Raw genomic sequence first — 55,926 nt, forward strand, 5'->3', positions numbered from 1 at the left:
GGCTCCGGATGCCACCCGCACGGTGCCGTCGTGCCGCTCCCCCGTCACGAGGTCGCGCCCCGACGCCGACGCCGAGCGCTCGGCATCCGTGTGGTTGATCAGGAAGAGGAACGACGAGCCGTCGCCCACCCGTCGGATCACGTCGAGCCCGGGCTCGGACGCGACCACCGGGCCCACCCCGGCGGCGTCGAGCAGATCGGACAGCACCGCGTCGAGACCTTCGGTGTCGGGGCGGGTCGCGAGGTACGACGCGCTCCCGCGTCCGAGCGAACGCCGCGTCCAGGTCGCCGTGCCGGAGCGTTCGCCGCTGGTCACGCGTGCGCGCACCTCGCTGTCGCGGGCATCGACGTTCTCGAGCCACACCGACGCCGTATGGCCGCTGTCGAGCGTCACGCTCTCGCCCGCCATGAGCGGGAAGAACTCGTCGACGCGGATGCCGAGCAGATCGCGGAAGGCGCCCGGATATCCGCCGGCGCGCACGCGGTTCTCGGGGTCGACGATGCCGGAGAGGTACGTCACGAGCACATGGGCGCCGTCGTTCGCGAGCCGCTCGAGGCGCGCGGGCAGCGCGTCATCGGTCAGGTAGAGGGTGGGAACGACGACCGCCGCGTATCCGTCGAGGTCGGCGGAGGACGGCAGCACGTCGACGGCGACGCCGCGCAGCGTGAGGGCGCGGTGGATCGCGATCGGCATGTCCATCGGGTCGACCAGGTCGCTGGGCATGCGGCCGCTGCGCAGGGCCGCGACCGTGTCGTGGTCGAAGAGCAGGGCGACCCGCGCCTTCTCGACCCGCGTCCCCCGCACGGGGGCGAGGGCCTTCAGCGTCGCGCCGAGCCGTTCGACGTCGCGGAAGATCGCGGAGTCCGCCCCGGCATGCGGCAGCATCGCCGAGTGGTACTGCTCGGCTCCCGCCGTCGACGCCCGCCACTGGAAGAACAGGATGCCGTCGGAGCCCCGAGCCACGTGCGCGAGGGAGTCGCGCGCCATCTCGCCGACGGACTTCGCGCGGTTCACGCCCTGCCAGTTCACCGCGGCCGTCGAGTGCTCCATGAGCATCCAGGGGCGCCCGCCGACCAGGCCGCGCACGCGGTCGGCGCTGAAGGCCAGCTCGCTGTGCCGGAACGGGTCGGCCCCGATCGTGTAATGGTCGTTCGCGACGATGTCGACCTCGCGGGCCCACACCTCGTGATCGGTGGCGCCCGGGGTGTTCATCACCATGAAGTTCGTCGTGATCGGGATTCCGGGGGTGATCCGTCGCAGTTCGTCGCGCTCGGCGCGGTAGTGGCCGATCAACGCGTCGGAGGTGAAGCGCTCGAAATCGAGCAGCAGACCGGGGTTGTGCCCCGTGCGTGCGCCGCGCGGCGGCTCGATCTGGTCGAACGAGGTGTAGTGGTGCCCCCAGAACGCGGTGCCCCACGCAGCGTTCAGACGCGAGACCTCGCCGAAGCGCTCGGCGAGCCAGAGGCGGAAGGCCGCGGCCGTCTCCTCGCTGTAGCAGCGCCCGTTCTCATTGCCGATCTCATTGCTGACGTGCCACATGCGCAGCGCCGGATGCGAGCCGTACCGCTCGGCGATCGCGCGCACGACGCGCAGCGCGTAGCGGCGGAACACCGCAGAACTCGGCGACCAGGCGAGGCGCCCTCCCTGCGCGGTGCGGTGGCCGTCGGCATCCACCGTCGCCATCTCGGGGTGCGCCCGCAGGAGCCAGATCGGCGGCGCCGCGGTCGGGGTGGCCAGGTTCACCCCGATTCCGCCGGCGTGCAGCAGGTCCATGATGCGGTCCAGCCACCCCCAGTCCCAGACCCCGTCGGCGGTCTCGAGCAGGCCCCACGAGAAGATGCCGAGCGACACCGAGGTCACTCCCGCGCGCTGCATCAGCGCGATGTCCTCGGGCCACAGCTCCTCGGGCCATTGCTCGGGGTTGTAGTCGGCTCCGAAGGCGATGCCGTCGGCGATCCAATCGAAGCGGGTGGGGGCGGGCAGGTCGGCGGCGTGCGAGGAGAAGTCGTTCATGGTTCTTTCGTGGGGAGGAGGCGCGAGCGGAGGACGTCAGCCCTTGAGGCTGCCGCTGACGAGGTCGAGTCGCCAGAAGCGCTGCAGGAAGATCATCAGGAGCAGGAGCGGCACGATGGCGAGCAGCGCACCGACGATCGCGAGCGAGTAGAGCGCGGGCGTCCCCGTGCCGCGATTGAGCAGCAGGTAGAGACCCGTGGTGAGGGGATAGAGCTGCTCGTTGCTGAGCATGATGAACGGCAGCAGGAAGTTGTTCCAGATGCCGACGAACTGCAGCATGAACACGGTGATCAGGCCGGGGACCATCACGGGCATCGCGATCGACAGGAAGATGCGGAACTCGCTCGCCCCGTCGAGGCGAGCGGCCTCGACGGTCTCCTCCGGCACCGACGACTGCGCGTAGATGGTGGCGAGATAGATGCCGAACGGGTTGATGATGCTCGGCAGCAGCACGGCCCAGTACGTGTTCGCGAGGCCCAGCTCGGCCATGAGGAAGTACTGCGGGATCGCGAGGGTGATCTGCGGCAGCATGACGCCCGCGAGCAGCACGTTGAACACCACGGCGCGCCCCCGGAACCGGTAGCGGGCGAGCGCGTACCCGGCCGCCGCCGACACGAGGGTCGACAGGACGGCTCCGCCCCCGGCGTAGAGCAGGCTGTTGCCCGCCCACTTCCAGTACACGCCGCCGCCGTAGGTGGAGAGGTCGACGAGGTTCTGCCAGAACCCGGTCCCGGGCAGGAACGAGAAGGTGCTGAACAGCTCCCCGCGCGACTTCGTCGAGGCGGTGATCACCCAGACGATCGGGATGAGCGTGTAGATCGCGCCCATCAACAGCACGAGGGTGGGGATGACGCGGCCCCGGGTCACGGGGCGCGGGCGGCGCGCGGGCGGCCGCGGGGCGCGCGTCGTGGGGGCGTCGGCGGTGAGGGTTGCCATCAGTTCTCTCCGAAGGTGCGGCGCTGCAGGAGGCGGAGGAGCCCGAGCGAGATGACGAGGGTTCCCAGGGCCAGCACGACCGAGGCGGCTGCCGCTCCCGAGGTGTTGTCCAGGTTGAACGCGTCGCGGTAGATCTTCATCAGCGGGAAGAAGTTGAACGAGATCGAGTTCGACATCGACCGCAGCGTCGTGGGTTCGCCGTACGCCTGGAGCGTGGCGATGATCGAGAACAGGAACGTCAGCACGAGCGCGGGGGTGAGCAGGGGCACCTTGATCCGCCAGGCGATCTGCCATTCCGAGGCGCCGTCGATCTTGGCCGCCTCGTAGAGCTCGCTGGGGATGGACCGCAACGCGGTGTACATCACGATCATGTTGAAGCCGACACCCGCCCACACGGCGATGTTCGACAGCGACAGGTAGAGCCACGAGCCGTTCAGGAAGTCGACCGACGGCAGCCCCACCGCCTGCAGCACGTAGGTCGCAGGGCTCGTGCGCGGAAGATAGAGGAAGCCCCACAGCAGAGCGCCGATCACCCCGGGCACGGCATACGGCAGGAAGATCGCGAGGCGCGAGAAGCGGGCCAGGCGCACCCCGGGCAGATCCAGCAGCAGCGCGAACGTCAGCGCGAGACCGAGGGTCAGCGGCACCGAGATGAGGGCGAAGATCCCGAGCCGACCCAGGGATGCCACGAGTTCGGGATCGGTGAGCGAGGCGACGTAGTTGTCGAGACCGACGAAGGTCTGCCGACGGATGCCGAAGGCGCCGCCGCTGGAGCGCAGCTGCATGACGCTGAGGTAGATGGCGTACCCGATGGGCACGATGAGGAACATCGTGAACAGCGCGAGCGCGGGCGCGAGGAACGCCCACGGGGCCACGCGGGGCCGGAGGGAGGTGCGCCGGGATGCCGCGCGCGAGACGGTGGTGGTCACAGGTCGTTCTCCTGGGTCGGCGGTGGGAGGGCGCGGGCCCTCCCACCGCGGGGCGATCACTGGACCGTGAATCCGGACTTCTCGAGGTCGGCGACCACGGCATCCTGAGCCGACTTCAAGACGGCGGTGTACGAGCCGCCGCTCTGCGTCGCGGCCTTCACCCCGTCGGACCACGAGTCGAAGGCCACCTGCACGTTCGGACCCCAGGTGAAGGGGGCACTGTTCTCGGCGATGTCGACGGCGAGGTCCCAGAAGTCCGCCTGGTCGCTCACCAGGTCGGGCACGGGCTGACCCGCGAGCTGCGACTGGCCCGCCGAGGAGGCCGGGAACAGACCGATGTCGATGAGCCCCTTGGTGCCCTCGTCGCTCGCATTGAGCCACTGGAGGAACTCGACGGCCTCCTTCGGGTGCTCGGTGTTCTTGGTCACCATGACGGAGGAGCCGCCCATGAAGCCGGTGCCGGTCTCGCCGTCCCACGTGGGCATCTTCGCGGCGGCCCAGAGGCCCGCGGTGTCGGGCGCCACCGAGAACGCGGCGGCGGGTGCCCAGGCCCCCGCGGTCCAGCTGAGGATGCTGCCGTCGTTCATCTTCGTGCCCCACTCCGGGGTGAAGAAGTGCGTGGTGTCGACGAGACCCTGCTCGACCAGCGGCTGCCAGAAGTCCACGACGCGCTGCGTGGGGGCCTCGTCGATGCCGACCTTCCAGGCGTCGCCCTTGGTGGCCCACCACTCGGCGCCGAGGGGCTGCGCGTAGGCGGCCATCGTCGACGCGTCGTCGGGGTAGCCCCCGAGCAGGGTGCCGGGGAGGGTGGTCTTCACCGTCTGCGCCAGTGCCGCGTACTCGTCCCAGGTGGACGGCGCGCTCCATCCGTTCTGATCGAAGACGTCCTTGCGGTACATGAAGATCATGGGGCCGGTGTCCTGGGGCACGGCGTACACGCCGTCTCCGACGGTGACCAGGCTCAGCGCCCCCTCGGAGAAACCGTCGGTGAACGTGTCGGCGTACTCGCTGATGTCGAGAGCCACGTCGCTGACGACCATGTTGGGCAGCTTCTGGTACTCGGCCTGGGCGAGGTCGGGACCCTCGCCCGCGCGCTGTGCCGCGAGCAGCTTGGCGATCATGTCGTCGGCGCCCGCGGCCTCGACCACCTTCACCTGGATGTCGGGATTCTGCTCGTTCCAGACATCGATGACGTCGCCGATGCCGGGCGCCCACGCCCAGTACTCGAGGGTCACCGGACCCGAGGACTGCCCCGCATCGCCGGCGCAGCCGGCGGTGGTCAGGACGGCGGCACTCGCGACGGCGAGGGCCCCCACGCGGAAAAGACTGCTGCGCTTCACGAACTACTCCTTTGTAGGTGCGACCGGCTCCGGGCGAGGGTGCGGCCGATGCTCCCCGGGGCCGACCCCCGGGTGCTCGCGTCCTACCCTCGCCGCCCCGCTCGATTTTGTCAACCTATGAAACAAAAACGATCCGCGCGCACGCGAAGGAAGGCCCCGCGTCGGGGGCGGTGTGCGCCGGGTCAGACCGAGAGCAGCTCGCGGATCGCCGTCGCGGCGGCGCCGCGGGCGTACAGACCGAAGGCGAAAGGCGGTCGGTCGATGCGGACGCTCGTGCGCGGAACCTGCTCCAGGTGCGCGCTGAGGCCGTCGTCGAACGCGGCGGGGTCCAGGTCGAGCATGTCGAGGCCCTCGCCCATGAGAGAGATCAGCTCCGGGTCGAGGAGGTTCACCGTCTCGGCCACCGCCGCCCCCAGGGCGTAGGCCGCCGACGCGAACGCCGCGCGCTCGCGCCCGTCGGCGGCGCGCGCACGCTCGAGGGCGACGGCGTAGTCGCCGGGCACCACGCCGGCGTTCGCTTCGATGGCCGGCATGCTCACGAAGCTGTGCACGCAGTCGGGGTGCCCGTTCGTGCACGGACGCCCCGTCCGGGCGATCCGGGTGTGACCCACCCGGCCGCTGCGCCCGTGAGACCCCTGCACCAACTCGTCGTCGATGACGACGCCGCACCCGATGCCGGCGCCGACCCCGTAGACGACGACGGAGCGGTGGTCGACGCCGCTGCCGAACCAGTGGTGAGCGGCTGTCAACGCGTGCACGTCGTTCGCGATGGTGACGGGCATCCCGACCCGCTCGGCCAGCAGCCGCGCCAGCGGCACCGGGGCGCTCCACCCGAGCAGGGGCGAGCTCGCCACGAGGGGCTCCCCCTCCCGTCGCAGGACGTCGGCCGCGAGCCCGACGCCGAGCGCCGACATCGTCCCGTGCCGGGCTCCCAGCGCCCGGGTCGCGTCGACGATCGCGTCGACGACCTCACCCTCGGCCGGCGAGACGAGGGCGATCTCGAGTTCGTCGACGACGGTCGCAGCGAGGTCGGTGACCACCGCGTACACCCGCTCCGCGGTCACCTTCACCCCGACGAAGTGCGCCGCCTGCGGACGCAGGTGCAGCTCTTCGGCGGGGCGCCCGCGCGAGGCGCTGGCCAGCATGTCGCCCGGCAGGATCAGACCCGCATCGACCAACTCGCGCGCCACTCGCGTGAGGCTCGCACGCGAGAGCCCCAGGCGCTCCGCGATGCGGATGCGAGAGCGCGGCCCGTGCACCAGCAGGTCCAGCAGCACCCGCCGACCCGTCGCGCTCAGCGCCGACCACCGGAGGGGCGGGCCCGAGGCGATCTCGGCGGGGTGCGACGTCACGAGATGAGGCTACGCCCCACCGGCACTCGCAGACCCTCCTCCCGCGGTGCCGGCGGCGCGGCAACCGGCGAACGAGACCGTGGATGCCATCGCCCCGGCGCTCGTGCGGGCGCAGCCCCCACCGCACGGCGCCGTCGAGGTCGAGGCACAGGCACATAGCCTCCCGCCCCTGATCAGGAGGGGATGACGGCGCTCCACCGCTCCAGCGCCGTCGCGGTCGCGATCCGGACGGCGGTGGCGGGTTCCTGACGCGCCCGCCGCTCGCCCACGGTCTCGACGAGCGACATCGCGCGCAGGTCCGCCGCCCCCGCGTCGACGACCCCCGCGACCACGAGGGCGCGCACCCCGTGCGCCGCGGCGAGCGCGAGCACGTGCCCGGGGCCTTTCCCGGCCAGGGAGGTCTCATCGAAGGCCCCCTCGCCGGTGAGCACGAGGTCGGCGCCCGCGATCAGCGTGTCCAGCCCCAGCGCGTCGGAGACGTAGGCGGCCCCGTCGACCAGCTCCGCACCCGCCGCCGACAGCGCGCCCGAGAGCCCACCCGCGGCGCCCGTGCGGGGAACGCGACGCACGTCGCATCCGAAGCGAAGCGCCCACTCCGCGGCATCCGTCTCGAGCCGCTGCGTGAGGCGCCGCACCATGGCGGCATCCGCCCCCTTCTGCGGCGCGAAGACCCGCGCAGCGTCGTCGAACGCGACGGTCGTGTCGGTCAGCACGACGACCCGCCCGGAAGCGAAGGGGACGCGATCACCGAGAGCCTCGAGCGCTCCGCGTCCGCCGTCGGTCATCGCCGAGCCGCCCATGCCGACGACGATGCGCGACGCGCCGCCGTCGAGTGCGAGGGCGACGAGCTCGCCCACGCCCCGGCTCGTGGCGGCCCAGGGATCGTTGCCGCTCGCTCCCCCGGCGAGCACGAGCCCGGATGCAACGGCCGACTCGATGACGGCCCGATCGCCGTCGAGGCGCCACGGCGCACGCACCGGCGCCCCCCGGGGTCCGGTCACCACGTCCTCGCGGTTCGCGCCGCCGAGAGCGTCGAGCGTGCCGTCACCGCCGTCGGCGATGGGCACGCCCACCACCTCCGCGCTGCGTCGCCACGCGTGCACGGCCTCGGCCATGGCATCCGCCGCCGCCCGGGCACTCAGGGTGCCCTTGAACTTGTCGGGGGCGACGATCACGCGCATGCGGCCGCGTCAGACGTCGGCGCTGACGAGCACGCCCTGCCGCTGCAGGTCGGCTTGCACGCGGGAGACGACGTCCTGATACGCCGTGTGCAGCTTCCGCTGCTCCAGACCGTCGTCGCTGCCGCCGGCCGGCTGGAAGATCGGGCGGTGCAGGTCGACGCGGACGGTGCCGTCCAGGTCGGTGAAGCGCACGTCGAGCACCTCGCGCACGTCGGCGTCGTTCGCGCGCAGACCGAGGAACATGGTCGTGGCGACGCTGCCGTGGGTCGCCTTCCAGTGGTCGCGCCCCTCGGTCACGGTGAAGCCGGCCGCCTCGAGCGCGGTCCGCGTGGCCTGCTGGGCGGCGGCGAGGTCGCCCGAGACGACGAGGTGGAAGTTCAGGATGGCCATGGGCGTGCGCCTTTCGCTCGGGTGCGGCCCAGCCTGTCGGTTCCGCCCTCCTCTGCACAACCTCGGTTCGCGCGGCTCGGTGCGGACGGGGGGGGGTGTGCGAATCGTCGCGCGGCGAGGGCGGCGGAACGGATGCCGTCCTCGACCCCTCCTCCCCGCAGCCTCCCCACCCGGAGAGGGGAGATGACCGCCCGGGCATGTCGGCCCGCCCAACTAGACTGGCTCCCGTCCGGCCCCTGCGATTCTTGGAGCTCAGCCGCGTGACCACCCCGAACCCCGCCGCCCGTACCGCCCTCGCCGATACGGTCGAGAACGCGATCGCCACGCCCGAGAAGGACCAGCCCTACGGCGCTCTGGGCCTCAAGAGCGATGAGTACGCGAAGATCCGCGAAATCCTGGGCCGCCGCCCCACCAGCGGCGAGCTGGCGATGTACTCGGTCATGTGGAGCGAGCACTGCTCCTACAAGTCGAGCAAGATCTACCTCCGTCAGTTCGGCCAGAAGGTCAGCGACGAGATGAAGACCCGCCTCATGGTGGGCATGGGCCAGAACGCCGGCGTCGTCGATGTCGGCGAAGGCTGGGCGGTGACCTTCAAGGTCGAGTCGCACAACCACCCGAGCTACATCGAGCCCTTCCAGGGCGCCGCGACCGGCGTCGGCGGCATCGTCCGCGACATCATCTCGATGGGCGCCCGTCCCGTCGCGGTCATGGACCAGCTGCGCTTCGGCGCGATCGACCACCCCGACACCCCCCGCGTCGTGCACGGCGTCACCAGCGGCATCTCGTTCTACGGTAACTGCCTGGGCCTGCCCAACATCGGCGGCGAGACGGTGTTCGACGCCGTCTACCAGGGCAACCCGCTCGTCAACGCCCTCGCGGTCGGCGTCATGCGCCACGAAGACATCAAGCTCGCCAACGCCACGGGCGTGGGCAACAAGGTCGTGCTGTTCGGCGCGCGCACGGGCGGCGACGGCATCGGCGGCGCGAGCATCCTGGCATCCGACACCTTCGCCGACGGCGGACCCACGAAGCGCCCCGCGGTCCAGGTCGGCGACCCGTTCGCCGAGAAGGTGCTCATCGAGTGCTGCCTCGAGCTTTACAAAGACGATCTGGTCGAGGCCATTCAGGACCTCGGAGCCGCGGGCATCTCGTGCGCCACGAGCGAGCTGGCCGCCAACGGCGACAGCGGCATGAAGGTCGAGCTGTCGAAGGTGCTGCTGCGCGACCCGTCGCTCACGCCCGAAGAGATCCTCATGTCGGAGTCGCAGGAGCGCATGATGGCGATCGTCGCGCCCGAGAAGCTCGACGCGTTCCTCGCCGTCGTCGGCAAATGGGACGTCGAGACGAGCGTGCTCGGCGAGGTCACCGGCGACGGACGCCTCGTCATCGACTGGTACGGCGAGCGCATCGTCGACGTCGACCCCTCGACCGTCGCGGTGGACGGCCCCGTCTACGAGCGCCCCGTCGCCTACCCGACGTGGATCGACGCGCTGCAGGCCGACTCCGCCGCATCCCTCCCCCGGGCGACGGATGCCGACGCCCTCCGCGAGCAGTTCACCACGCTGGTGGCGAGCCCCAACCTCGCCGACACCTCGTGGATCACGAACCAGTACGACTACTACGTGCTGGGCAACACCGCGCTGAGCTTCCCCGACGACGCCGGCATGATCCGCGTCGACGAGGAGACCGGCCTCGGCTTCGCCATCGCGACCGACTGCAACGGCCGCTACAACCAGCTCGACCCCTACAACGGCGCGAAGCTCGCCCTCGCCGAGGCGTACCGCAACGTCGCCGTCACCGGTGCCGTGCCCACCGCGGTCACCGACTGCCTCAACTTCGGCAGCCCCGAGAACCCCGAGGTCATGTGGCAGTTCAGCCAGGCCGTCGAGGGTCTGAGCGACGGCTGCCTCGAGCTCGGCATCCCGGTCACGGGCGGCAACGTATCGTTCTACAACCAGACCGGCGACCAGCCGATCCACCCGACCCCGGTGGTCGGCGTGCTCGGCATCATCGACGACGTCGCAGCCCGCATCCCGAGCGGTTGGCAGGATGCCGGCGAGAACCTCTACCTGCTCGGTGTCACCGCCGACGAGCTCGACGGTTCGCAGTGGGCCGGCACCATCCACGACCACCTCGGCGGTCGCCCGCCGAAGGTCGACCTCGCGCAGGAGCGCAAGCTCGCCGAACTGCTGCAGGCCGCGGGTTCGCAGTCGCTCGTCTCGAGCGCTCACGACCTGTCGTCGGGCGGCCTCGCGCAGGCCCTCGCCGAGGGCGTCATGCGCTTCGGCGTCGGCGCGCGCGTCTGGCTCACCGAGCTCATGGAGCGCGACGGACTGGATGCCACCGCCGCCCTGTTCAGCGAGTCGACCGGTCGCGTGCTGGTGAGCGTGCCGCGCGAGGAGGACGTGAAGTTCCGTGGGCTGTGCGACGGTCGCGGCTATCCGGTGCTGCGCATCGGCGTCACCGACATCGAGCCGGGCACCGAGGCATTCCTCGAGATCCAGGACGTGTTCACCGTCCCTCTCGCGGAACTGCGTCGCCTGTCGACCGAGACCCTTCCCGCGGTCTTCGGACCCACCGTCGCGGAGCCGGTGGCGTGAGCCGATCGCCGCGCGGGATTCGCACCCGCGCGGCATCGGCCGCCCCGCTCGACGCCGCCGACACACGGCACGGACCCCAGCCGAGAGGAGATGCGCGATGACCGACGACGACGACATGACCGTCTTCAGTGACAAGCGTCAGAGGCGCGTGAAGATCACCGCCTGGATCGTGATCGGTGCGCTCATCCTCACCGGCGGGGGCGCGACGGTGATCTCGCTCATTCTGGGCTGACGACGCGAGGCGGTTCCGCATGTCCCTGATCGACCCGACTCCTGAGACCGTCGCCGCGCTCGACGCCCTCTCCGATGCGGCACGCGCCCAGCCCTCCAGCTTCGCGGCGATGGATGCCCTCTGGCGCGCCGTCTACGCGCTGCCGCACTGGTCGTTCATCGCGCGCGGACCCGACGACGCCCCGTCGCCGTTCATCGGTCAGCTCGCGAACGGGCCGATGGTCTTCGCCTTCACCACGCGACAGCGCGCGCACGACGGAGCCCTCGCGAACGGACTCGACGAAGAGGCCGCCTCACGCGTGCTGAGCGTTCCGTTCCCCGGGGCGGTCGAGTGGCTCGCCGGGTTCGCGCAGCAGGGCGTCGTAGGCGTCGTGTTCGACATGCCCGCGCAGGGCTACACAGCCCCGCTGCAGAACCTCCTGCCGATGCAAGCGCATATCGCGAGCGCTCCTCCGGCCTGACGCGGGTCACGCCAGGGAGGCGAATCGCTCCGTCTTCTCTACCGGACCGATCACGATCAGCAGATCGCCCTCTCCGACGATGGATGCCGCGCCCGCAGCGTGCCACTGCCCGTCGGCCTGCCGGATCTTGACGATCGTCACACCGTGGCGCCGGCGCACGGCCGCCTGCTCGAGGGTCTGACCGACGAGCTCGCGCGGGGCCACGGTCTTCGCGACGACGAGGTCGCGGTCGAATTCGACGTAATCGAGCATCGACCCCCGCACGAGGTGCGCGACGCGGCGGCCCATGTCGGCCTCGGGGTAGACGACGTGCTCGATTCCGAGCTGCTCGAGGATGAGCCCGTGCTGCTCGTTGATCGCCTTCGCCCAGATCGAGCGGGTGCCCATGCGCTTCAACAGCGACGTCGTCAGGATGCTCGCTTGGATGTCCGATCCGATCCCGACGACGACGCGGTCGAACTCGGCGATCCCGAGCTGCTCCAGGGCCGCCTGCTTCGTCGAGTCGGCCCGCACGACGTGCGTGAGCACGCCGTTGAGCGACTGGACGATGTCTTCGTCGGTGTCGACGCCGAGCACCTCGCTGCCGCTGCGCGCGAGTTCGGTGGCGAGCGCCCCGCCGAAGCGCCCGAGACCGATCACCGCGATCGACGTCGCCGCGCTCCCGCGCATCCGGCGCCGGCTGAAGAACGTGTTGCTATCCAATGATCGGACGCTCCTTCGGGAGTTCGTACATGCGCTTCTCCCGCGTCAGCGCCAGGGCGGCGCCGAGCAGGACGGGACCGAGTCGTCCGATGAACATCAGCACGATGAGGATCAGCTGGGCCAGCGTCGGCAGATCCGCCGTGATGCCGGTCGAGAGGCCGACGGTGGCGAACGCCGAGATGACCTCGAAGAAGACCCGGTCGAAGCCGAACGGGCTCAGCACCATGATCGCCAGGGTCGATCCGACCACGAGAGCGACCGAGAGCAGTGCGACCGTGAGCGCCTCGCGGTGAGTCGATCGGGGAAGACGTTTGCCGAACATGTTGACCGCGGTGTCGCCACGCAGTTCAGCCAGCACGATGAACAGCAGCACCGCGAATGTCGTGATCTTCACGCCTCCGGCCGTACCGGCGGGGCCGCCGCCGATGAACATGAGGATGTCGGTGACGAACCAGCTCTCGGGGAACATCTGCGACACGTCGATCGAGTTGAAGCCGGCGGTGCGCGGCATCACCGACATCGTGAACCCGGCGAGCAGACGGCCGGCAGGATCCATCGCCCCCAGGGTCGCCGGATTCGACCATTCCAACGCCGTGAGGACGACCGTCCCCGCGACCAGCAGCACGGCGCTTCCGACGAGCACGGTGACGGTGTTGAGCGTCCATCGCCGGGGGAAGCGGTACTGACGCCAGAGCTCCATGATGACCGGAAAACCAAGGCCGCCGAGGATGATGGCCGCGCAGATCGGCAGGCAGATCAGCGGGTCGGTCGCGAACGACATGAGACTGTCGCTGAAGAGCGCGAAGCCCGCGTTGTTGAACGACGACACCGCGTGGAACACGCCCAGCCAGAGGGAGTGCCCGAAGGACTCGCCGTAGCCGAGCCAGAAGCGTCCGGTGAGCACCAGCGCCACCACGGCCTCGGTGATCAGGGCGATCAGGGCTACCCCGAGGAGCACGCGGCGCACATCGCCGACCGCGACGGTGTGCGTCTCGCTCACGGCCGTGAGGCGGGTGCGCAGCCCGAGTCGTCGCGCGACGAGCAGACCGAGCAGCGTCGCGAGCGACATGACGCCGAATCCGCCGATCTGTATGAGCACCATGATCACGACCTGGCCGAACGGCGACCAGAAGGTCGGGGTGTCGACGATGATGTGCCCCGTCACGCACACGGCACTCGTCGCGGTGAAGAGTGCCTCCATGAAGGTGGCCGGCCGCCCCTGAGTCGCGATGGGCAGCGAGAGCAGCGCCGTGCCGATGGCGAGGACTCCCCCGAACGCGAGGGCGATGGCCCGGCCGGGTGTGAGGGAGACGCGCCTCCGGGCTGACCCTGCGAAGAGGGCCGCGCGCGTTCGCCGAGTCACCGGCCTACGATCTCACATCCCGCGGCTCACCCCGTGCGCATTCCGGCCCACCGCCCAGCCCGCTGTCGGGAGCCCGGCATAGCATGGGCATGTGGAACCGCTGTTGGTCTTTCTGGCCGAGTGGTGGTGGATCGGCCCCGCGGCGGCCGGTGCGGGCACCGTCGGCTGGATCGGCGTGCGTCGATCCCGACACCGCGCGCTGCTGGCCGGAGCGACGACCACCGGCGATCGCGCCGCTCGCGCGTGGGCGTCACGCCCCCTGGGCAAGGCGGCGGCGCGGCGCCTCGAACTCGACGCGGCTCTGCTCGATCTGCAGACCGCGCGGCACGCCGTCACCCGCGGACGCGCCGACGTCAAGGTCGCCGACGCCGAGGTGGTGCGCGCTCAGGCCGAGCGGGCGGCATCCCGTGTCTCGTCCGACGTCGTCTCCGCCGCACGCGGACGCCTCACCGACGCGCAACGCGACCTGCGCGCCGCGCTGGCCGAGGTGCGCGCCCGCCGCGCGGGGGTGAGGGCCGCGAAAGCGATGCTCCCCGCGATCCGCGCGGGCAGCGCCCCTCTGCCGGTGGCGCGCTTGCTCTCGGAGCACGACGCGATCCTGGCGCGCTGGATGGCCTACGAGACGGACCCCGGTCTCACGATCGACTACCCGCAGATGAGCGACTCGCGCTCCCCGCTCCTCGCGGACTTCCTGCGCGCGCACGAGAGGGCGCAGTGGCTGCGGCCCGCGTCGGTGCAGACGCGCCTGGAGCCCGCCGACTACCTCGCCTACCGCGATGCCGTGCGCCGCACCGCGCACGCGTTCGACCGCGCCGAGCGCGCAGCCCGCCAGGGTGCGGACCAGCCCGGCGTGGAGGGCTCCGATGCGTGGAGCCGCGTGGCATCCGATCTGGCCGAGACCGCCCAGCGCGCCCTCGCCCGGTCCATGGAGTCGATGGGCCGCGCCGCCGCCCGCAGCTGGGAGGAGCGCGGCGCCCGACGCGCTCAGAAGCGGACCCCGGATGCCGCGGGCCCCCGGCCGCAGAACGGTCCCGTCTGGCCGCCTCCCGCACGCGATCGGCCGCGACCTCCGGCATCCTGATGACGGCGAAGCCGGGCGGCGTAGCATGGCGCAGGTGCAGGACTTCTGGAACTTCGCCGGCCACTACTGGTGGCTCGTCTTCCCCCTCTTCGGAATGACGATGGGGGCGGTCAACGCGAGGGTGAAGCACCGCGAGGTCACCGCCCGCCGCCGCCACAAAGAGCAGCTGGAGCTGCTGCGGGCGAAGGGTCTGGCCGCGGGGGGCGAGCCTCCTGCCGCGCTCGCCCCGGCGACCGACGACGCCCGCGCCCGTCTCACGTCCGCGCACGACGCGGTCACCCATCGCTGGCTCGAATACGAGCTCGACGCCACCAAACTCATCTCCTACCCCGCGATGAGCGATGGCCGACAGCCGCTGACGGCGGCGTTCCTGCGCGCGAAGAAGGTCGCCGACAATCTGCGACCGGCCGCCGACGAGACGCTCTCGCCCGAGCGCCTGCGCGAATACCGCGAGGCCGTCACCGACTACGAGGTCGCGTTCGACGTCGCCGAGCGCGAGGCGCGCCGCGTCAAGGATGCGGCGTTCACCGCCGACGAACGCAAGCGCCTCGACACGGCCAAGCAGCTGCTCACCGTCGCGACCGATCAGGCGGCGACGTCGAACGAGCGTCAGCTCGCGTACAAGCGCGTGCGCGAGGAGCTCGACGGCCTCATCTGGCTGAGCGACGAGGCGGTCGACGAGCTCGAGAAGAAGGTCGCGCTCGAGCTCCCCCGCGGCTCCACGCAGCCGCGTCCCTCGACGACCCCGCCCGAGCCCGCGGTCTGAGGCGCGCTCCGCCGCAGCGCGCGGCCCGCGCCGAACCCCGCGGATTCCGCGGCGCCTTCTCGTCAGCCTGTGCGACGAATGCGCACGGGACCCCGCGCGGTGGTCACATCGACGACCTCGCCCTTCTGCGTGACCTCGACCTCGCCCAGGTCGACCAACTCTCGCGCGGCGTCGCGCGCCGGCTGCATGAGGTCGCGCCACTTCTCGCCGCCGACCGCGCGGGCGGCCTCAGACGGACAGATCGTCTTGCCGGCATCCCTCGCCGCGAGGAGTTCGCGAATGGATGCCACGAGCCGAGGATCCGCACCAGACGACGGGGTCATCTGTCCAGTCTCCCTCCGCTGCGGGGAGTCGGGGCCAGAATGACCCGGTGATCACCGAGCGCCACGCCCCCGACCTCCCCGGTCGCGCCGTCATCGCCCAGCGGTGGAACCGCGCGGTCTTCGTGCACTGGCGGATCGACCCGGGGGAGGTCGCGCCGCTCCTGCCGCCCGGAACCCGTCCCGACATGCACGACGGGTCGGCCTGGGTGGGGCTCGTGCCGTTCGTGCTGAGCGAGTTCCGCTTCCTGCCCCTGCCCCCGGTGCCCTTCGTGGGCACCTTCACCGAGATCAACGTCCGCACCTACGCCGTCGACGACGCCGGGCGTCGCGGCGTGGTCTTCCGCACGCTCGAGGCGGAGCATCTCGCGCCGGTCCTCGCGGCTCGGGCCCTCTTCGGCCTGCCCTACCGCTGGGCGCGCGCCGGCGTGCGCACCGAGGGCGAGCGCATCGAGTACCGCTCGCGACGCCACGGGGGCCGGCAGCCGGGCACGCGGATCCGGGCCCGGCTGGGCACGGAGACGGTCGACGACGACCTCTCGCGCTTCCTGACCGCGCGCTGGGGCTTCCACGAGCGCCACCTGGGCCGCACGATCTGGGCCGCGAACAGCCACGAGCCGTGGCCCCTCGTCACCGCCGAGCTCGAGGCGATCGACGACGAGCTCGTGGCGGATGCCGGTTTCCCGCAGCTGGCGGGACGCGCCCCCGACTCGGTGCTCGCGATGCCCGCCGGCCACCCCGGCTTCATCACGCGCTTCACCGCGGCCCGCGCCATCGCCTGACGGCGCCACGGCCCGGAACGCCGGACGGCCCCCTTCACCCGAGAGCGAAGGGGGCCGTCACTGCGCGCGGGGTCAGTCGCGCTGCGTCGAGAACGCGTCGGGGTTCTGCTCGAGCCACGCGTCGATCGCGTCGGCTTCCTTGCCCTCGCCGTACTCGTTGACGACGAGGTCCTCCAGCGAGCCGTACTGCGCGTCGTCGAGCTGGATGCCGGCGATGAGCTCAGCGGCATCCGGGTAGGTCGAGGCGAAGCCGCTGGTGCCGAGGAAGTGCAGCGCCTCGGGGTCGCCCATCAGGCCCTGGGGGTCTTCGAGGTCTTTCACGTCGTAGGCGTCGTTCGCCCAGAAGGGGCGCCACAGCGTGACGGCGATGTCCTTCTGCGCGGCGATGGCGTTGTCGAGCTCGGTGAGCATCGCCGCGGTCGACGAGGTCACGAGCTCGAGGCCGTCGAGGCCGTACCCGGGCATGGCGACTTCCTGCGTCTGCTTGGTCAGACCCGCGCCGGGCTCGATGCCGTAGATCTTGCCGTCGAAACGCGCGGCGTTCGCCTGGAGCTGGTCGATCGAGTCGATGTCGACGTAGCTCGGCACCGCGATCGTGAGCTTGGCGTCGTCGTAGTAGGCGCCCAGGTCTTCGATCGAGTCGCCGTACGTCTTCATGTAGTCGGCGTGCGTGAGCTCCGGCCAGGCCGAGGGGTAGATGTCGACGTCGCCCTGGGCGAGGCCGGCGTAGAGCGGTCCCGCCTCGGTGAGCGTCTGCATCTCGACGGTGTAGCCGAGCTTGCCGAGCTGGTCCTCGAGCAGGTACGCCGTGCTCAGGCCGTCGGTCCACGAGGGGAGGAAGCCGAGCGTGATGGTGCCCTTGTCGCCACCGTCGCCCGAGCCGCCTTCGGCCTGGTTGCCGCTCGCGCAGCCGGCGAGCGCGAGCGCCGCCACGCTGCCGAGGGCGAGGGTTGCGGTGAGGTGTCGTGTCTTCATTGCTGTGTTCTCTTCCTTTTCGTATGTGATTTCCGTAGGCCCCCGCGCGAGGTGCCAGGATTCGTCGCTTCAGCACGTGCCGAGGCGATGAATGTTGGCGACTCACGCGAAGGGGAGGGAGGGTCAGCGGCCCGTCGAGATCGGCGCGCGGCGCGGAGACGCTTCCGCGCGCTCGGCCTCGCGTGCGGCATCCGCCGAGGTGTCGACGGGCCCGGCCGCGGGGGCGCCGGCCGTGGCCGCCGCCGTGGAGCGGGCGGCACGACGACGCGCGAGCATTCCGAGCAGCGAGCCGGTGTTGTCGGCGCGATTGCCGAAAGCCGCGGTGAGGCGGTCGAGGTAGACCGCGAGGATGACGACGCTGAGGCCCGCCTCGACACCCTTGGGCAGATTGACGGTCGAGATCGACTGCACGACCTCCTTGCCGAGGCCGTCGGCGCCGACGATGCCGGCCACCACCGCCATCGACAGCGCGAGCATGATGACCTGGTTGACGCCGGCCATGATCGTGGGCGTCGCCAACGGCAGCTGGATGCCGCGCAGGATCTGCCACGGGGTGGCACCGAACGCCTGACCCGCCTCGACCGTTTCCGAGTCCACCCCGCGGATGCCGAGCTCGGTCAGTCGCACGCCCGGGGGCAGCGCGAAGATGACGGTCGAGACGACACCGGGCACGACGCCGATGCTGAAGAACGTGATCGCGGGGATGAGGTAGACGAAGGCGGGCATCGTCTGCATGAAGTCGAGGATCGGCTTCAGCACGGCACGCACGGTGCTGTTGCGCGCCGACCAGATGCCGAGCGGCACCGAGATCGCGACGGCGACGATCGTCGCGATGAGCACGAGCGCGAGGGTCTGCATCGCGGTGACCCACTGCCCCATCGCGAGGATGAGGGCGAAGCCCACCACGGTGCCGAGCGCGAGCTTCCACGAGCGCAGCAGCCAGGCCAGGAGCGCAGCGACCACGATGACGACCACGATGGGCGCCGACAGCAGCACGTCGCTGAGCCCGCCGACGAGGAATCGCACGGTCACGGCGATGACGTCGAACAGGCCCGAGAGGTTGTCGCGCAGCCAGTCCACGGCGGAGTCGACCCACGAGCCGACGGGGATGCGGAACCCGTCCATCAGCGCACCCCCTCGGTCTCGGAGGCGACGACCGGCGCGTCGAGCACCGCGTCGATCTCAGCGGAGGGCAGGGGCTGGGGCAGCACGGTGATCTCCTCGGTGGAGCTGGGCCCGGGTCCGAGCGCGGCCAGCAGGGTCACGCGCGGGATGACACCGGTCAGGCGACCGTCGGCATCGAGCACGGCGAGCGGCAGGGGCGACTCGACCGACGGCACGAAGAGGTTCATGAGCACGTCGTCCTCGCGCACCGCCTGGGGCAGGGGCTTGAGCCGGCTGAGCAGGGAATTCTCCCCGGCCCGCACGAGCTTCATGGCATCCCGATCGGTGATGATGCCGAGCGGCTTGCGGTCGCGGTCGGTGACGTAGACGGCCGACATGTAGGCGTCGCGCATCTGGCGCAGGGCCGTCCGGGGACCGGCCGAGGCGTCGACGCGCGGACGCGGACGTTCCATCACGTTGCCGGCGGTGAGCACGCGAGCGCGGTCGACATCCTGCACGAACTGCTCGACGTAGTCGTTCGCCGGGTCGGTGAGGATGTCCTCCGGGGTGCCGATCTGCACGATGCGCCCGTCGCGCATCACGGCGATGCGGTCGCCCAGGAACATCGCCTCGTTGAGGTCGTGGGTGATGAAGACGATGGTCTTCTTCAGCGTCCGCTGCAACTCGATGAGCTGCTCCTGCATCTCGCGGCGGATGAGCGGGTCGAGCGCGCTGAACGCCTCGTCCATCAGCAGGATGTCGGTGTCGGCGGCGAGCGCCCGGGCGATGCCGACGCGCTGCTGCATCCCGCCCGACAGCGCCGAGGGGAGCTTCTCGCCCCAGCCCTCGAGGCCGACGAGGCCGAGGATCTCGTTCGCCTTCGCGAGGCGCTCGGCCTTGCCGACGCCGCGGAGTTCCAGGGGGTAGGCGACGTTGGCCGCGACCGTGCGGTGCGGGAGGAGCGCGAAGTGCTGGAAGACCATCGCGAGGCGATCGCGCCGCAGAGAGCGCAAGCGGGCGGGACCGACACCGGTGAGGGCGTCGCCCTTCACCTCGACGGTGCCGGCGGTCGCCTCGTGCAGGCCGTTCAGCATGCGGATGATCGTCGACTTGCCCGAGCCCGAGAGGCCCATGATGACGAAGATCTCGCCGGGGCGGACGTCGAAGCTCGCGTCGATGACGGCGGCCGTTCCGTGGTCGGCGATCTCGTCGCGCGTCGAACCCGCGCGGAGTTTGTCGACGGCGGCCTGCGGGGCACGGCCGAAGACCTTGAAGAGATTCTTGGCGGCGAGGGCGGGTGTCTCGCTCGCGGGTGCGGACGGAGCGGGCTCCGTCGAAGCAGGCGGATGTGTCACTGGTGCACCTCAGCGGCCTTCGGGTGGCCGCATAGGTCACGCCCGGGTGGCAGCCGTCGGCGCTCTCCGGGGGTGGAGCACGTCGACACCGGACATCGGGTCCGGAGTCCTGGCCGCCGACCGTACGCTCGCGGCATCCCCTCCCCCGAGAAGACACCGACGACCGCGGACTGGTCGGGTGAACGGCCCCTCAAGGGCCTCACCCAACGTTTCACGGTGATGGATCGGCTGGCAAATCGCCCCGCGCCTTGCGGAACCGGATGCCGTGTGGCACGCGCGCGCGCCTGGCCCGACCTCCCGCACGAGGGAGGGATCCATGCACGCGCATGTCACCCCGGGCGTGTCGCAGCGCCCTTGCACCAGGGGGCGGGATGTGCCGAGGTCAGTCGTCCTGCGGCTCGGCCGCGGCCGTGCGGTGGTGGCGGATGACCTCCGCCACGACGAAGTTGAACCACTTCTCCGCGAAGGCCGGATCGAGGTCGGCGTCCTCGGCCAGACGCATCAGCCGCGCGATCTGCTGCTCCTCGCGGGTGGGATCGGATGCCGGCATCCCGTGCTTCGCCTTGAGCACCCCGACCTGCTTGGTGCAGCGGAAGCGCTCGGCCAGCAGGAAGATCAGCGCGGCGTCGATGTTGTCGATGCTGCCGCGCAGCCCTTGAAGGATCGTCGAGGGATCGGCGTCGGTCATGAGTCCTCCCACATCGCTCCGACCCTACCGCGCCGAGCCGTGGGCCGCCGTCGGCGGGAGCCGAGTCCTACAGTGTGACCATGAGCCGATCGACGCGCCCCGACCCGACCGCCGTAGGCGCCGACGCCGGGGCCGCCACGTCGCGCGACAAGCCCGTGTGGTCGGCGATCTCCCGCCCCTACGCGGCGGGGTTCTTCCTCACCCTCGGCGGGCTCACCGCCTTCCTGCTGGCGCTCGCGCTCGGCAAGCTCTCGACGGTGCTCATCTACATCGCGATCGCGCTCTTCGTCGCCCTCGCCCTCGACCCCCTCGTGCGCATGCTCGTGCGCCGCGGACTGTCGCGGGCCTGGGGCATCGTGATCGTCTTCGGCGGCCTCGCCCTCGTGCTCGCCGGGGCGTTGTGGCTGCTCATCCCGCCGGTCGTGCGTCAGGTCGAGCAATTCGTCGGGGACATCCCCTCGTTCGTCAACGACGTCATCGACAGCGACGCGGTGCGGTGGGTGGAGCAGAACTTCGGCGACAGCCTCGGCGATGTGTTGAAAGAGGTGCAGGGCTTCGTCACCAACCCCGCCAACATCGCCGCCATCGGCGGGGGGCTGCTGCAGGTGGGCATCAGCATCGGCGAGTTCATCTCGGGCGCGATCATCGTGCTCGTGCTGAGCCTGTATTTCCTGGCATCCCTGCCGAAGATGAAGAACAGCCTCGTGCGCCTCACCCCCGCGCGCAGCCGCGAGACGGTCTCCGACATGACCGGCCAGATCACCGACTCCGTCGGCGGCTACCTCGCCGGCATGGTCGTGCTCGCGCTGTGCAACGCGGTGTTCGCGTTCATCGTGCTGACGATCCTGCAGCAGCCGTTCGCCGCACTGCTCGCGGCCCTGGCATTCGGCATCACGCTGATCCCCCTCGTCGGGTCGGTGCTGTTCTGGGCCACCGCGACGCTGTTCACGTTGATCGTCAGCCCGACCGCGGGACTCATCTTCGCCATCGTGTACCTCGTCTACATGCAGATCGAGGCATACATCCTCACGCCGCGCGTCATGAACCGCACGATCTCGGTCCCCGGCGCGCTGGTGGTCATCGGCGCGCTCGTCGGCGGCACGCTCCTCGGTCTGCTCGGGGCGCTGGTGGCGATCCCCGTCACGGCGTCGGTGCTGCTGATCATCAAGCAGATCGTCATCCCGCGACAGGATGCCAAGAAGTAGCGTCGGCTGCTTCGCCGCGGCGTGCGGACGGCTCGTCGTCGCCGCGGGCCGACGTGCCCGTGCCGCTCAGCGCATCGCGAGTAGACGCGTCGGGGACGCCGACACGGTGCGATGCCGCACCCGGCCGGGCACGCCCGTGCGCGCGTCGAGCGGGAGCGACACGATCTCGTCGGCGAGCTGACCGGCGACGAGCAGCGTGTCGTCGACCACAAGATGGTGCCGCGGCCAGTGCGTGCCCGTCTCGGCGAGCGCGGTGAGCTGCAGGGCCTCCCCCGCGCCGCGGACCGTGAGGACGCCGACCGTGTCGCTTCCGCGCACGCCGGCGTGCAGCGTCGCCCCGTCGCGACTCATGCTCAGCTCCGCAGCAGTGTCGGTGTCGAGGGTGCCGAGCAGCGGTTCGCCGGAGCGTACGTGCCAGCGGCCCCCGCGGTCGGGGGCGAGCGCGAACACCTCCCGGCTGAGCTCGGTGACGACGTAGAAGTGCCCCGACGGATGCCACACGCCGTGCCGCGGCCCGCTGCCCTTCGGCAGGACGACCTCCTGCACGAGACGGAGTCCGGAGGGCGCGTTGCGCCACAGGCGCACGAGGTCGAGTCCCATGTCGGTCGTCGCGACCAGGCCGCCGGGGAGGAACGTGGCCTGGTGGGCGCGCGAGACGCGCGCGCCCGCCGCCGCCTCCTCCGACTCGGCGTCGGTCTCGGGAACGTCGTCGTACGCGGGCACGAGGTGCGCGTACTCGTCGCCGGCGGCATCTCGCAGAGCGCGGGCCGCGGCGGCGAGGTCGGGGACGACGGCGCCCGACACCCGCGTGCCGGTGGACACCGTGCCCTCCTCCGGTGACGAGCCGTACGGGTCGGCCGCCTCCGCGGCGATCACCGGCCGGGAGGGGCGGCCGGCGGCATCCAGGTCCATGCGCACCACGCGTCCGTCGCCCCAGCAGCTCGCGACGAGGGACGTCGCGTCGGGCGCCACGGCCACGTGACACACGGCCTCACCCGCCTCGATCGGCGCGCCGATGGGGGCCAGCCGCGTGTCGGACACGCGGCGGTAGGCCTGCACGACGCCGTCGCACTCCAGGGCGGCGTACAGCAGGTCGCCCGAGGGGTGCGGCGCGATCCACGAGGGCGATCCCGGCGCGGCGACGGCCGTGCCGACCATGCCGAGAGGACCACTCGCCCCGGGAGCATCGGACTCTCCGGCCTGCAGGATGCCGATCCCCTCAGCGGAGCCGGCATCCGCGGCGTAGGCACCGACCCAGAGGCGCATCAGTCGATGAGGTCGTGGCGCACGATCACCTGGTCGCGGGCGGGACCCACGCCGATGACCGAGATGCGGGTGCCGCTCATCTTCTCGAGGGCGAGCACGTAGTCCTGGGCGGTCTGCGGCAGGTCGTCGAACGTGCGCGCCGACGAGATGTCCTCGCTCCAGCCGGGGTAGTACTCGAGGATCGGCTTCGCGTGGTGGAAGTCGGTCTGGTTGACCGGAAGGTCGTCGAACCGCTCTCCGTCGACGTCGTACGCGACGCACACGGGGATCTGGTCGAGCCCCCCGAGGATGTCGAGCTTGGTCAGCACGAGGTCGGTGATGCCGTTGATGCGCGTGGCGTAGCGCGTGATGGGCGCGTCGTACCAGCCCACGCGGCGCGGGCGGCCGGTCGTGGTGCCGAACTCGAAGCCGCGCGAGCGCAGCCAGTCACCGCTCTCGTCGAACAGCTCGGTCGGGAACGGACCCGACCCGACGCGCGTCGTGTACGCCTTCACGATGCCCACGATGCGGTCGAGGCGGTTCGGACCGACCCCCGAGCCGGTCGCGGCGCCGCCGGCGGTCGCCGACGACGAGGTCACGAACGGGTAGGTGCCGTGGTCGACGTCGAGCATGGTGGCCTGGCCGCCCTCGAAGACGACGACGTCGCCGGCCTCGAGCGCGTCGTTGAGCAGCAGCGAGGTGTCGGCGACCATGGGACGCACGCGGTCGGCGTAGGCCAGCAGGTCGTCGACGATCTCGTCGGCCGTGATCGACCGGCGGTTGAAGATCTTCACCAGCAGGTGGTTCTTCTGATCGAGCGCGCCCTCGACCTTCTGGCGCAGGATGTTCTCGTCGAAGAGGTCTTGCACGCGGATGCCGACGCGGTTGATCTTGTCGGCGTAAGCCGGGCCGATCCCGCGCCCGGTGGTGCCGATCATGCGCTTGCCGAGGAAGCGCTCGGTGACCTTGTCGAGCGTGCGGTGGTACTGCGTGATGATGTGCGCGTTGGCGCTGATCTTGAGCCGGCTGGTGTCGAGACCGCGCGCGTTGAGCGCCTCGAGTTCGTTGAAGAGCACCTCGAGGTCGACCACGACGCCGTTGCCGATCACCGGGGTCACCCCGGGAGACAGGATGCCGCTGGGCAGGAGGTGCAGCGCGTACTTCTCGTCGCCGATGACGACGGTGTGGCCGGCGTTGTTGCCGCCGTTGAACTTCACCACCCAGTCGGTGCGCTCACCGAGCAGATCGGTGGCCTTGCCCTTGCCCTCGTCGCCCCACTGGACGCCGACGATCACGATTCCGGGCATGAGTGCTCCTCGCATGTTGTCCGGCGGTACACCCCATCCTACCGAGAGGGTGCGGCACGCCCGCAGCCTGTCGTCGTGAGCGCCGTCTCACTAGCCTGAGCCCATGACGAGAACGAATGGGTGGGCCACCGGCTGGAACATCGCCCGGGCCGTCGCGGCCGCGGCCATCATCACCGCGGTCGTGGCGCAGTTCGTCTCGACCGTCGCGGGGGCCGTCGACACCGGACGCGACGTCGTCACCACCGTGGCGAACTTCTTCAGCTTCTTCACGATCCTCTCGAACGTGTCGGCGGCGATCGTGCTGCTTCTGCTCGCCGCACGGTTCCTCCGACGGCGGAGCCTCGAGGCCGATCCGCCCGCCCTCGCGACCGCGCTGGCGTGGGTGTCGACCTACATGATCGTCACCGGCATCGTCTACAACCTGCTGCTGCGCGGTCTCCCCCTCCAGCCCGAGACCGTCGGCTGGTCGAACGAGATCCTGCACGTGTGGGGTCCGCTGTTCCTGCTCCTCGACGTGCTCCTCGGGGCGGGTCGCCGACGCCTCGGATGGGGCGCGGCCCTCGGCGCCGCGATCTTCCCGATCGCCTGGATCGTCTACACTCTGGTGCGCGCGCCCCTCATCACCAACCCCACGACGGGGGCACCCTTCTGGTACCCCTACCCGTTCCTCAACCCGAACGAGGGCGGCGGCTGGGGCAGCGTGGTCGTCTACATCGTCATCATCGCGGTCGTGATCGTCGGGCTCGCCTTCGGCGTCGTGGCGATCGGCCGTGCGCGGGGTCGGCGCGCAATCTGACCCGAACGGGGCGCTTTCCCGGCGCAACCGGGCATAATGACTCGTCCCGTCCCTCGACGAAAGCCCGCCGGATGCCGCCGCGTCGCACGTTCCGCACGATCGCCCTCCTCGCGGGCACCCTCGTGGCCCTGATCGCGCCGTTCGCGGTCGCCGGGCCGGCAACCGGCGAGAGCCCCCGTGCGACGCCTCGCGTGGCGACCGCCAACCCGTTGGCATCCGGGCCCGCCTTTCCGACGTACTCGACGGCCGCCGAAGCGCAGAAGGCGGCCGCCGCGGCCGGTCGCACGGAGGTCGCGAAGCAGATCGGCGTCATCGCGCGTCAGCCCACGGCGGTCTGGCTGGGCGAGTGGTACGACCGCTCGGCCCTCGTGCGGGTGCTGCAGGCCGAGACCCGCGCCGCCGCGCAGCAGAAGAAGACGGCCGTCTTCGTGCTCTACGCCATCCCGGCCCGCGACTGCGGCCTGCACTCCGGCGGCGGCCTCGACCCCGCTGCGTATCGCGAGTGGGTCGCCCTCATCGCGCAGACGCTGCGCGGGACCCGCGCGGTCACGATCGTCGAGCCCGACGCCCTCGCGATGCTCGGCGACTGCGCCGGGCAGGGCGATCGCACCGGCCTCATCCGCGACGCCGTCCGTACGCTCGCCTCGGCGGGGGTGGCCTCGTACATCGACGCGGGCAACTCCGGATGGATCCCGGCCGAGACGATGGCCGCACGATTGCGCGACGCCGGCGTCGCCGACGCCCGCGGGTTCGCCACCAACGTCTCGAACTTCTACACGACGGCATCCGAGCAGAAATACGCGGAGCGCGTGCGCGCCCTCCTCGGCGGCAAGACGCGGTACGTCATCGACACCTCGCGCAACGGCCGTGGGTGGACCGGCGACTGGTGCAACCCCTCCGGTGTCGGTCTCGGCAGCACGCCCCGCGCCGTCAGCGGCAGCGGCGGGCTCGACGCCCTGCTGTGGGTCAAGCGCCCGGGCGAGAGCGACGGCACCTGCAACGGGGGCCCTTCGGCGGGGAGCTGGTTCGAGAAGGCCGCGCTCGACCTGGTGACCTCGCGCAAGAGCTGAGCGCCCTACCCTGGGACGCGTGCGTACGCGACTGATGTCCGCGGCCCTGGCCGCCTCCGCCCTGCTCCTGCTCGCCGGCTGCTCCGGCGGCACCTCGGACGAGGCCGCTCCCGCTTCGAGCGCCTCCGCGGCGAGCGCCGGCAGCGCCGAGTGCTCCTACCCCGCCTCCGGGCAGCCCGCCGTCGACGTGACCCCGCCCGCCGCGGGCACCGACCGACCCGCCGGTGACGTCGAGGCGGTGCTGAAGACCTCGGCGGGAGACATCCCCCTCACCCTCACCGGCGACCGCACCCCGTGCACCGTCGAGAGCTTCGTCTCGCTCGCGCAGCAGCAGTACTTCTCGAACACCGAATGCCACCGCCTCACGACCTCGGGCATCTTCGTGCTGCAGTGCGGCGACCCCACCGGCACCGGTCGCGGTGGTCCCGGCTACCGATTCGCCGACGAGCTCGACGGCGCCGAGAAGTACCCGGCGGGCACGGTCGCGATGGCCAACGCCGGCCCCGGGACCAACGGCTCCCAGTTCTTCCTCGTCTACGAGGACACGACGCTGGATCCGAACTTCACCGTGTTCGGCACGATGTCGCCCGAGGGTCTCGCGGTCGTCCAGGGGATCGCGGCAGCCGGCGCGGAGGGCGGCGCCCGCGATGGGCGTCCGGCCACCCCCGTCACGATCACCGACGTCGTGGTCGGCTGAGGCTCCTCCCCAGGCAGCTCGCCGGCCGCACTCCTCCACCGGAGTCGGGCTGCGGCATCCCTCCGCCCTAGAATCGAGGGCATGTCCAAGGTCCTGCAGTCCCTTCCCGTCGGCGAGCGCGTCGGCATCGCCTTCTCGGGTGGTCTCGACACCTCCGTGGCCGTCGCGTGGATGCGCGACAAGGGCGCGGTTCCCTGCACCTACACGGGCGACCTCGGGCAGTACGACGAAGACGACATCGCCTCGATCCCCGGCCGCGCGACGCAGTACGGCGCCGAGGTCTCGCGCCTGGTCGACTGCAAGACGGCGCTGGTCGAAGAGGGCTTCGTCGCGCTCGCCTGCGGCGCGTTCCACATCCGCTCGGGCGGCCGCACCTACTTCAACACCACACCCCTGGGTCGTGCCGTCACCGGCACGCTGCTCGTGCGCGCCATGAAAGAAGACGGCGTCGACATCTGGGGCGACGGCTCCACCTACAAGGGCAACGACATCGAGCGGTTCTACCGCTACGGCCTGCTCGCCAACCCCGCCCTGCGCATCTACAAGCCCTGGCTCGACGCGGACTTCGTCACCGAGCTGGGCGGCCGCAAAGAGATGAGCGAGTGGCTCGTCGCGCATGACTTCCCCTACCGCGACAGCGCCGAGAAGGCCTACTCGACGGATGCCAACATCTGGGGCGCCACGCACGAGGCCAAGACCCTCGAGCACCTCGACGTCTCGCTCGAGATCGTCGAGCCGATCATGGGCGTGCGCTTCTGGGACCCCGCGGTCGAGATCGAGACCGAGGACGTCACCGTCGCCTTCGAGGCAGGTCGTCCGGTCGCGATCAACGGCACGCGCTTCGACGACCCGGTCGCCCTGGTGCGCGAGGCGAACACGATCGGCGGACGCCACGGCCTCGGCATGAGCGACCAGATCGAGAACCGCATCATCGAGGCCAAGTCGCGCGGCATCTACGAGGCCCCGGGCATGGCGCTGCTGTTCCTGACCTACGAGCGCCTCGTCAACAGCATCCTGAACGAAGACACCCTGGCCACCTACCACGAGCAGGGTCGTCGCCTCGGTCGCCTCATGTACGAGGGCCGCTGGCTCGAGCCGCAGTCGCTCATGCTCCGCGAGTCGATCCAGAAGTGGGTCGGATCGACCATCACCGGCTCGGTCACGGTGCGCCTGCGCCGCGGCGAGGACTACACGATCCTCGACACCGTGGCATCCGGCATGTCGTACTCGCCCGAGAAGCTGTCGATGGAGCGCGTCGGCGACGCCGCGTTCGGTCCGGTCGACCGCATCGGTCAGCTCACCATGCGCAACCTCGACATCGCCGACTCGCGCGCCCGTCTCGAGCAGTACGCCTCGCTCGGCCTCATCGGCGGCCCGACCGGCGAGCTCGTCGGCGATGTCGCCGCGGGCGGCGCGCAGGAGATCATCGAGCCCGCCGCTCCCCTCTCTGCCGCCGGCGAGCGCCTGGCCGAGGCGACGGATGCCGCGGGCGAGTCCGCCGCGTTCGACGCCGGCACCGACTGAGGCAGTCACGCACGAGAGCCCGCGGCGCCTGGCGTCGCGGGCTCTCGTGCGTTCTCGACGGCCTGCTCTTCTAGAGGACGCCGCAGGCGGTGAAGACAGTGATCGAGACGTTTCCCTCGGGGCCCTCCGGGGCTTGGAGGAGATCTGACCCGGCGTCATCGCGGATGAGTGTCCACGGCATCTGTGCGATCACGCTCCTGCCCGGCGTCATTTCCACGTCTCCGGGCGCGCCCGTCGTCACCGAGGCATCTGTGGCGTACGCATCCCGGAGTCCCGCGATCGTCGAGGCGGGGGCGGTGGCTTCGAAGACGCGATTCCCGTGCCAGCGACCGATTCCCGCTTCTTCCCCCGCGCAGTCCTCGACGTCGACGTCGACGGGTTGATCGAAGCGGATCTCGCCGAACGCGGCAACCAGATCATCGCTGGTCTCGCGAGCGTCGATACGCAGCTCACTCATCGATTTCGTGAACGTCGGCGTCGCGGCGTCGGTCGGGGCATCCGCCGTGCACCCGGCGAGACTCGTCGCGACGAGGGGAACGGTCAGCAGACAGAGGAGGCGGGATCGGCGCACCGCTCGATCCTTCAGAGGGCGGCGAAACTAAGTTGCACACCACTGTGCACTTTAGGCGTACACTCGACGCGTGAGCATCCCCACCCGCCGCGACGCCGTCGAGAACCGCGCCGGCATCCTCGATGCGGCCACCGCCGCCATCGGGCACGACCCCCGCGCCTCGATCGACACGATCGCCCGCCGCGCCGGCCTGTCGCGCCGCGCCCTCTACGGCCACTTCGACGACCGCAACGCCATCGTGCGCGAGGTCATCGCCGCCGGTGCCGCGCGCTTCAACGCCATCGCCGACGACGTCGACGACGCGGATTCCCGCGTCGCGCTCGCCCGCCTGGCATCCGAGCTCTGGCGCGAAGCCGCCCACGTGCAGGCCGCCGCGGCCCTCGCGCTCGACGACGCGCACCTGCCCGAGACCTCGGCGGCCCTGGCTCCGCTGCGCCGCCGCATCGACGCGATCGTGCGCCGGGGTCAGGAGGCGGAAGAGCTGCGCACCGACCTCCCCGCGCCCACCCTGGCGCGCCTGCTCGAAGAGACCGGCCGCATGGTGGTCTCCCGGGTGGATGCCGAGTCCTCGACCGCCCGCTCCATCGCGGTGTGCGCCGTGCTGGGCATGGCCGGCCTGTCGTGGACCGAGGCGCGCGGCATCCTCGCGCAGCACCCCGAGCTGGAGGCGCAGGCCTGATGAGAATCGTCGTCGACGCCGTCGCCAAAGGACGCAGTGCCCTGCCCGAGACCTCGACGGCCTACGAGACCGGCGCGGCCTCCCTCGTCGTCGCCGAGACCGAGCAGCGGCCCACGGTGCTGGGCCTCGTGGCATCCGGTCGCATGAAGGTCGACGCCGGCACCGTCTTGATCGACGGTCGCGCCGACCGCGGGGCGATCCGCCGTCGCGTCGCGCTCGTCGACGCACCGGTCGTGTCGGAGCCCGAGCCGAACGTCACCGTCACCGGTGTCGTCGCCGAGGAGCTGATGTTCGCCGGGCGCGCGCCGACGCCGTTCGCCGCGGCGCGCTGGCTCGAGCAGATCGGGCTCGAGGCGATAGCCGGACTGCCCATCGGCAACATCGATCCCGCCGTACGCGTGCGGCTGCTGCTCGAGCTCGCCGCCCTGCGTGCGGACGTCGAGGGTCTGGTGCTCGTCGCACCCGACCGCCACGGTGGCGAGCCTCTCGGGTGGTGGCGCATCGCGCGGGAATTCGCCGAACGCGGCTACGCCGTGCTCGTGATCGCGGGCAGCGCTTCGCGCACCGCGATCGATTCGTTCGACGAGGCCGAGGAGGCCACGCGGTGAAGATCCCCCAGATGATCGCGGCCGAGCTGCGCCGCCTCACGTCCACGCGCATGTCGGTGCTGGCGCTGGTCGCGCTGCTGGCGGTCCCGATCCTCTACGGCGGCCTCTACCTGTGGGCGAATCAGGACCCCTACGGCAACCTGTCCGAGGTCCCCGTGGCCCTCGTGGTCGATGACCAGGGCGCCGACGTCAACGGCGAGCAGCGCAACCTCGGCGACGAGGCGGCCGAGCAGCTGCTGGACGACGGCACGTTCGAGTGGCACCGGGTCTCGTCGGATCAGGCCGACGCCGGCCTGCAGGCCGGCGACTTCGACTTCGTCGTGACCCTGCCGACCGACTTCACCGATGCCGTGGCCTCGCTCTCGACGAACACCCCGCGCCAGGCCGACATCGAGCTGCGCACGAACGACGCGAACAACTACCTCGCCTCCACCATCGGCACGCAAGCGGTCGCCAAGATCCAGACCTCCGTCGCGCAGAAGGTGATCGACGAGGCCGGGGGGACCCTGCTCGACGCCCTGCACACCATCCGCGTGAAGCTCGTGGATGCCACCAACGGGGCGACCCAGCTCGTCGACGGTCTCGGCACGGCGAAAGACGGTTCGTCGCAGCTCGCGGGCGGGTCGACGACCCTCGCCGACGGATCGGCGCAGCTGGCCGATGGCACGGCCCAGCTCTCGGCGGGAGCGGGTCAGCTTCGCGACGGCACCGCGCAGCTGCGTGACGGATCGGCGCGCGTCGCCGACGGGGCGGCGCAGGTCGCCGACGGCGTGGACCGCATCGACGCGGCTGCGCGGCAGGTCGGCTCGATCGCCGGCGACGCCGCGGCGCAACTCCCCCAGGCACGCGCCGACATCGCCACGGCCCTCGCGAACGCCGGTCTCGACCAGGCGCGCATCGACGAGATCCTGTCGCGCCTCGACCCCGTGGGCGAACGTCTCACATCGGCGAACGATCGCGTGCAGAGCACGGTCGACCAGATCAATCAGCTCGACGACGGCGCCCGCCAGGTCGCCGACGGCAGCGCCTCGGTGGCGTCCGGCGCGGCGAACGCGGCCGACGGGGCGTCGGCCCTCGCCGACGGCGCCGCCTCGGCGGCATCCGGTGCCGTGCAGCTGCGCGACGGATCCGCCCAGCTGCGCGATGGCGCGGCCCAGCTCGACAGCGGCATCGGCCAGCTCTCCGACGGCGCGACCCAGCTGCGCGACGGTCTCTCGGCGGGCGTCGATCAGATCCCCGACTCCGACGACGCCACGCGGGCGGCCCAGGCCGCGGCCATCAGTGATCCCGTCGCCGTCGGCACGAGCTCGGTCACGAAAGCGCAGAACTACGGTGCGGGCCTCGCGCCCTTCTTCGCCGCCTTGGCCGGCTGGATCGGCATCTACGCGCTGTTCCTCATCGTCAAGCCCGTCTCCAAGCGCGCCATCACGGCCCTGCGCTCCCCCGTGCGGGTGACCCTCGCGGGATGGCTCACGCCGGCGGGCCTCGGTGCCCTGCAGATGGTGGGGCTGTTCACGGTGCTCGCGATCGCCCTGCAGTTCTCGTTCGCGAATCCGTGGGCCGCCCTCGGCATCCTGCTCTTCGCCTCGGCGACGTATGCGGCGATCGTGCTGGCGCTGAACGTGTGGCTCGGCTCGGTGGGGCAGTTCCTCGGCCTCGTGCTGATGGTCCTGCAGCTCGTCACCGCGGGCGGGACGTTCCCGTGGCAGACGCTCCCCGCTCCCCTGGCGGCGCTGCACCACGTGCTGCCGATGGGGTACGTCGTGGATGCGATGCGCCAGGTCATGTACGGCGGAGACGTCTCGCGGGTCGGCCCCGACCTGCTCGTGCTCGGGGCGTGGATGGTCGGCGGCGTGCTGCTCGCGGCGATCGGCGTGACCCGCATGACGCACCACCGCACCTTGCGCGACCTGCAGCCGAGCCTGATCGGCTGACGCGCCCTCCGCACCCCGCGCGAGTCGCCAGAATCTGTCGCTTCCGGTCGTTCCCCGGCGACGATTTCTGGCGACTTACGCGTGAGCGCCGGGTCACACCGGCAGCCGCACCTCGAACACCGTCCGCCCCGGAACGCTCTCGACCGCGATGCTCCCGCCGTGGGCCTCGGTGATCGCCTGGGCGATCGAGAGCCCGAGGCCCGTGCTGCCGGCATCCCGGTTGCGGGAGTCATCGGCCCGGGCGAATCGGTCGAACAGACGCCCGGCGACCCCCGGGTCGATCCCCGGTCCGTCGTCGGCGACGCGCAGCACCGCCCCCGCCCCGTCGCGTGCGAGCGACAGGGTCACCGTCGTCCCCGGAGTGGTGTGCACCTGCGCGTTGCGCAGCAGGTTGGCCACGACCTGGCGCAGGCGGTTCTCATCGCCCGTCACCGAGATGAGGTCGTCGGTGACGTCGAGGCGCCAGGCGTGCGCGGCATCCGCCGCCTGCGCGTCGCTCACGGCGTCGACGGCGAGGAGCGTGAGCTCCACCTCGTCGCGGCGCAGGGGCTGACCGGCATCCAGGCGGGCCAGCAGCAGCAGGTCGTCGACGAGGGATGCCATGCGCGTGGCCTCCGACTCGATCCGGTCGAACGAGCGGGCCTGCGTCGGCGTCATCGGTGCGTCTTCGCCCAGCGACAGCTGCGCGTAGCCGCGGATGCTCGACAGGGGCGTGCGCAGCTCGTGGCTGGCGTCGGCGATGAAACGGCGGAGCTGGTCCTCGCTGTGCTGACGGGCCGCGAGCGAGGACTGCACGTGGCCGAGCAGCCCGTTGAGCGATGCGCCGACCCGGCCCACCTCCGTGACCGGATCGGTGTCGGCGGGGGCGACCCGGTCGGGGATCTCGACGCTGCCGGCCGCGAGGGACAGCGTCGACACCCGCTGAGCGACCGCGGCCACGCGGTCGAGGGGCCGCAGACTCCGGCGCACGAAGAGCGAGAGGCCGACCACGGCGATCAGCAGGGTCGCCGCGCTCACCGCGAGGAGGATCACCGTCAGGGCCGTCGTGGTCGCCGTGACGTCGGCATCCGAGTTGCCGGCGAACACCGTCGTGCCGTCGACCTCGGCCGCGGCGACCCGGAACGAGCCCAGGTCACCGCCCAGGTCGATCGTGGTCGGGATGCGGTCGGTCGGCACGCCCGCCCGCAGCGACGCCACCTGGTCCGCGGTGAGCTGCACTTGCGTGCCGTCGCTGCGGGTGTACTCCGACGCGCGAACGGTGCCGTCGGAGGCGACCGTCACCTGCAGCGAGCCGATCCGCGGCGCCGGGCGGTCGGCATCCTGACCCTGCGTCTGGCTCGGCGGCGGCTGCGATCCGCTCCGGTTCTCGAACGACCCGCGGCCCGCCGCGAACGACAGCCCCTCGGTCACCTGCTGATCGAGCCGGTCGAGGGTGAAGGAACGCAGCGAGACGATCGTCGCGAGACTCATCACCACGAAGGCCAGCGCGACGAGCAGGCTGGTCCCGACGACGAGGGTGCGGCGCAGCGTCCACCGCCGCCGCGACGACGGATGCCGCGACACGACGGACGCGGTCATGACGCCTTGATCGTGTAGCCGACGCCGCGCACCGTGTGGATGAGGGGTTCGCCGAGGGTGTCGATCTTCTTGCGCAGGTACGAGATGTAGATCTCGACGACGCTGCCGTCGCCGCCGAAGTCGTAGCTCCACACCTGGTCGAGGATCTGGGCCTTGCTCAGCACCCGGCGGGGGTTCTGCATGAGGTAGCGCAGCAGCTCGAACTCGCGCGCGGTGAGCTTGATCGGGATGCCACCGCGCTCGACCTCGTAGGCCTCCTCGTCGAGGGTCAGATCGCCCACGCGCAGTCGCGGATCGGCGTCGGCGACGGCGGCGACGTGGCGTCGGGCCATGCCGCGCAGTCGGACGACGACCTCCTCGAGGTTGAACGGCTTGGTGACGTAGTCGTCGGCGCCGGCCGAGATGCCGGCGATGCGGTCTTCCACGGCATCCTTCGCCGTCAAGAAGAGCACGGGGGCGTCGTTCCCGGCCGCGCGGACCCGGGCGAGCAGCCCCATGCCGTCGAGCCCCGGCATCATGATGTCGAGCACCAGCAGGTCGGGGTCGAAGTCGCGGATGACGCCGAGCGCCTCCTGGCCGTCGGCGGCGGTGCGGGCGTCCCACCCCTCGTTCTGCAGTGCCATACGCAGCAGCTCGCTCAGATTGGCCTCGTCGTCGACGACGAGAGCGCGGATCGGCGTGCCGTCGGGACGCAGCAGGGGGGCGGGGCGGGAGGTCATGGATGCCAGCATGCCCGCCCACAGCGGCCGTGTCACCGCGACATACGCGCTTCATAGAAAGCGTGAGGCGGCGGTGAGGGTGCCGTTCCTACGTTCACTGCGACGGCCGCACCCCGCGTCCGGAAGGAGAAGCATGTACGGCACCTACCTGCGGCGCGAACTCGCCGGCCGCACCAAACAGACCGTGATCGTCGCGGTCGGACTCGCGATCGCCATCGCGCTCGTCATCGTGGTCAACGCGCTCTCGGCGGGGGTGCGCGACGCGCAGTCGCAGGCGCTGTCGTCGGTCTACGGAGTCGGCACCGACCTCACCGTCACCGGGGCGCAGACCGAGCCGGGCGAAGGCGGCGGCGGTCCGCGCTTCGACTTCGGCGCCGACGACGGCGCCACCAGCGACGGGACGACCACCCTCAGCCAGTCGCGCCTGATGACCGACATGATGCGCGGCACGCTCGACGCGTCGACCGTGACCACGGTGACGGGTCTCGACGGGGTGACGGCCGCGACCGGCGCCCTCGCCCTCACCAACACGACGTTCTCGGGCGAGATCCCCGACCGCAGCGCCGACACCGGCACCGGCACCGGCACCGAGCAGGGACAGGGCATGGGCCAACCGCCGGCGGGCGGCCCGGGCGGCGACGGCGGCAGCGCCTTCGGCGTGGACTCCTTCAGTGTGCTGGGCGTCGACCCGGCGGCATCCGTCGGCCCCCTCTCCTCCGTCACGGTCAGCGAGGGTCGTGCCCTGGAGGCAGCGGATGCCGGAACGAACGTCGCGGTCATCGACGCGACGTACGCGGCGAGCGCCGGACTGAGCCTCGGCGGCACCGTCGACGTGGGCGGCACCGCGATGCAGATCGTCGGCATCGTCGCCTCGGCTTCGGCCGACGCCGACACCGCCGCGAACGTCTACCTCCCCCTCGACGTGGCCCAGACGCTGGCCGGGGTCGGCGACGTGGTCTCGACCGTGTACGTGCAGGCCGATTCGGCGGATGCCATCGACCAGGTGCAGAGCGAGCTCACCGCCGCGCTGCCCGACGCGACGGTGAGCTCGCAGTCGGAGCTCGCCTCCACCGTCTCGGGGTCGCTCTCGAGCGCCTCGACGATGATCTCGAACCTCGGCACTTGGCTCAGCCTCGTCGTGCTGCTGGTCGCCCTGGCCATCGCGGTGCTCTTCACGATCTCGGGCGTCGCCCGCCGCACGCGCGAATTCGGCACGCTCAAGGCCATCGGGTGGTCGAACGCGCGCATCGTGCGGCAGGTCGCGGGCGAGTCGCTCGTCCAGGGCCTGCTCGGCGGTGTCGCGGGTCTGATCCTCGGGCTCGGCGGCATCCTGCTGGTCAACGTCATCTCGCCGACCGTGTCGGTCGCCGCGAACACCTCCGGCGGCGGACAGGGCGGGCCGGGAGCCGGCGGCCCCGGCGGCGGATTCGGTCAGGCGGCCGCGCAGGCCACCGACATCGTCCTCAGCGCCCCCGTCACCCCGGTCGTCGTGGTGGCCGCGGTCGGCATCGCCGTCCTCGGCGGCGTGCTCGCCGGAGCGTTCGGCGGATGGCGTGCTGCACGCCTCAGCCCCGCCGCCGCCCTCCGTTCGGTCGCGTGAGCGGCATCCCCCGTCTTTCGAAGGAGACATCATGACCCTCACCGTTCCCACCGCCACCGCCACCGCGTACCGCCTCTCGCAGGTGACGCGCACGTACCGTCAGCGGGATCGCACCGTGCAGGCTCTCGCGGGCATCGACCTCGAGATCGCCGCGGGCGACTTCGTGACCATCCAGGGCCCGACCGGCGGCGGCAAGTCGACGCTGCTGCAGATGCTCGGCGCCCTCGACCGGCCCTCGAGCGGGTCGGTGACCCTCGGCGAGGTCGACATCGCACGGGCGTCGAACGCGCAGCTGAGCCGCCTGCGTGCCGAGGAGATCGGCTTCGTGTTCCAAGGCTTCAACCTCATCCCGACCCTGACGGCGGCGGAGAACGTCGACATGGGCCTCGAGCCGCTGCGCCTCGATCGCGGCGAGCGCGACCGACGCGTGACCGAGGCGCTCACGCGCGTGGGTCTCGCCGACCGCGCCGATCACCGCCCGGGAGAGCTCTCGGGCGGGCAGCAGCAGCGCGTCGCCATCGCGCGGGCCGTCGCCAAGCAGCCGCGGGTGCTGCTCGCCGACGAACCGACGGGCAACCTCGACGAGAGCATGCGCGACGAGATCCTCGACGTGCTCGAGACGCTCAACGCCGAGGGGCTGACGCTGGTGGTCGTGACGCACGACTCGGCGGTGGCCCGCCGCGCCCGCCGCCGGCTGCGCCTGGCGAAGGGCGTGGTGACCGACATCACGCGCGGCTGAGGCGGGCGCGGAGGTGCCCGGGGCGCGGAGGTGGTCCTTCGCGCCCCGGGGCCACTCTCCACCCCGGGCCCCGGCGCAGCGCCGGCCCTGCGCAACGCCGAGGCCCCTTCGCGACGCGAGGCCCCTTCGCGACGCGAGGCCCCTTCGCGACGCGAGGCCCCTGAGCCTGTCGAAGGGGCCGGGCCCGCACCAACCCCGGTGGCTTCGACGAGCTCAGCCACCTCCCTGCGCCCCCACTCCCGGTGGCTTCGACGAGCTCAGCCACCTCGACGCCCCCTCCCGACCGAACCGTCAAGTCCCGCCGCGGACGCGGCATCCACCCCTACAGTCGAATCACGCCGACCGGAGGGATGCAGTGCCATGGCCGCCCGCAACACCCGCCTCATGCGGTGCACACCCGACGACCTCTTCGCGGTGCTGTCCGACGGGTGGCTCTACCCCGTGTGGGTCGTCGGCGCCGCCCGCATGCGCGACGTCGACGCGGAGTGGCCCCGCGAGGGCAGCCGCATCCATCACTCCCTCGGCGTCTGGCCCGTGATGATCCACGACGAGACCGAGATCGTCGAGTGGGACCCGCCGCGACGACTCCGGCTGCGGCCGGAGGCAGGTCCCCTCGGTCGCGGAGTGATCCGCATCGATGTGCGCCCGCACGGCGACGGGATCGCCGTGACGATCGTCGAGGAGCCGGTGTCGGGCGCCGCCGCCCTCCTGCCCTCGCTGCTGTGGAAGCCGATGCTGGTGGCCCGCAACCACGAGTGCCTGAACCGCCTCGCGTTCCTCGCCGAGGGTCGCCGCGAGGAGCGGGAGGCCCGAGAACTCGACCACCGCACCGAGACGCCCGACCCCGCGGAGGGGACCCCGTCGCCGCAGGCGGAGGAAGACGTCCGCGAAGCCGGCGTCTGACCCCTCCGGCTCTTCCCGGCAGACGGCGAATCCTCCTGCGCGGTAGGACGAAAGCTCAGTACCCCTCGGGGAGCTTCGCTTCCAGCTCGACGATCCGCGCCAGCAACTGCTGCAGCTGCGCCAGGCGTTCCTCGAACACCGCCGTCAGCAGCGCCGAGTCCGGGTCGCTCTGATCCTCCTGCAGGTGCCGAATCTGCCGCTCGACGTCCTCCCGCCGGGGAAGCTCCCCCAGCTCCTGCGACGCCGCTTCCGTCTCGTCGTACTCCACCTGCTCCGGTGCCAGCCACACGAGGTCCTTCAGCGCGACCTCCTCGGCCTGCTGCCGGATCGCGGTCAACCGCCCCACCTGATCGAGGTAGTTCGGGGACGGCTGGTGCTCCTGCTCCAGGATCGCCGACAGGCTCGCCACCCGCTCCGACACCTGCTGCCCCAGCTCCGTGAAGAATTCGTCCGGATTCTCCAGCTGATTCACCCTGCTCGGCGCGTGCGTCGTCCAGTGCTCGCGCGCCAAGATCCCGTACCGGTTCATCGACAACCTCCATGTACTCGTCGAAGTCGAATGCCAACTGCCCGTCGACGAGCTGCTGCTCGACCGGGCTGAGCGGCGCCGCGCGCGTCTGCGCCACGTTCTCGTCGGCCTGCTGCTCGGAAAGCCCCCACAGATCGAAGACACCCTGACCCTCGTGCGGCTTCCGCGCGCGACGACGTGACGCCACCCCCGCCCCCCTCAGTCCGACCTGAGTTCGACGCTATCCAGCGCGACTTCCGGTCATATTGGACCGCATCGACGGCATCCTCGCGTATGAAGAAGCATCGATCGGAGGCGTTCATCACTCCACCGCCTTGGGAGACTGACGCTTCCTGTATCGGTCGACGGCACGATAGACGCCCGTGCGTGACGTGTTGAACATGTGCGCAATCTCTGCCACGGGAAGATCTCCCGCGGCCATGTGCCTTGCGATGCTCTCGTCTTGCCGCTCCGTCAGCTTCGGACGACGGCCCTTCAGTTTCGCCCGCACCTTAGGCCGAGCCATCGCCTCGCGAGTGCGTAGGCTGATCCACCCACCCTCCGCCTCGGCTACCGCGGCAAGGATGGTGAAGAACAGCTTCGCCATCGGGTCCTTCGGGTCGTAAGGCGTCGTGCCGTTCTGGAAGATCACCCCAGCCTCAGTCAGCCGACGGATTACCTCGAGAGCGCCCTCGGTGTTCCGCGCCAGGCGATCCAGAGCCGGTACGACGAACGTGTCGCCCTCGCGCACCGCAGCCAGTGCGTTCTCAAGCCCCGTGCGCGTCATCTCCGCGCCACTGAACCCGACGTCTTTATAAATGCGACCCTCGGACACCCCAAGCTCCAGTAACCGCGCCACCTGTCGATCAGCGTCCTGCTCGACCGTCGACACACGCGCGTACCCGACCAGCATGGCCTAAGCGTACCGATGAACGCCCCCTATACGGAACGTGCAGACTCGGCGGGACCAGCGGCCGCTCTGGGCGGGGGCTGCCGAGCCGGGTGTGATTGTTGGCTTCGCTGCGGGAGCGCGAGACCTGCCCATCTGCACGGCACGTGCTGCAGAGATGCCTGAGGTCGAGCCATTGATTCTCGTCGGACGAGAGAATCGCAAGCGAGCGATGAGCTTGGGGCCTTCCGGTATGTGATCAGTCCTCGACGCGAGGGACGGGCGCGCCGTGGTCGTCGCGTCGCTTGATGGCTACTTCGGGGACGAACACGTGCAGCGTCAGTGAAGCGATCGCCACCGAAGCGGCAAAGACCGCGGGGCCAGGGCGGGTGGCCATCATGCTTGTCGCGCTGCTGACAACGGCGTAGAGGCCGAGGACCGCTGTGCCAGTGAAAAGGGGGGCCGTGGCGAACCCGTGGGGCCAGAGATCTCGCCAGGAAGGCGACTCGAGCACAACCCGGTTGGGGATGAGTTGGCGAAGACGCTTGGCCACGGTGGCCATGGTGGTGAATCTGATGGCAGCTGCTATCAGCCAGGTGAGGCTGACGGTTGTCACTTCACGTGTGCAGACCGCGACTGCGGCTACGAGCACACCGCCGAGGAGATACGCGGCGCCAGCGGTCACGCGGGCGTTTCTCAACGCCCGCGTGTCATCGTCGATCACTTAGCTGATACGTCTTCCATGCGACCGCGATCAGCGTCGCTGCTGTTGAGCTCGGTGGAAACGTATGTTCCCGGTCGTGTGGCGACTCCCCCAACCGTGGGGCCTCCGCACGTCGCGCAAGGAACGACCGGGGCGGGCTTTGAGATGTAGCTGTTCATGTGTGCCTTTCTCGCCGGCGCAACCCGGCGGCTTCGCATACGCCGCCATGGCGCATTGGCCCGGCGGGACGCATGACCGCCAATAACCTTACTCTTACGTGAGGGTAGAGTGAGCCACCCTACCCCCAGGTAGAATCTCACCTAACGTAAGTGTTGGTTTGGTTGCCAAGAGTCCCCGGCGATGCGGCGTGAGCACCTTCCGCAGCCGGTAGCGAACATCGAGGAGCGTCTATGAGTGAGCACCCCTTCCGCACCGACGATGTGCACACCATCCAGGACTACCTGGTGACGAAGGTGCAGCTTCTTCTTGCCGCCGAGGCGGACGAGCGCGAGTGGGCCCATCAGTACGAGGCGCAGCGGACGATTGATCCGACGTCGTGGGTGCGACAGAACGCGTTCTTGTGGGATTACACTCTCGCCCGCTTCATCGCGGCAGCTCACGTCAGGCGGTACAGCATCTTCGAGCTCGCATCCCCGAGCGCTCAATTCCTGGAGGAGTTCGTGCAGGCGGTGCACTACGGCGAACATGCGTCCGCGCTGAGCCTGTGGGACGGCATGAACGAGTTCGCGAGCGAAGGGACCATTCTGCCGACGACGGCGCCTCTGACACGTCGGATACGCGAGCTGAACCCCACCAGCGATCTGGCCGATGTGGCCGCCAATCTTTCCCCCGAATACGAACACCCCCAATGGGTCTCCTAGACACGAAAGGACGCCATGACGATCGAACCTGTAACCCGCATCGAGCTGTACTACGCCATCGAAAGCGCCTTCGCCTCCCCGCCGGTCACCACCGAAGAATTGTCCCGCGCGGCCCACGCTCATTCCGCGCGAGCTGAACTGCTCACCGCTTTGGCAGGACTCCCCACCGGTCACGTGTTTCCACGGCTTCGCGACGTGTGGGAGTTCTTCCCCGACATGGCCACCGGTGCGGTGGGAGATCTGTGACCGGCACGATCGCCATTCCCCCTCGCACGCACCTCCGATCGCGCACGACCGGCATCGTCCTGGTTGCCGCAGTTTTGTCAGTGATGACCGCTCCCGGTCAAACCGCCGGGCTGTCGGTGTTCACCGACCCCCTGATCGCCGAACTCGGCATCAGTCGCACCGGCATCTCCCTCGCCTACCTCCTTGGCACACTCACCGGCGCCCTGGCACAGCCGTTGGTTGGCCGTGCGCTCGATCGGTGGGGAGTGCGCCGCGCCACCATCGCCATCGCCCTCTTCTTTGCGAGCGTTCTGGTGGGGTTGAGCTTCGCCGCTGAATTCATCGGACTCGCCGCCGGCTATGTCGGCGTGCGCATGGCAGGCCAAGGGGCCCTCAGCCTCGCAGCCACGACCGCGGTTGCCCACCACGTCACCCATCGGCGAGGACTCGCCCTCGGCATATCCAGCGCCATCGGATCCGCCGGCATCTCTCTGGCCCCCATCGGGCTGGAAAGACTCATCGCCAGCACCGACATCCACGCCGCGTGGCGCATCGAGGCACTCCTCGTGCTGCTGATCGTCACCCCGCTCGCATTTCTCCTCCCCCGTAGGGCACCGCGGCACAAGAAAACCGGCAGTGAAGCTCCTGTCACTTCGGCGACGGTGTGGACCACGGGTGCAGCCACCCGCACGGGAATGTTCTGGGTGATCGCCGCAGCTCTAGCCGCCGCGGGCATGCTGTCCACGGCGCTGGCTTTTCACCAGGTGGCAGTGCTCGCCGATCAAGGCCTGTCGGCAACAGAGGCTGCGGCGAATTTCCTGCCGCAGACCGTCACCGGTCTTCTGACGACTCTCGCCATCGGTGCGCTCATCGACCGCTACCACCCTCGATTGTTCCTGGCCGGGTCCATGGTGACCCTCGCGGGCGCGCTCGTGATGCTGCCGTTCGTCAGCCCAGGCTGGTCTGCCGTGGCGTACGGGCTCGTGCTGGGCGCGGCCGGAGGGGCTCTGCGCGGCCTCGAAGCAGCCGCCTACACCCGCTATTACGGAACCACCCACATCGGCAGCATTCGCGGGATCGCGGTCGGCATCAACCTCGCCTCCACCGCCATCGGCCCCATTGCCCTCTCCATCGGGCACGACCTCACGGGCACATTCACCGTCCCGGCGGTGGTGTTCGCAACGATCCCCCTCGCGGTTGCGGTCGCGGCGGTGTTCGTCCGCGAACCTCGCCTGCCGGCGCCTCCGAAGAGCTAGATCCGGCTGAGGCGGGCGAGGAAGTCGTCCGCCATCTCCAGCTGCAGTCGAAGCTTCTCCCGGCGCTCGGCCGCCTCGGTGCGGTACGCCTCGAGCTTGTCGTCGACGTCCGCTGACGCGTCGGCGCTCGTGGCGCGCGCTTCCATGATCTGCAGCAGCTCGACCATGTCCTCCAGCGTGAAACCGAGCGGCTTCATCCGCCGGATCAGCAGAAGGCGTTCCAGATCCGGCTGCGTGTACAGACGGAAACCACCCTCGGTGCGACCGGACGGCTTGAGAAGACCGATCTCGTCATAGTGGCGGATGGTGCGCAGCGACAGCCCCGTACGCTCGGCCAGCTCGCCGATGTGCATGGTCGCGTCAGTCATCTGCATCCCCTAGTGGAAACCTAACCTAACGTTAGGGTAGAGTCGGTGGTGGTGCCAGCACCCACACACTTCGCGCAATGGGGCGCAGACAAACCCTATCCGCGGCTTCCTGAGAAGCCCCCCGCGCCCCCTTTGGAGCACATCTATGGCCACCGAGTCATTGCGCGCTGACACGCGCACTCCCGCCAACGGGATCACCACCCTGCAAGCTCTGCGCAGTCCCCGCCTTCTCACCCGCGAGGCCCTCGCCGGCCTCGTCGTCGCTATCGCTCTTATCCCCGAGGCGATCGCGTTCTCGATCATCGCTGGGGTAGACCCGCGCGTCGGCTTGTTCTCCTCGTTCGTGATGGCCGTGGCCATTGCGTTCCTCGGCGGACGCCCCGCCATGATTACCGCCGCCACTGGCGCAATCGCCTTGGTCATCGCCCCCGTCGCCCGTGAACACGGCATTGACTACTTCATCGCCACCGTCATCCTGGGTGGCCTCATTCAGGTCGTTCTCGCCGTTCTCGGTGTCGCCAAGCTCATGCGATTCATTCCCCGCAGCGTCATGGTCGGCTTCGTAAATGCCCTCGCGATCCTCATCTTCACGTCGCAGTTCCCGCAGCTGTTCGGGGACTCCATCCCCTGGCTGGTGTATCCGCTGGTGGCAATCGGCCTGGTGATCATGTTCGTGATGCCGCGGTTCACTAAGGTCGTCCCCGCGCCCCTGGTGGCCATCGTGCTGCTCACCGCGGCGGTCATCGTGTTCGCGTGGAACGTGCCCAATGTCGGCGATCAGGGCGAGCTGCCCCGCAGCCTTCCCTCCCTGTTCTTCCCGCAGGTGCCGTTCACTCTCGAGACGCTGCAGATCATCGCCCCTAACGCCCTCGCCATGGCCGTCGTGGGTCTTCTCGAATCGCTCATGACCGCGAAGCTGGTCGACGACATCACCGACACCCACTCCCGCAAGACACGTGAAGCATGGGGTCAGGGCGTCGCGAACGTGCTCTCGGGCGCGTTCGGCGGGATGGGTGGCTGCGCGATGATCGGGCAGACCATGATCAACGTGAAGGCCTCTGGCGCCCGCACCCGCATCTCCACCTTCCTCGCGGGCGTGTTCGTGCTCATCCTGGTCGTCGCGCTCGGTGACATCGTGGCGCTGATCCCGATGGCCGCCCTTGTCGCGGTAATGATCGTTGTCGCCATCGCCACCTTCGACTGGCACAGCATTCGCCCCTCCACCCTGAAGCGCATGCCCAAGAGCGAAACGCTCGTCATGGTGGTCACGGTGATCGCTACCGTCTGGACCCACAACCTCGCCGTCGGCGTCATCCTGGGGGTGCTCGCGGCCATGGTGCTCTTCGCCCGCCGCATCGCCCACTTCGTCAGCGTCACCCGCCGCATCGATGACACCGCCTCCGTGCCCACGGTCAGCTACACCGTTGACGGTGAACTGTTCTTTGCCTCCAGCAATGACCTGACCACCCAGTTCGATTACGCGGGAGACCCCAACCGTGTCGTTATCGACATGTCACGCTCGCACATCTGGGACGCCTCCACCGTCGCCGCCCTCGACGCGATCGTTACCAAGTACGAACACCACGGAAAGCGTGTGGTCCTCGAGGGGATGAACGACGCCACCACGCAGTTCCATGGACGCCTCAGCGGAGGCCTCGGAAACGGTCACTGACCGACCCGCACATAGACCGATGGACGCTGCCTTCTCCCCGGAGGCAGCGTCCATCTCCTTTTTCGGCGCGGTATCCACATGCTGCTGACAGTGTGGATAACTTTCCCTCTCGTTAGAGTTAGGATCGGCGCGGCTCCCGCGCCATACCCCCACTCTTCTTCGTCGCCCGTCGACGAGCGCGCCCCTGCGCCCTCACACCTCACATCGGAGAGCAGATGACTGCCGCCCCCGTACGCAACGATTCCGCGCGATACCGTATCGAACCCACGGTGCTGCAGGCCCTGCGCAATCCCCGCCTGCTCACTCGTGAAGTGCTCGCCGGCCTCGTCGTCGCCCTCGCCCTCATTCCCGAAGCGATCGCGTTCTCCATCATCGCCGGAGTCGACCCGCGTCTCGGGCTATTCTCCTCGTTCGTGATGGCCGTTGCCATCGCGTTCCTCGGCGGACGCCCCGCCATGATCACCGCCGCCACCGGCGCGATCGCTCTCGTCATCGCCCCCGTCGCCCGCGAACACGGGGTGGACTATCTCATCGCCACTGTCCTGCTCGGCGGGGTGCTGCAGATCGTGCTCGGCGTCCTTGGCGTCGCCAAACTGATGCGGTTCATCCCCCGCAGCGTCATGGTCGGCTTCGTCAACGCCCTCGCCATCCTCATCTTCACGTCGCAGTTCCCCCAACTGATCGGCGTGCCCTGGCTGGTGTACCCCCTGGTCGCCGTGGGCCTGCTGGTGATGTACCTCATGCCCCGCCTGACCAAAGCCGTCCCCGCCCCGCTGGTGGCCATCGTCCTGCTGACCGCGGCCGTCGTCGTCTTCGCGTGGAACGTGCCCAACGTCGGCAGCCAGGGCGAGCTCCCCGACAGCCTGCCCAGCCTGTTCATCCCCAACGTTCCGTTCACTCTCGAGACGCTGCAGATCATCGCCCCCTACGCCCTCGCCATGGCCGTCGTCGGTCTTCTCGAATCGCTCATGACCGCGAAGCTGGTCGACGACATCACCGACACCCACTCCCGCAAAACCCGCGAGGCGCTCGGCCAGGGCGCCGCCAACATCCTCTCCGGAGCATTCGGCGGCATGGGCGGCTGCGCGATGATCGGGCAGACCATGATCAACGTGAAGGCCTCCGGCGCCCGCACCCGCATCTCCACCTTCCTCGCTGGCGTGTTCCTCCTCGTGCTGGTCCTGGCCCTCGGCGGCGTGGTCGCGATCATCCCGATGGCGGCGCTCGTAGCCGTCATGATCGTCGTCTCCATCGCCACCTTCGACTGGCACAGCATCCGCCCCGCAACTCTCAGGCGCATGCCCAAGAGCGAGACCGCGGTCATGCTCATCACCGTCATCGCGACCGTGTGGACCCACAACCTCGCCGTCGGCGTCATCCTCGGCGTCATCACCGCCATGATCATGTTCGCCCGCCGCGTGGCACACTTCGTCACCGTCACCCGAACCCTGACCACCGACAACGACACGCCCACCGCGCACTACCGCGTCAACGGTGAACTATTCTTCGCCTCCAGCAACGACCTCACCACCCAGTTCGACTACGCCGGCGACCCCGACCACATCGTCATCGACATGAGCAATTCCCACGTCTGGGACGCCTCCACCGTCGCCGCCCTCGACGCAATCGTCACCAAATACGAACACCACGGCGCAACCGTCCGCATCGACGGTCTGAACGACACCGCCGCCGCCTTCCACGGACGCCTGTCCGGCAACCTCGGCGCCGGCCACTGAATGCCCTTCGCCTTGCCAGAGCGACAGCATCGCAAGCGCTGTCGCGACGATCGCGGCTAACGCAGCAGAGGCCCGCACCCTCAAGCGTGCGGGCCTCCGTCGTCTGAATAGCATCGAAAGGGACTGATCGGCTTCACCGCTGAGCTGCGGCATGCGCTCCCGGAAAGCGTCGCGGTTGAGGAGCGTTGCTCCTCGACGTCTTGTTGGGCGGACCGTCAAGCCATGAGTCCTCAGAGCGCTTCTCCACCAAGAACGGAGCAGGCGCCGAGCTGGACCATCAGAGTGTCCGCATAGGGGCGCCAATACGGGATGTCATTCCGGACGCCAGGCGTTCCTAGACGCAATGGCCTAGTGGGCCGAGCTGCGTACAGCGTTCGACGACGAGAAGTTCGTGCAGCTTACGACGGATTTCTTCTCACGAGCCCTGCTCGCGGACTTGTGGGGTCGAGCTTCACCGGAGATCTCGCAGCTCCTCGAGCTCGGTCCGGTGGAGCGCGGTCCCATCGTGACCATCGACCGCACGGCGTACCAAGTCGTCGGAATTATTGAGCAGTCACCGCGTCTTCCGCGACTACACGGCGAGCTCCTTCTACCCGAGGACACACCTGGATTTGTAGATCCGAAGACAACAAGCGCCGTACTGCTCACGACAGCTGGTGCGGCCCAACAGGTAGCGCGACAGATACCTATCGCGGTTGACCCCTACTCACCCGAGACAGTATTTGTTCAAGCACCCAGTGATGCGAAGCAGCTGCGTGTCGAGGTCGAGCAGGGCGTCCAGACCACGCTCATCGCGTTCTCAATACTCGCAATCGTGGTAGCTGTCGCCGCCCTTACCAACGCGATGCTGCTCGCTGTCACCGCCCGCCGCGGCGAAATTGGGATGCGCAAAGCCCTCGGTGCCCGCGGTCGTCACATAGCCTGGCTCCTCGCAGCAGAGTCCGCGTACGTGGGCGCTGTTGGTGGAGTGCTGGGGCTAGCCCTTGGGATACTCGCGATCCTCGTCATCACCCTCACGCAGCAGTGGACTCCAGTGTTCGACATCCGCCTCGGTCCGCTCGCCGTCGTTGCTGGCATCTTCATCGGCGTCCTCGGCGGTACCACTGCCGTTGCGCGCGCCGTGCGAATTCGACCTGCTGACTCCCTCCGCCAATGACGGTGGCGCGTGACGACTGCCCCAGTCACGCGCGACCAGCGCTTCGCCAGCGAACATTGGTGTGAACTACCCACGACCGATCGGACAATACAGATTGAGAACGTTTCAGACGGCGAGATCATCACCCGCTCGCTCAAAGACCGAGCCACGTTTGTTGAGCTCTACGACCGCTATGAACGTCTGGTCTACCGATACACCGCCCGTCGACTGGGCTTGTCCTGGGCCGACGACATCACGTCCGAGACGTTCCTGGTGGCCTTTTCGCGGCGCGATGACTTCGTAGTGGGAATCCCTGGCTGGCGCGGCGGCGCAGATCCCGCTGCCGCATCCGTTTTCGAATGCGCCGCGTCAGCGACGCTGAATTTCAGCGACCTGATCGTCGCTCCGGGCCAGTTCCTTCTCATTGAGACGCAGGGTGTCTACCTAACGCAGGGCTCTGTCACAGGCGACGTGGAGAACTTCCACGAGGAGTTGTATATCCCTGGTGACAGGAAAGATGACTGGGTATGGGTCCGCCATCTGAGCGCGCCGCCACAGGGACCCGGTTCCACCTCGGAAGCACCTACATCTGAGACCGCGCAGACCAGCCCGGATCAAATTATCTCGGCGTCGCACGGCCATCGGTCACCCGCACGGTGGTGTGGCCGTAAGCCCTGACAGGCCCGAGTCACCAAACTTGCACGAGTAGAACATACGTTCGATACTGTCGCAATGCGTGACGACGGCACCCGCTGGCACCCACAGCTGCTTGCCCGGGAGACATCGCCCGCGCACTGGGTGATGCTCAACGCCCGCGACCAGGTTGCCGGGACGATCGAGCTGCGGCGCACCGACGACGGGCCGCGCTGCCGAGTAGAGGTAGCCGGCGGCGAACTGCTCGGCTGGGCGACATCGCTGAAGACGGCCACGGAGCGTCTGCACCGCGTGATCATCTCCGCGGGCGTGCCCGGTGGCGGGATCAACCGTTCGTGACCGTCGACGAGGCGTGAGGGCCGCGCATGGTGCAGGTCTGGTCTCCGACGTCCCAGCTGCAGCGCTCCCCCGAGCCGGGCGTGTGGATCATCTTCGACAAGAGCAAGCGGATCGCGATTGTGCGCGTGGTCGAGGTGCAGGGCAACAGTCGCCGCTTCCTCGGCGACCGCATCTTCCGCACCGTGAAGCCCCACTCGCTGCTCGACCCCGCCCACGGCCCGCTCATCGCGGTGCGCCTCTGGATCGTGACGCGCAAGTCGCTCGGCGGCATCCAGACCGACCTGAGCGGACGGGCGATGGATGCCACGGGCCGCCCGATCGAGGGTCTGTACGCCGCGGGAGAGGCGGCGGGATTCGGCGGCGGCGGCGCCCACGGCTACAACGCGCTCGAGGGCACCTTCCTCGGCGGCTGCCTGTTCACCGGCCGCACCGTCGGTCGGGCCCTCGCCGCGGCGCTGTGAACCCCGGCATCCGACCGAATCGCCACGGCCGCGAGGGCCGCCCGACTCGTCAGCTCTCCGGCCGCGTTTCCGCCCCGGTCGACCCGGGCTGCTCGGTCCTGTGCTGCAGCTCGTCGACGAAGAGGTTCGCCTCGTCGGTCGTGCGGTTGCGGTAGGCCGCCCGACCCACCATGTGCGCCGCGAGCGGAGCCGTGGCGAACTGGATGAGCACGATCGGGATGCCGAAGGCCACCACTTCCCACGTGCGCAGCGACAGCGCGACCGCGATGACGATGAGCAGTACGCCCAGCACCTGGGGCTTGGTCGCCGCGTGCAGACGCGTCGGGACGTCACGCCAGCGCAGCAGCCCCAGCGTCGCCGTGAGGCAGAGCACGGCGCCGATCAGCACGAGGACGAGGGCGACGGTGTCGAGCACCGATTCGAGGGTCACCGCGGGTTCTCCTTCCGCGCGACGAAGCGGGCGACGGCGATCGAACCGAACACGCCGACCGCCGCGATGATGAGCATCGCGGGCAGAGAGCGCGTGTGATGGTTGATCACCATGTCGGCACCGAGGATGCAGATGACCTCGGTGAGCAGCACGTCGGCGGCGACCGCACGGTCGAGGATCGACGGGCCGATCACCAACCGGATGAGGGCCAGCACCGCAGCGACGGCGAAGACGACGAGGATGACGACGACGAGGGCGGTCACAGCAGGGTCCTCCCCTCTCGCGGCGATTCGATCGAACTGTGGTGATGGGTCGAGCTGTCGGCGATGCGGGCGCGCAGCTCCTGCAGCTCCTCGCGCGAGCCGACGGCGCGCGTGATGCGCGCCTCCCAGCCGAGCACGATGCGGCGCTGGTGCTCGGCATCCTCTTCGCTGCGCACCCCGATCGTGTGCAGATACAGGGTGCGGTTCTCGCGGTCGACGTCGACGATGAGCGACCCCGGGATGAGGGATGCCGTCACCGCGGTGTGGGCCATGATCACGTCGTCGTCGACCCGCAACGGCACCGCGATGATCGCGGCGCCGGGCTGGCGACGGAAGTCCAGCACCTGCCAGGCCACGATCAGCGACCCCTTGACGACGGCACCGAGGAACGTGACGACGAAGATCACGCCGTACCAGAGGTTGATGCGACCCGACAGCTCCACCGGGGGCAGACGGAACACGCGAGTGACGAAGACCGCCATGACGAGACCCGTCACGAAGGCGAGCCACGTGAACTGGCCCCACAGCAGCATCCACAGAGCGATCAGCCACAGCAGGAGCGGTAGCTGGTGCAAGAAAAGCGACACCTGCGCGCGGCGGGTGGGGCTCATCGCGGGTCCTCCGCATCCTGCAGCTGCACGAGGGTGACCCCGCCGTAGATGCGCTCCCCTGCCCGCAGACACGCGTCGAGAAGGGGGCCGGCGAACACCGTCAGCGAGATCGTGACGATGACCATGCCGGCGGTCGCGACGGTCATGATGCGCGGGATCGTGCGTCGCTCGGTCGAGATCGTCGCCGCGGGGGCGTTGCCGAGGTAGGCGATGCGCTCGCTCGTCTCGGCCGAGTCGTCGTCCTCGCGCCAGAACGAGAGGTTCCAGGCGCGCATGAGCGCGTACAGCGTGAGGATCGAGGTGACGATACCGCCCACGATGAGCACGATCATGACCGGCGTGCCCACCTGAGCCGCGGCGTCGAACAGCGCGTACTTGCCGATGAAGCCCGAGAACGGCGGGAGCCCGCCCAGGTTGATCGCCGGGATGAAGTACAGCACCGCGAGCAACGGAGCCGCGCGCATGAGTCCCTTGACCTTGAGGATCGAGGTGCTGCCGGCCCGGCGCTCGATCAGCCCGACGGCGAGGAACAGGGTCGTCTGCACGATGATGTGGTGGACGATGTAGTAGATCGTCGCGCCCACCGCGAGCGGTGTGTTGATCGCGAGGCCGAAGATCATGTAGCCGATGTGGCTCACGAGCGTGAACGACAGGATGCGCTTGAGTTCGGCCTGGGCCACGGCGCCCAGCACGCCGACGATCATCGTCGCGAGGGCCACCATGAGCAGCAGGAAGTTGATGTCGTTGTCGACGAAGAGCTGCGTCTCGGTGCGGATGATCGCGTAGACGCCGACCTTCGTCAGCAGGCCCGCGAACACGGCCGTGACCGGGGCCGGTGCCGTCGGGTACGAGTCGGGCAGCCAGAACGACAGCGGGAACACCGCGGCCTTGATGGCGAAGGCCAGCAGCAGCATGAGGTGCAGGATCGTCTGCGTGTCCTGCGGCAGCATCGCCATGCGCTCGCTGATCTGCACCATGTTGACGGTGCCCAGCGCCCCGTAGACCATCGCGATCGCCGCGAGGAACAGGATCGACGACACCAGCGACACGACGATGTAGACGACGCCGGTGCGGATGCGGGACTCGGTGCCGCCGAGGGTGATGAGCACGTACGACGCGACGAGCAGGATCTCGAAGCCGACGTAGAGGTTGAAGAGGTCGCCGGCGATGAAGGCGTTGAAGATGCCCGCGCCCAGGATGAGGTACGCCGGGTAGAAGATCGAGACAGGGGTGTCCTCGTCGTTGTCGGCCGCCCCCTGACCGATCGAGAACAGCAGGACCGCGAGCAGGACGATGCTCGTGACGACCACGAGCAGAGCGGCCAGCACGTCGACGTAGAGCACGATGCCGAGGGGGATCTGCCACGCGGCGATCGCCACGGCGATGGGGCCGTTGGTGTCGACCGCGACGAGCAGGATCGCGCCGAGCACGAGCACCGCCGCGAGGGAGGCGACCGACACCACGATCTGCGTCTTCTTGCGACGACCGAAGATGAGGTTGATCGCGGCGCCGATGAGCGGGATGCCGACGAGCAGGGGCACGAGGGCGCTCACGAGCGATCACCGTCCTGGGGGTCGCGGGGGGCCTCGGGGTCGTCGTCGGACGTGCGGCGCCGGACGGCCACGCGGTCGACCGGCGCGTCGTCGACGAGGTGCGACAGATCGCCCTGGTGCAGCACGCGGATCGGGTTCGCGACGTCGCCCACGAAGTCGGTGGTGACGTCGTCGTCGTCGGAGCGCGATTCCTCGTCCATCGCGTCCTCGACCTCCTCCGCCGTACGGGTGCGCAGGGCGACGTCGTCCGCATCGTCGACGACCGTGTCGGCCTGACCGAGCTGCCACGAGCGGTAGATGAGGGCGAGCAGGAAGGCCGAGATCGCGAACGTGATGACGATCGCGGTGAGCATGAGGGCCTGCGGGAGCGCATCCGACATCTCTGCGGCATCCGTCTCGCCGTCGTAGAACGGGGCGATGGCCGGTCGCCCCATGACGATGAGCAGCAGCAGGTTGGCGGCGTTTCCGAGCAGCAGGAAGCCGATGAGCACGCGCGTGAGGCTGCGCTCGAGCATCGCGTAGACGCCGCACGCGAAGAGCACGGCCATCACGATCACCAGCACGAGGGAGATGTTCACGGGTTCACCACCTCCGCGTCCTCGGGCAGCTGCGACTGCCGGTCGACCTCCGCGCCGAGGCTGCGCAGCACGTCGAGCACGAGGCCGATCACCACGAGGTAGACGCCGATGTCGAAGATCGTGCTCGTGACGAACTCCCAGTGACCGATGAGGGGCAGCTCCCCCTCGAAGGTGAAGCTCTGCAAGGGGGCGAACCCGAAGAACATCGGCACCAGGGCGCACAGCACGGCGATCGCCATTCCGGCGCCCAGGAGGCGACCGGCGTCGGTGGGGGCGGCGGCACCGAGCTCCCAGCGCCCACCGGCGATGTAGCGCATGACGAGGCCCAGACCGGCGACGAGCCCACCGGCGAAGCCGCCGCCGGGGAGGTTGTGCCCCGCGAAGAGGAGGTAGAGCGAGATGACCATCACCGTGTGGAAGAGCACGCGGATGATGATCTCGAGCAGGATCGACCGGTTCTCGGGCTGCACCTTCGCGCCCGACACGAGCCAGGCCCGCGGCGCCCCGGTCTCGCCGACGCGCTGCGCGCGGACGCCGCTGTCGGTCTCGACGAGCGGACGGCGACGTCCGAGACCCGTCCGACTGCGCGCGGTGCCGGAGCGGCGCGAGAGGTTGTCGCTGCGATCGGTGATGAAGACGAGGGATGCCACACCCGTCGCCGCGAGCACCAGCACCGACAGCTCGCCCATCGTGTCCCACCCGCGCAGGTCGACGAGCGCGACGTTGACGACGTTGCGGCCGTGGCCGATCTCGTACGCCAGCGGGGGCCACTCGAGCGAGATGGGGAGGTCTTGACGGGCTCCCGTCGCGACGATGGCGACCAGGGCCATCGTGAGACCGACGCCCGCGCCGAGCACGGCCCGGGCCAGCGGCGCGACGGAGGCGTTCTGCTCCCCCATGCGCGCGGGCAGGCGCCGTAGCACGAGGGCGAAGACGACGAGGGTGACGGTCTCGACCAGCACCTGCGTGAGGGCGAGGTCGGGGGCGCCACTCGTGGCGAAGAGCACGACCAGACCGAGTCCGGTGACCGAGACGAGCGCCACACCCGTGTAGCGCTTGCGAGCGCGCACGGCGAGGATGCCGGCGGCGATCATCAGCGGGGCGGCGATGAGCTGCGTCGGGGAGTGCCAGGCATCCAACTGCGCCCGCCACTCGGCCGAGGCGAACAGGGCCGTGCCCTCGGCGATGACGAGCACGATGAAGATCGTGCCGACGTAGAAGGGCAGCGAACCCCGCTGGAAGCGCGCGGTCACCCACTCCGAGGAGTGATCGATACCGCGGAGGGCGACGTTGTACACATCGTTCGCCGTGAAGGGGAGTGCGCGGCGCCGCTTGTGCAGCTGCGTCTTGCGCACGAGCCAGAAGATCCCCGCGCCGAGCGCGAGCGTGCCGAGCGAGATGAACAGCGCCGGCTCGAGACCGTGCCAGAGGGCCAGATGGTACGGGTACTCGGGCGCGGCGACGCCGGGCGTCGCCTCGGGAAGACCGTCGGCGTAGGGCGCCAGCCAATGGTCGACGACCGGTGCCAGCACACCGAGCGCGAGCGAAGCCGACGCCAGCAGCACGGGCGCCGAGAGGAAGCCGATGGGCGGGTCGGGCCACTCGGTGGTCTCGACGTCGCGCTTGGTCCAGTACGCGCCCCACAGGAACCGGATGCCGTACGCCGCCGTGAGCGCCGAACCGAGCACGATTCCGATCAGGGCGACGGTCCCCCACCCCGCGCCCGCCTCGGCCTCGTGCAGGAGGGCGGTGAGCGCGGTCTCCTTCGCCACGAAGCCCAGCGTCGGGATGACGCCCGCCATGGATGCGATCGCGACGAAAGACGCCGTCGCCATGACGGGAGCCTGCCGACCAAGGCCCGACAGCTGCCCGATGTCACGGGTGTTGAGCTGGCGGTCGATGACGCCCACGACGAGGAAGAGGCACGACTTGAACAGCGCGTGGCTCAGCAGCAGAGCCGCGCCGGCGAGGGCGGCATCCCGCGTTCCGTAGCCCAGCATGACGGTCAGGAAGCCGAGCTGGCTGACCGTGCCGAACGCGAGGATGCGCTTGAGGTCGCGCTCGCGCAGGGCCTGGAACCCGCCGAGGAGCATCGTGAACACGCCCAGCGCGATCAGCGTGGGTCGCCAGAACGGCGTCTCGGCGAAGCCGGGGGCCAGGCGGGCGATCAGGTAGATGCCGGCCTTCACCATGGCCGCGGCGTGCAGGTAGGCGCTCACCGGGGTGGGCGCGGCCATCGCACCGGGCAGCCAGAAGTGGAACGGGAAGATCGCCGACTTGCTCAGCGCGCCGACCAGCAGCAGCAGGACGGCGATGTCGACGACCGTGCCGGTGGGCGGGTCGGCGAGGATCGCCGACAGGCTCGAGGTTCCCGCCTGCACGACCAGCAGCACGACGCCGATGAGCATGACCAGTCCGCCGAGCGTGGTGACCAACAGGGCCTGCAGAGCCGCCCGTCGGCTGGCGGCACGCGCGTGGTAGTAGCCGATGAGCAGGTACGAGAGCACGCTCGTGACTTCCCACAGCATGACCAGCACGACGACGTCGTCGGTCAGGACGAGGCCATACATCGCGCCGGCGAAGGCGAGCAGCACCGCGGAGAACTGCCCGACGCCCTTCGTCTTGCCGCGGAAGTACCAGCGACAGTACAGCATCACCAAGGCGCCGACGCCGGTGACGACGAGGGTGAGGATCCAGCCGAGCACGTCCATTCGCATGGAGAGCGAGACGTCGATCGCAGGGATCCAGCGGTATTCCTCGAATGGAATGTTTCCGGCGAACACGGCGGGAGCGAGCACCAGGGCGTGGGCGAACGCCAGGGCCGGGAGAACGGCCGCGACGTAGAACGCGCGCGCACCGATCCTCGAGACGAGCCACGGGAGGAGCAAAGGGAGAGCCGCGAAGGCGCCCAGGAACATCAGCATGTGCGGGCCTCCTCGGGGTCGACGGGCGAATGCCCGGGCTCTCGGGGTGTCGAACCTATTCTATGCGGAGCATGAGAGTCCGTGGACCACGGGTTCTCATGTGGTAGGCGGTGGGGCCGTCGTCGTCCCCACGCGGAACGTACAGGTCAGGTCGAGGCCGGAGGGTTCGTCGTCCTCCAGCATCGCGGCCACCGCCTCGCCCGCCGCCCGCCCCTTTGCGGTCGCGGGTTGCACGAGGGTCGTGAGCACGTGAGGCGCGAGGCCGTCGACCACCACGCCGTCGAAGCCGGTGACGCTGACGTCGTGCGGAACACGCAGCCCGGCCTCTTCCGCCGCGCGGATGACTCCGGCGGCGAGCAGATCGCTCTGCGCGATCACGGCCGTGGGTCGGCGCGACGGGTCGCCGAAGATGGTGCGTCCCGCAATCGCCCCCTCGTCGATCGAGCTCGTCGCCGCGGCGAGCACCGGCGCCCGGGGGAACACCTCGCGCGCACCCGCCAGGCGGTCGGCGGTGACGTCGACGCGGACGGGCTCGTCGGCCGTCACCCATCCGCGGCGTCGCGAGGTGTCGGTGGGGAGGGTCACGATGACCACGTCGCGGTGGCCGAGGTCGGCGACGTGCTGGGCTGCGGCACGCTGCGCCTCGGCGTTGTCGAGCAGCACCTGCGGGACACCCTCGCCCGCGTCGCCCTCGACGACCACCACCGGGATGCCACGCCCTCGGACGATCTCGAGGGAGTCGCGCATGCGGGGGCTGCACCCGATCAAAACCGCCGCGTCGATGGGTGCGGTGTGCAGAGAGGGCTCGCTGACGGTCTCGCCGTCGTCGCGCAGGAGCAGCAGGGCAGCGCCGAGGCGCGAGACGCCGTCGGCCAGGCCGTCCATCATGTGCGTCGTGACGGGGTCGAGGAACGCCGTGCCCAGGTGCGTGTCGAACACCACGCCGACGATCCCGCTGCGACCGCGCCGCAGCGAGGCCGCGCGCGGATCGGGCCC

At 69.9% G+C, this 55,926-nt stretch carries 56 protein-coding genes (2 of these 56 running past the window's edge); 26 read left to right on the forward strand and 30 right to left on the reverse strand.

What is annotated here, in order from left to right:
- The 7 genes from AB0N82_RS03370 to AB0N82_RS03400 all read right to left on the reverse strand — a co-directional run.
- Nucleotides 1-2,013, reverse strand: partial view of a beta-galactosidase gene (locus AB0N82_RS03370; protein ID WP_363388122.1) — the 5' portion only. The gene continues 27 nt to the left of window position 1, outside the view; only the first 2,013 of its 2,040 coding nucleotides appear in the window; its start codon is at nucleotides 2,011-2,013; its stop codon lies beyond the left edge, outside the window.
- A 36-nt stretch (nucleotides 2,014-2,049) separates the two neighbouring features.
- A complete protein-coding gene (locus tag AB0N82_RS03375; RefSeq protein WP_315994015.1) occupies nucleotides 2,050-2,949 on the reverse strand; it encodes a carbohydrate ABC transporter permease in 900 nt (299 codons plus the stop codon).
- A complete protein-coding gene (locus AB0N82_RS03380; protein WP_363388125.1) occupies nucleotides 2,949-3,878 on the reverse strand; it encodes a sugar ABC transporter permease in 930 nt (309 codons plus the stop codon). Before AB0N82_RS03380 ends, AB0N82_RS03375 begins: the two co-directional genes overlap by 1 nt.
- 56 nt (nucleotides 3,879-3,934) lie before the next feature.
- The gene (locus AB0N82_RS03385) at nucleotides 3,935-5,218 is read right to left on the reverse strand and encodes an extracellular solute-binding protein (RefSeq protein ID WP_363388128.1); all 1,284 of its coding nucleotides are present in this window, start codon (nucleotides 5,216-5,218) and stop codon (nucleotides 3,935-3,937) included.
- A 182-nt stretch (nucleotides 5,219-5,400) separates the two neighbouring features.
- Nucleotides 5,401-6,570 carry an ROK family transcriptional regulator gene (locus AB0N82_RS03390; RefSeq protein ID WP_363388131.1) on the reverse strand — a complete coding sequence of 390 codons (1,170 nt, stop codon included), beginning with the start codon at nucleotides 6,568-6,570 and terminating at the stop codon, nucleotides 5,401-5,403.
- 173 nt (nucleotides 6,571-6,743) lie between these two features.
- Nucleotides 6,744-7,751 (reverse strand): glycerate kinase, encoded by a 1,008-nt coding sequence (locus tag AB0N82_RS03395; protein WP_363388134.1) that lies wholly within the window; start codon nucleotides 7,749-7,751, stop codon nucleotides 6,744-6,746.
- A gap of 9 nt (nucleotides 7,752-7,760) precedes the next feature.
- Nucleotides 7,761-8,141 (reverse strand): hypothetical protein, encoded by a 381-nt coding sequence (locus tag AB0N82_RS03400; RefSeq protein WP_315994020.1) that lies wholly within the window; start codon nucleotides 8,139-8,141, stop codon nucleotides 7,761-7,763.
- 260 nt (nucleotides 8,142-8,401) lie between these two features.
- Between AB0N82_RS03400 and purL the strand changes: the two genes are divergently transcribed.
- The 3 genes from purL to AB0N82_RS03415 all read left to right on the forward strand — a co-directional run bounded on the left by purL (nucleotide 8,402) and on the right by AB0N82_RS03415 (nucleotide 11,433).
- A complete protein-coding gene (gene purL / locus AB0N82_RS03405; RefSeq protein WP_363388139.1) occupies nucleotides 8,402-10,741 on the forward strand; it encodes a phosphoribosylformylglycinamidine synthase subunit PurL in 2,340 nt (779 codons plus the stop codon).
- A gap of 97 nt (nucleotides 10,742-10,838) precedes the next feature.
- Nucleotides 10,839-10,973 (forward strand): hypothetical protein, encoded by a 135-nt coding sequence (locus tag AB0N82_RS03410; RefSeq protein ID WP_363388142.1) that lies wholly within the window; start codon nucleotides 10,839-10,841, stop codon nucleotides 10,971-10,973.
- A 19-nt stretch (nucleotides 10,974-10,992) separates the two neighbouring features.
- Nucleotides 10,993-11,433, forward strand: a complete 441-nt coding sequence (locus AB0N82_RS03415) for a hypothetical protein (protein WP_363388145.1) — start codon at nucleotides 10,993-10,995, stop codon at nucleotides 11,431-11,433.
- A gap of 6 nt (nucleotides 11,434-11,439) precedes the next feature.
- Here the strand turns inward: AB0N82_RS03415 and AB0N82_RS03420 are convergent, their stop codons facing one another.
- The gene (locus AB0N82_RS03420) at nucleotides 11,440-12,135 is read right to left on the reverse strand and encodes a TrkA family potassium uptake protein (RefSeq protein ID WP_363388148.1); all 696 of its coding nucleotides are present in this window, start codon (nucleotides 12,133-12,135) and stop codon (nucleotides 11,440-11,442) included.
- Nucleotides 12,128-13,498 carry a potassium transporter TrkG gene (locus tag AB0N82_RS03425; protein ID WP_363388151.1) on the reverse strand — a complete coding sequence of 457 codons (1,371 nt, stop codon included), beginning with the start codon at nucleotides 13,496-13,498 and terminating at the stop codon, nucleotides 12,128-12,130. The genes AB0N82_RS03420 and AB0N82_RS03425 overlap by 8 nt, the downstream gene beginning before the upstream one ends.
- Before the next feature lie 91 nt (nucleotides 13,499-13,589).
- Here AB0N82_RS03425 and AB0N82_RS03430 point away from each other — a divergent pair, with 91 nt between their 5' ends.
- Complete coding sequence (locus AB0N82_RS03430; RefSeq protein ID WP_363388154.1) at nucleotides 13,590-14,579, forward strand: hypothetical protein; 990 nt, start codon at nucleotides 13,590-13,592, stop codon at nucleotides 14,577-14,579.
- Between the two features lie 25 nt (nucleotides 14,580-14,604).
- Nucleotides 14,605-15,345 (forward strand): hypothetical protein, encoded by a 741-nt coding sequence (locus AB0N82_RS03435; protein WP_363388156.1) that lies wholly within the window; start codon nucleotides 14,605-14,607, stop codon nucleotides 15,343-15,345.
- Between the two features lie 62 nt (nucleotides 15,346-15,407).
- Here AB0N82_RS03435 and AB0N82_RS03440 read toward each other — a convergent pair whose 3' ends face one another.
- Nucleotides 15,408-15,668: a DUF3253 domain-containing protein gene (locus tag AB0N82_RS03440; RefSeq protein ID WP_315994028.1), complete on the reverse strand. Its 261-nt coding sequence runs from the start codon at nucleotides 15,666-15,668 to the stop codon at nucleotides 15,408-15,410.
- A 47-nt stretch (nucleotides 15,669-15,715) separates the two neighbouring features.
- Here AB0N82_RS03440 and AB0N82_RS03445 point away from each other — a divergent pair, with 47 nt between their 5' ends.
- Nucleotides 15,716-16,447: a DUF2071 domain-containing protein gene (locus AB0N82_RS03445; protein ID WP_315994029.1), complete on the forward strand. Its 732-nt coding sequence runs from the start codon at nucleotides 15,716-15,718 to the stop codon at nucleotides 16,445-16,447.
- A 72-nt stretch (nucleotides 16,448-16,519) separates the two neighbouring features.
- On the opposite strand, the gene AB0N82_RS03450 is transcribed toward AB0N82_RS03445, so the two are convergent.
- From AB0N82_RS03450 to AB0N82_RS03465, 4 genes are all read right to left on the reverse strand, one after another.
- Nucleotides 16,520-17,422, reverse strand: a complete 903-nt coding sequence (locus AB0N82_RS03450) for a glycine betaine ABC transporter substrate-binding protein (protein WP_315994030.1) — start codon at nucleotides 17,420-17,422, stop codon at nucleotides 16,520-16,522.
- 123 nt (nucleotides 17,423-17,545) lie between these two features.
- Nucleotides 17,546-18,547, reverse strand: coding sequence for a proline/glycine betaine ABC transporter permease (locus AB0N82_RS03455; RefSeq protein WP_363388161.1), 1,002 nt, complete (start codon nucleotides 18,545-18,547; stop codon nucleotides 17,546-17,548).
- A complete protein-coding gene (locus AB0N82_RS03460) occupies nucleotides 18,547-19,881 on the reverse strand; it encodes a glycine betaine/L-proline ABC transporter ATP-binding protein (protein WP_315994032.1) in 1,335 nt (444 codons plus the stop codon). The genes AB0N82_RS03455 and AB0N82_RS03460 overlap by 1 nt, the downstream gene beginning before the upstream one ends.
- Nucleotides 19,882-20,263: 382 nt before the next feature.
- The gene (locus AB0N82_RS03465) at nucleotides 20,264-20,569 is read right to left on the reverse strand and encodes a chorismate mutase (protein WP_315994033.1); all 306 of its coding nucleotides are present in this window, start codon (nucleotides 20,567-20,569) and stop codon (nucleotides 20,264-20,266) included.
- Nucleotides 20,570-20,649: 80 nt separating this feature from the next.
- Between AB0N82_RS03465 and AB0N82_RS03470 the strand changes: the two genes are divergently transcribed.
- Complete coding sequence (locus AB0N82_RS03470; protein WP_315994034.1) at nucleotides 20,650-21,774, forward strand: AI-2E family transporter; 1,125 nt, start codon at nucleotides 20,650-20,652, stop codon at nucleotides 21,772-21,774.
- Nucleotides 21,775-21,840: 66 nt separating this feature from the next.
- On the opposite strand, the gene AB0N82_RS03475 is transcribed toward AB0N82_RS03470, so the two are convergent.
- Both AB0N82_RS03475 and AB0N82_RS03480 read right to left on the reverse strand, forming a co-directional pair.
- The gene (locus tag AB0N82_RS03475; protein WP_363388166.1) at nucleotides 21,841-23,040 is read right to left on the reverse strand and encodes a beta-propeller fold lactonase family protein; all 1,200 of its coding nucleotides are present in this window, start codon (nucleotides 23,038-23,040) and stop codon (nucleotides 21,841-21,843) included.
- The gene (locus AB0N82_RS03480; RefSeq protein WP_363388169.1) at nucleotides 23,040-24,326 is read right to left on the reverse strand and encodes an adenylosuccinate synthase; all 1,287 of its coding nucleotides are present in this window, start codon (nucleotides 24,324-24,326) and stop codon (nucleotides 23,040-23,042) included. Before AB0N82_RS03480 ends, AB0N82_RS03475 begins: the two co-directional genes overlap by 1 nt.
- A gap of 103 nt (nucleotides 24,327-24,429) precedes the next feature.
- Here AB0N82_RS03480 and AB0N82_RS03485 point away from each other — a divergent pair, with 103 nt between their 5' ends.
- The 4 genes from AB0N82_RS03485 to argG all read left to right on the forward strand — a co-directional run bounded on the left by AB0N82_RS03485 (nucleotide 24,430) and on the right by argG (nucleotide 28,413).
- A complete protein-coding gene (locus AB0N82_RS03485; RefSeq protein ID WP_363388172.1) occupies nucleotides 24,430-25,122 on the forward strand; it encodes a Pr6Pr family membrane protein in 693 nt (230 codons plus the stop codon).
- Between the two features lie 71 nt (nucleotides 25,123-25,193).
- Nucleotides 25,194-26,192, forward strand: coding sequence for a glycoside hydrolase family 6 protein (locus AB0N82_RS03490; RefSeq protein WP_363388175.1), 999 nt, complete (start codon nucleotides 25,194-25,196; stop codon nucleotides 26,190-26,192).
- A 19-nt stretch (nucleotides 26,193-26,211) separates the two neighbouring features.
- Nucleotides 26,212-26,889: a peptidylprolyl isomerase gene (locus AB0N82_RS03495; RefSeq protein WP_363388178.1), complete on the forward strand. Its 678-nt coding sequence runs from the start codon at nucleotides 26,212-26,214 to the stop codon at nucleotides 26,887-26,889.
- 81 nt (nucleotides 26,890-26,970) lie between these two features.
- The gene (gene argG / locus AB0N82_RS03500) at nucleotides 26,971-28,413 is read left to right on the forward strand and encodes an argininosuccinate synthase (RefSeq protein ID WP_363388181.1); all 1,443 of its coding nucleotides are present in this window, start codon (nucleotides 26,971-26,973) and stop codon (nucleotides 28,411-28,413) included.
- 70 nt (nucleotides 28,414-28,483) lie between these two features.
- Here the strand turns inward: argG and AB0N82_RS03505 are convergent, their stop codons facing one another.
- Nucleotides 28,484-28,984, reverse strand: a complete 501-nt coding sequence (locus tag AB0N82_RS03505; RefSeq protein ID WP_363388184.1) for a hypothetical protein — start codon at nucleotides 28,982-28,984, stop codon at nucleotides 28,484-28,486.
- Nucleotides 28,985-29,054: 70 nt separating this feature from the next.
- Between AB0N82_RS03505 and AB0N82_RS03510 the strand changes: the two genes are divergently transcribed.
- From AB0N82_RS03510 to AB0N82_RS03520, 3 genes are read left to right on the forward strand one after another with little or no spacing between them, the layout of a single operon-like run.
- Complete coding sequence (locus tag AB0N82_RS03510; protein WP_315994042.1) at nucleotides 29,055-29,663, forward strand: helix-turn-helix domain-containing protein; 609 nt, start codon at nucleotides 29,055-29,057, stop codon at nucleotides 29,661-29,663.
- Nucleotides 29,663-30,271: a hypothetical protein gene (locus tag AB0N82_RS03515; RefSeq protein ID WP_363388188.1), complete on the forward strand. Its 609-nt coding sequence runs from the start codon at nucleotides 29,663-29,665 to the stop codon at nucleotides 30,269-30,271. The genes AB0N82_RS03510 and AB0N82_RS03515 overlap by 1 nt, the downstream gene beginning before the upstream one ends.
- Nucleotides 30,268-32,205, forward strand: a complete 1,938-nt coding sequence (locus AB0N82_RS03520; protein ID WP_363388191.1) for a YhgE/Pip domain-containing protein — start codon at nucleotides 30,268-30,270, stop codon at nucleotides 32,203-32,205. Before AB0N82_RS03515 ends, AB0N82_RS03520 begins: the two co-directional genes overlap by 4 nt.
- 93 nt (nucleotides 32,206-32,298) lie before the next feature.
- Here AB0N82_RS03520 and AB0N82_RS03525 read toward each other — a convergent pair whose 3' ends face one another.
- On the reverse strand, nucleotides 32,299-33,783 hold the full coding sequence (locus tag AB0N82_RS03525) for a HAMP domain-containing sensor histidine kinase (RefSeq protein ID WP_363388194.1): 1,485 nt from the start codon (nucleotides 33,781-33,783) through the stop codon (nucleotides 32,299-32,301).
- Nucleotides 33,780-34,502, reverse strand: a complete 723-nt coding sequence (locus AB0N82_RS03530) for a response regulator transcription factor (RefSeq protein WP_315994046.1) — start codon at nucleotides 34,500-34,502, stop codon at nucleotides 33,780-33,782. Before AB0N82_RS03530 ends, AB0N82_RS03525 begins: the two co-directional genes overlap by 4 nt.
- A gap of 133 nt (nucleotides 34,503-34,635) precedes the next feature.
- On the opposite strand from AB0N82_RS03530, the gene AB0N82_RS03535 reads away from it, so the two are divergent.
- From AB0N82_RS03535 to AB0N82_RS03545, 3 genes are all read left to right on the forward strand, one after another.
- The gene (locus AB0N82_RS03535; protein WP_363388198.1) at nucleotides 34,636-36,102 is read left to right on the forward strand and encodes an ABC transporter permease; all 1,467 of its coding nucleotides are present in this window, start codon (nucleotides 34,636-34,638) and stop codon (nucleotides 36,100-36,102) included.
- Between the two features lie 31 nt (nucleotides 36,103-36,133).
- Nucleotides 36,134-36,841, forward strand: coding sequence for an ABC transporter ATP-binding protein (locus AB0N82_RS03540; RefSeq protein ID WP_363388201.1), 708 nt, complete (start codon nucleotides 36,134-36,136; stop codon nucleotides 36,839-36,841).
- A gap of 360 nt (nucleotides 36,842-37,201) precedes the next feature.
- On the forward strand, nucleotides 37,202-37,744 hold the full coding sequence (locus tag AB0N82_RS03545; RefSeq protein WP_363388204.1) for an SRPBCC family protein: 543 nt from the start codon (nucleotides 37,202-37,204) through the stop codon (nucleotides 37,742-37,744).
- A 55-nt stretch (nucleotides 37,745-37,799) separates the two neighbouring features.
- Here the strand turns inward: AB0N82_RS03545 and AB0N82_RS03550 are convergent, their stop codons facing one another.
- From AB0N82_RS03550 to AB0N82_RS03560, 3 genes are all read right to left on the reverse strand, one after another.
- On the reverse strand, nucleotides 37,800-38,273 hold the full coding sequence (locus AB0N82_RS03550) for a TnpV protein (protein WP_363388207.1): 474 nt from the start codon (nucleotides 38,271-38,273) through the stop codon (nucleotides 37,800-37,802).
- Nucleotides 38,274-38,574: 301 nt separating this feature from the next.
- On the reverse strand, nucleotides 38,575-39,165 hold the full coding sequence (locus AB0N82_RS03555) for a recombinase family protein (RefSeq protein WP_363388210.1): 591 nt from the start codon (nucleotides 39,163-39,165) through the stop codon (nucleotides 38,575-38,577).
- Between the two features lie 235 nt (nucleotides 39,166-39,400).
- On the reverse strand, nucleotides 39,401-39,865 hold the full coding sequence (locus AB0N82_RS03560; RefSeq protein WP_363388213.1) for a hypothetical protein: 465 nt from the start codon (nucleotides 39,863-39,865) through the stop codon (nucleotides 39,401-39,403).
- 389 nt (nucleotides 39,866-40,254) lie between these two features.
- Between AB0N82_RS03560 and AB0N82_RS03565 the strand changes: the two genes are divergently transcribed.
- The 3 genes from AB0N82_RS03565 to AB0N82_RS03575 are packed head-to-tail and all read left to right on the forward strand — an operon-like array spanning nucleotide 40,255 to nucleotide 42,206.
- Nucleotides 40,255-40,725: a hypothetical protein gene (locus AB0N82_RS03565; protein ID WP_363388216.1), complete on the forward strand. Its 471-nt coding sequence runs from the start codon at nucleotides 40,255-40,257 to the stop codon at nucleotides 40,723-40,725.
- A 15-nt stretch (nucleotides 40,726-40,740) separates the two neighbouring features.
- Nucleotides 40,741-40,971 (forward strand): hypothetical protein, encoded by a 231-nt coding sequence (locus AB0N82_RS03570; RefSeq protein WP_363388219.1) that lies wholly within the window; start codon nucleotides 40,741-40,743, stop codon nucleotides 40,969-40,971.
- Nucleotides 40,968-42,206, forward strand: a complete 1,239-nt coding sequence (locus AB0N82_RS03575) for an MFS transporter (RefSeq protein WP_363388222.1) — start codon at nucleotides 40,968-40,970, stop codon at nucleotides 42,204-42,206. The genes AB0N82_RS03570 and AB0N82_RS03575 overlap by 4 nt, the downstream gene beginning before the upstream one ends.
- On the opposite strand, the gene AB0N82_RS03580 is transcribed toward AB0N82_RS03575, so the two are convergent.
- Nucleotides 42,203-42,574 (reverse strand): MerR family transcriptional regulator, encoded by a 372-nt coding sequence (locus AB0N82_RS03580; RefSeq protein ID WP_363388225.1) that lies wholly within the window; start codon nucleotides 42,572-42,574, stop codon nucleotides 42,203-42,205. The genes AB0N82_RS03575 and AB0N82_RS03580 overlap by 4 nt on opposite strands.
- A gap of 145 nt (nucleotides 42,575-42,719) precedes the next feature.
- Here AB0N82_RS03580 and AB0N82_RS03585 point away from each other — a divergent pair, with 145 nt between their 5' ends.
- From AB0N82_RS03585 to AB0N82_RS03610, 6 genes are all read left to right on the forward strand, one after another.
- Nucleotides 42,720-44,246 (forward strand): SulP family inorganic anion transporter, encoded by a 1,527-nt coding sequence (locus tag AB0N82_RS03585; RefSeq protein WP_363388228.1) that lies wholly within the window; start codon nucleotides 42,720-42,722, stop codon nucleotides 44,244-44,246.
- A gap of 215 nt (nucleotides 44,247-44,461) precedes the next feature.
- Nucleotides 44,462-45,982, forward strand: coding sequence for a SulP family inorganic anion transporter (locus AB0N82_RS03590; RefSeq protein WP_363388231.1), 1,521 nt, complete (start codon nucleotides 44,462-44,464; stop codon nucleotides 45,980-45,982).
- Nucleotides 45,983-46,487: 505 nt separating this feature from the next.
- Complete coding sequence (locus AB0N82_RS03595; protein WP_363388234.1) at nucleotides 46,488-47,138, forward strand: ABC transporter permease; 651 nt, start codon at nucleotides 46,488-46,490, stop codon at nucleotides 47,136-47,138.
- 9 nt (nucleotides 47,139-47,147) lie between these two features.
- Entirely contained in the window at nucleotides 47,148-47,795 is a 648-nt protein-coding gene (locus tag AB0N82_RS03600; protein WP_363388237.1) for a hypothetical protein, read from the forward strand.
- A 54-nt stretch (nucleotides 47,796-47,849) separates the two neighbouring features.
- Nucleotides 47,850-48,110, forward strand: a complete 261-nt coding sequence (locus AB0N82_RS03605; protein ID WP_363388240.1) for a hypothetical protein — start codon at nucleotides 47,850-47,852, stop codon at nucleotides 48,108-48,110.
- Between the two features lie 26 nt (nucleotides 48,111-48,136).
- Nucleotides 48,137-48,571 carry an FAD-binding protein gene (locus AB0N82_RS03610; RefSeq protein ID WP_363388243.1) on the forward strand — a complete coding sequence of 145 codons (435 nt, stop codon included), beginning with the start codon at nucleotides 48,137-48,139 and terminating at the stop codon, nucleotides 48,569-48,571.
- 49 nt (nucleotides 48,572-48,620) lie between these two features.
- On the opposite strand, the gene mnhG is transcribed toward AB0N82_RS03610, so the two are convergent.
- From mnhG to AB0N82_RS03645, 7 genes are all read right to left on the reverse strand, one after another.
- Nucleotides 48,621-49,001, reverse strand: a complete 381-nt coding sequence (gene mnhG, locus AB0N82_RS03615) for a monovalent cation/H(+) antiporter subunit G (protein ID WP_315994051.1) — start codon at nucleotides 48,999-49,001, stop codon at nucleotides 48,621-48,623.
- On the reverse strand, nucleotides 48,998-49,264 hold the full coding sequence (locus tag AB0N82_RS03620; RefSeq protein ID WP_315994052.1) for a monovalent cation/H+ antiporter complex subunit F: 267 nt from the start codon (nucleotides 49,262-49,264) through the stop codon (nucleotides 48,998-49,000). The genes mnhG and AB0N82_RS03620 overlap by 4 nt, the downstream gene beginning before the upstream one ends.
- Nucleotides 49,261-49,875 carry a Na+/H+ antiporter subunit E gene (locus tag AB0N82_RS03625; RefSeq protein WP_315994053.1) on the reverse strand — a complete coding sequence of 205 codons (615 nt, stop codon included), beginning with the start codon at nucleotides 49,873-49,875 and terminating at the stop codon, nucleotides 49,261-49,263. The genes AB0N82_RS03620 and AB0N82_RS03625 overlap by 4 nt, the downstream gene beginning before the upstream one ends.
- Nucleotides 49,872-51,428 (reverse strand): Na+/H+ antiporter subunit D, encoded by a 1,557-nt coding sequence (locus AB0N82_RS03630; RefSeq protein WP_315994054.1) that lies wholly within the window; start codon nucleotides 51,426-51,428, stop codon nucleotides 49,872-49,874. The genes AB0N82_RS03625 and AB0N82_RS03630 overlap by 4 nt, the downstream gene beginning before the upstream one ends.
- Nucleotides 51,425-52,006, reverse strand: a complete 582-nt coding sequence (locus tag AB0N82_RS03635) for a Na(+)/H(+) antiporter subunit C (protein WP_315994055.1) — start codon at nucleotides 52,004-52,006, stop codon at nucleotides 51,425-51,427. Before AB0N82_RS03635 ends, AB0N82_RS03630 begins: the two co-directional genes overlap by 4 nt.
- Nucleotides 52,003-54,930, reverse strand: coding sequence for a Na+/H+ antiporter subunit A (locus AB0N82_RS03640; protein WP_363388249.1), 2,928 nt, complete (start codon nucleotides 54,928-54,930; stop codon nucleotides 52,003-52,005). The genes AB0N82_RS03635 and AB0N82_RS03640 overlap by 4 nt, the downstream gene beginning before the upstream one ends.
- Before the next feature lie 96 nt (nucleotides 54,931-55,026).
- Nucleotides 55,027-55,926 carry the 3' portion of a LacI family DNA-binding transcriptional regulator gene (locus tag AB0N82_RS03645; protein ID WP_363388252.1) on the reverse strand. The gene runs 150 nt beyond the window's last position, so 900 of the gene's 1,050 nt are visible here — the last part of the coding sequence; its start codon lies beyond the right edge, outside the window; the stop codon is at nucleotides 55,027-55,029.

The sequence above is a fragment of the Microbacterium sp. NPDC089186 genome, assembly GCF_040685115.1.
In the GTDB taxonomy this organism is placed as follows: Bacteria; Actinomycetota; Actinomycetes; order Actinomycetales; family Microbacteriaceae; genus Microbacterium; species Microbacterium galbum.

Excerpts from the sequence above, each read along its gene's own strand:
- AB0N82_RS03475 (WP_363388166.1), bottom strand. The coding sequence starts at position 23,040 with ATGCGCCTCTGGGTCGGTGCCTACGCCGCGGATGCCGGCTCCGCTGAG.
- AB0N82_RS03480 (WP_363388169.1), bottom strand. The coding sequence starts at position 24,326 with ATGCCCGGAATCGTGATCGTCGGCGTCCAGTGGGGCGACGAGGGCAAG.
- argG (WP_363388181.1), top strand. The coding sequence starts at position 26,971 with ATGTCCAAGGTCCTGCAGTCCCTTCCCGTCGGCGAGCGCGTCGGCATC.
- AB0N82_RS03375 (WP_315994015.1), bottom strand. The coding sequence starts at position 2,949 with ATGGCAACCCTCACCGCCGACGCCCCCACGACGCGCGCCCCGCGGCCG.
- AB0N82_RS03540 (WP_363388201.1), top strand. The coding sequence starts at position 36,134 with ATGACCCTCACCGTTCCCACCGCCACCGCCACCGCGTACCGCCTCTCG.
- AB0N82_RS03530 (WP_315994046.1), bottom strand. The coding sequence starts at position 34,502 with ATGACCTCCCGCCCCGCCCCCCTGCTGCGTCCCGACGGCACGCCGATC.
- AB0N82_RS03565 (WP_363388216.1), top strand. The coding sequence starts at position 40,255 with ATGAGTGAGCACCCCTTCCGCACCGACGATGTGCACACCATCCAGGAC.
- AB0N82_RS03410 (WP_363388142.1), top strand. The coding sequence starts at position 10,839 with ATGACCGACGACGACGACATGACCGTCTTCAGTGACAAGCGTCAGAGG.
- AB0N82_RS03570 (WP_363388219.1), top strand. The coding sequence starts at position 40,741 with ATGACGATCGAACCTGTAACCCGCATCGAGCTGTACTACGCCATCGAA.
- AB0N82_RS03555 (WP_363388210.1), bottom strand. The coding sequence starts at position 39,165 with ATGCTGGTCGGGTACGCGCGTGTGTCGACGGTCGAGCAGGACGCTGAT.
- AB0N82_RS03525 (WP_363388194.1), bottom strand. The coding sequence starts at position 33,783 with ATGACCGCGTCCGTCGTGTCGCGGCATCCGTCGTCGCGGCGGCGGTGG.
- AB0N82_RS03605 (WP_363388240.1), top strand. The coding sequence starts at position 47,850 with ATGCGTGACGACGGCACCCGCTGGCACCCACAGCTGCTTGCCCGGGAG.
- AB0N82_RS03435 (WP_363388156.1), top strand. The coding sequence starts at position 14,605 with ATGGCGCAGGTGCAGGACTTCTGGAACTTCGCCGGCCACTACTGGTGG.
- AB0N82_RS03470 (WP_315994034.1), top strand. The coding sequence starts at position 20,650 with ATGAGCCGATCGACGCGCCCCGACCCGACCGCCGTAGGCGCCGACGCC.
- AB0N82_RS03490 (WP_363388175.1), top strand. The coding sequence starts at position 25,194 with ATGCCGCCGCGTCGCACGTTCCGCACGATCGCCCTCCTCGCGGGCACC.
- AB0N82_RS03535 (WP_363388198.1), top strand. The coding sequence starts at position 34,636 with ATGTACGGCACCTACCTGCGGCGCGAACTCGCCGGCCGCACCAAACAG.
- AB0N82_RS03485 (WP_363388172.1), top strand. The coding sequence starts at position 24,430 with ATGACGAGAACGAATGGGTGGGCCACCGGCTGGAACATCGCCCGGGCC.
- AB0N82_RS03640 (WP_363388249.1), bottom strand. The coding sequence starts at position 54,930 with ATGCTGATGTTCCTGGGCGCCTTCGCGGCTCTCCCTTTGCTCCTCCCG.
- AB0N82_RS03580 (WP_363388225.1), bottom strand. The coding sequence starts at position 42,574 with ATGACTGACGCGACCATGCACATCGGCGAGCTGGCCGAGCGTACGGGG.
- AB0N82_RS03395 (WP_363388134.1), bottom strand. The coding sequence starts at position 7,751 with ATGCGCGTGATCGTCGCCCCCGACAAGTTCAAGGGCACCCTGAGTGCC.
- AB0N82_RS03585 (WP_363388228.1), top strand. The coding sequence starts at position 42,720 with ATGGCCACCGAGTCATTGCGCGCTGACACGCGCACTCCCGCCAACGGG.
- AB0N82_RS03415 (WP_363388145.1), top strand. The coding sequence starts at position 10,993 with ATGTCCCTGATCGACCCGACTCCTGAGACCGTCGCCGCGCTCGACGCC.
- AB0N82_RS03400 (WP_315994020.1), bottom strand. The coding sequence starts at position 8,141 with ATGGCCATCCTGAACTTCCACCTCGTCGTCTCGGGCGACCTCGCCGCC.
- AB0N82_RS03625 (WP_315994053.1), bottom strand. The coding sequence starts at position 49,875 with ATGAGCCCCACCCGCCGCGCGCAGGTGTCGCTTTTCTTGCACCAGCTA.
- AB0N82_RS03545 (WP_363388204.1), top strand. The coding sequence starts at position 37,202 with ATGGCCGCCCGCAACACCCGCCTCATGCGGTGCACACCCGACGACCTC.
- AB0N82_RS03440 (WP_315994028.1), bottom strand. The coding sequence starts at position 15,668 with ATGACCCCGTCGTCTGGTGCGGATCCTCGGCTCGTGGCATCCATTCGC.
- AB0N82_RS03550 (WP_363388207.1), bottom strand. The coding sequence starts at position 38,273 with ATGAACCGGTACGGGATCTTGGCGCGCGAGCACTGGACGACGCACGCG.
- AB0N82_RS03610 (WP_363388243.1), top strand. The coding sequence starts at position 48,137 with ATGGTGCAGGTCTGGTCTCCGACGTCCCAGCTGCAGCGCTCCCCCGAG.
- AB0N82_RS03515 (WP_363388188.1), top strand. The coding sequence starts at position 29,663 with ATGAGAATCGTCGTCGACGCCGTCGCCAAAGGACGCAGTGCCCTGCCC.
- AB0N82_RS03450 (WP_315994030.1), bottom strand. The coding sequence starts at position 17,422 with ATGAAGACACGACACCTCACCGCAACCCTCGCCCTCGGCAGCGTGGCG.
- AB0N82_RS03590 (WP_363388231.1), top strand. The coding sequence starts at position 44,462 with ATGACTGCCGCCCCCGTACGCAACGATTCCGCGCGATACCGTATCGAA.
- AB0N82_RS03455 (WP_363388161.1), bottom strand. The coding sequence starts at position 18,547 with ATGGACGGGTTCCGCATCCCCGTCGGCTCGTGGGTCGACTCCGCCGTG.
- AB0N82_RS03465 (WP_315994033.1), bottom strand. The coding sequence starts at position 20,569 with ATGACCGACGCCGATCCCTCGACGATCCTTCAAGGGCTGCGCGGCAGC.